The sequence below is a fragment of the Streptomyces sp. MCA2 genome (assembly GCF_023544705.1).
Lineage (GTDB): Bacteria > Actinomycetota > Actinomycetes > Streptomycetales > Streptomycetaceae > Streptomyces > Streptomyces decoyicus.
Map to the genome: position 1 here is coordinate 1 of NZ_JAMJFM010000063.1, position 52,214 is coordinate 52,214.

Below are 52,214 nucleotides of genomic sequence, written 5' to 3' on the forward strand. Positions count from 1 at the left end.
AGTCGATGAAGGCCGGCCGGGCCGAGGAACTCCTCGCGCTGCCCCTGGACGAGCGCCTCCAGCGGCGCATCATCGACGGGGAGAAGAACGGCCTGGAGGCGGATCTCGACGAGGCGCTGCAAGAACGGCCCGCGCTCGAGATCGTCAACGACACCCTCCTGGAGGGCATGAAGGTCGTCGGTGAGCTGTTCGGCTCCGGGCAGATGCAGCTGCCGTTCGTGCTCCAGTCCGCTGAGGTCATGAAGACCGCGGTCGCTTACCTCGAACCGCACATGGAGAAGTCCGACGCGGAGGGCAAGGGCACGATCGTGCTGGCCACCGTCCGTGGTGACGTCCATGACATCGGCAAGAACCTCGTCGACATCATCCTGTCCAACAACGGCTACCACGTCGTCAACCTCGGCATCAAGCAGCCGGTCTCGGCGATCCTGGAAGCCGCCGAGGAACACCGCGCCGACGTCATCGGCATGTCCGGTCTCCTGGTCAAGTCCACGGTGATCATGAAGGAGAACCTCGAGGAGCTCAACCAGCGCAAGATGGCGGCCGACTTCCCCGTCATCCTCGGCGGCGCCGCGCTGACCCGCGCCTACGTCGAGCAGGACCTCCACGAGATCTACGAGGGCGAGGTCCGCTACGCCCGCGACGCCTTCGAGGGCCTGCGCCTGATGGACGCCCTGATCGCCGTCAAACGCGGCGTGCCCGGCGCCACCCTCCCCGAACTCAAACAGCGCCGGGTCAAGGCCGTCCCCGTCCAGGTCGAGGAACGCCCGGAAGAGGCACCTTCCCGCTCCGACGTCGCCCTCGACAACCCCGTCCCCGCCCCGCCGTTCTGGGGCACCCGCGTCAGCAAGGGCATCCAGCTCAAGGAGTACGCCTCGTGGCTGGACGAGGACGCCCTCTTCAAGGGGCAGTGGGGCCTCAAACAGGCCCGCACGGGCGACGGTCCGACCTACGAGGAGCTGGTGGAGACCGAGGGCCGCCCCCGGCTGCGCGGCTGGCTCGACAAGCTCCAGACCGAGAACCTCCTCGAAGCGGCCGTCGTACACGGCTACTTCCCCTGTGTGTCCAAGGGCGAGGACCTGATCCTGCTGCACGAGGACGGCACCGAGCGCACCCGCTTCACCTTCCCCCGCCAGCGCCGCGGCCGGCGCCTGTGCCTGGCCGACTACTTCCGCCCCGAGGAGACCGGCGAAACCGACGTCGTCGGACTCCAGGTCGTCACCGTCGGCTCCCGGATCGGCGGCGCCACCGCCGAACTCTTCGAAGCCAACTCCTACCGCGACTACCTCGAACTCCACGGCCTGTCCGTCCAGTTGGCCGAAGCACTCGCCGAATACTGGCACGCCCGGGTCCGCAGCGAACTCGCCATCGGCTCCGGCGATCCGGCGACCCTGGACGGCATGCTGCGCACCGAGTACCAGGGCTGCCGCTACTCCTTCGGCTACCCCGCCTGCCCGGATCTGGAGGACCGGGCCAAGATCGCGGTCCTGCTGCGGCCGGAGCGGATCGGTGTCGAGCTCTCCGAGGAGTTCCAGCTGCACCCCGAGCAGTCCACCGACGCCCTCGTCGTCCACCACCCCGAAGCCGGCTACTTCAATGCGGGAGGCCGGGGATGAACACCCTTCGCGACACGCTGGCCACGGGGGCACGCTCGCTGTCCTTCGAGTTCTTCCCGCCCAAGTCCGCGGCCGGTGAGCGGGCCCTGTGGCAGGCCATCCGCCGTATCGAGCCGCTGTCGCCGACCTTCGTCTCCGTGACGTACGGGGCCGGCGGCTCGTCCCGCGACCGCACGATCGACGTCACCAAGCGGCTGGTCGGCGAGACCACGCTGCGGCCGGTCGCGCATCTCACCGCCGTCGGCCACTCGGTCGCCGAACTGCGGCACATCATCGGGCAGTACGCGGACGCGGGCGTACGCGATGTGCTCGCCCTGCGCGGCGATCCGCCCGGCGCGCCCAACGGCCCCTGGCGCCCGCACCCGCAGGGGCTGCGCCACGCCCAGGAGCTGGTGACGCTGGTGAAGGAGTCGGGTGAGTTCAGCGTCGGGGTGGCCGCCTTCCCGGAGCGGCATCCCGCTTCGCCGGACTGGGACAGCGACATCCGGCATTTCGTCGCCAAGTGCCGGGCCGGCGCCGACTACGCCCTCACCCAGATGTTCTTCCGCGTGGAGGACTATCTGCGGCTGCGGGACCGGGTCGCCGCGGCCGGCTGCGAGACCCCGGTCATTCCCGAGATCATGCCGGCCACCGATGTCCGCCAGATCCGGCGCTTCGCCGAACTGAGCCATGCCGCGTTCCCCGAGGATCTGGCGCACCGGCTGGAGGCCGCCCGCGATGACCCCGCGGCAGCCCATCGCATCGGCGTCGACCACGCCACCATGATGGCCGAGCGGCTGCTCGCGGAAGGAGCCCCCGGCCTGCACTACATCACCCTGAACCGGTCCACCGCGACACTGGAGATCCACCAGAACCTCGGCCTGTCCGCCGCCGTCGCACGGCACCGACCGGACCGACACCAGTAGGAGGACGACCCATGCATCCCCTGGTCCCGGCGGAGGCCGGCACATGAAACTCCTGGTGACCGGCGGAGCCGGCTTCATAGGCTCCCACTACGTCCGTACACTCCTCGCCGGCGGCTACCCGGGCCATGAGCAGGCCGCGGTGACCGTCGTGGACAAACTCACCTACGCGGGCAACCGGGCGAACCTGCCGGCGAGCCATCCGCGGCTGACCTTCATCGAGGGGGACGTCTGCGACCGGAGCCTGCTCCTCGGTCTGCTCCCGGGCCACGACGCGGTGGTCCACTTCGCCGCGGAGTCCCATGTCGACCGCTCACTGACCGACGCCGGCGCGTTCGTGCGCACCAACGTCGGCGGCACCCAGACGCTGCTCGACGCCTGTGTCGCCGCCCGCATCCAGCGGGTCGTGCACATCTCCACGGACGAGGTGTACGGGTCGATCGCCGAGGGCGCCTGGACCGAGGACCACCCGCTGCTGCCCAACTCCCCCTACGCCGCGTCCAAGGCGTCCGCCGATCTCGTGGCCCGCTCGTACTGGCGCACCCACGGTCTCGATCTGTCGATCACCCGCTGCTCCAACAACTACGGCCCCTACCAGCACCCCGAGAAGCTGATACCCCGGTTCGTCACGAACCTGCTCCAGGGAGAACCGGTGCCCCTGTACGGGGACGGCAGGAACGTACGGGAGTGGCTGCACGTCGACGACCACTGCCGGGCCATCCAGCTCGTGCTGACCCGTGGGAAGGCCGGCGAGGTCTACCACATCGGCCAGGGCAACCAGCGCTCCAACCGGCAGATGACCGAACTGCTGCTGGAGCTGTGCGCTGCGGATCCGCACCTGGTGCGCTCGGTGCCGGACCGCAAGGGCCACGATCTGCGCTATGCGCTGGACGACGGCAAGATCCGCCGTGAGCTGGGGTATGCGCCGGCGGTCAGCTTCGCGCGGGGCCTGGGCGAGACGGTGGCCTGGTATCGCGACAACCCGGCCTGGTGGAAGCCGCTGAAGGACGATCCGCAGTGAGCGGCGCGCTTCGCCGTACCCGGTGCGCGGCTCGTCTGAGCGGCAGCCGCGCACCGGGCGCAGGCGAGACCCCCGGTCGCGGGGCGGACGGATAAGGGGTGGTGCGGCCCGCGGGCCGCACCACCCCTCTTCGCTGCTGCCACCGGGCCGGTCAGCCGCCGGCCGCGCCCAGCAGCACCGCCGAGTAGTTCTTGCGGGCCGCCGTGTCGTACTGGAGCGCAATATGACCGGCCGCGGAGGTGACGTCGCGCCACAGCCGCTGGAGCGGTGAGGACTCCCCCAGGCCCCCGGTGCCCGCCGCCCGGACCAGCAGGCCGACGGCGTCGGTGCACAGCTCCGCGGCGAAGGTGGCGTTGCGTTCGTTGCGGGCCATGTGCTCGGGGGTGAAGCGGCGCTCGTCGAGCACCTCGGCGTTCTGCTCGACGAGGTGGCGTGCGGCGTCGATCCGGCCGGAGGCACGGACCAGCAGCAGTTCGTTCGACGGGTTGCGGCGCCGGCCGGTCATGGTCGCCGCGCTCGCGGCCAGCGCACCGGCGGCGGCACCCACGACCGGTGCGATGAAGGTGAGTCCGCCGACGGCCTGGAACGGCACGTTGTGCGCGGCCACATCGGAGTCGATGCTGCGGCCGGCCAGCATGTCGGCCCGGTCGAACGACAGATGACCGGGCACGGCGACCCCGTCCACCGACACCGTGTGGCTGCCGGTGGCGCGCATCCCCACGTTGTCCCAGGTCCGCTCGATGGTGCAGACCTCGCGCGGCAGGGCGAAGAACCGCATCAGGGGCGGCCCGTCGGCGCCGTCCGGGCCGCCGGCCACCGCGGCGCACACCAGCACCCGGTCGGCGAAGTCGATACCGCTGACGTACGCCCAGCGGCCCGAGAGCCGCCAGCCGTCGCCGTCGGGCACCGCACGGCCGCCGGGCATCAGCGCGGTCGCGATCACCGGGTCCGGGCTCGCGCCCCAGACCTCCTGGTGGCCGCGGGCGGGCAGATGGCTGGTGAAACGGGCCGAGTAGGCGCTCAGCGAGGCACACCACGCGGTCGCCGCGCAGGCCTCCCCGATCGTGAGGACCGCGCGGGTCAGCTCCGCGAAGGTCCCCTCGGCACCGCCCCAGGAGCGGGCCACGAAGTGCCGGGCGAAGCCGGCGCCGCGCAGCGCGTCGATGACGTCCGGGGAGAGGGAGCCGGTGCGGTCGGCCTCGGCCGCGTGCACGGCCGCGAGGATGCGCACCTTCTCCGCGGCCGGGGCGAGCCCGGTGTCCAGCTGTGTATCGGCAGGCATCCTCATGTCCTCCTGTGATGGCGGGTCTGTGGTGCGGTGCTCTGTGCGGTGATCCGTGCAGTGATCTGTGCGGTGATCCGTCAGGGTGCGGGGGCCGCCTAGAGGTCGGCTGGACCGTGGCCGGGGCGACGGGAACCTCCGCGCGCGGCCGGACCGGCGCGGGCCGGAACCGGCGAGGCCCCGGACCGCGCCGTTGGGGTCCGGGGCCTCGGTGGGCAGGGGCGTACGGGGTGCGGGCGTCCCTGCACGGTGGCGCGGCGCGTCCTGGGGTGGTGGACACACCGCGCGCCACACGGCGGCGGGGGCACCGCCGCGGGAGTCGGTGGCGGACGGGGGAAGAGGCGGGCCGCAGGCATCGTGCCCGGCCACCTCGTTCCGTCTGCCGTCTGCTGTCGGCTGTCGGCTGTCGGCTGTCAGATGGCGCGGGCGAACCGCTCCAGCGTCTCCCCCGGGCTCGGCCCGTCCAGGGCCTTGAAGATGCCGAACGCGCCCTCGCCGTGCCGGTGCAGCTTGACGTGGGCCAGCTCCACCTTCGTGGTGTGGGCGTCGACGGCCGTGAAGTCGACCTCGATCTCGCTCGCCCGCTCGTCGTCCGGGATCGACTGCCAGTGCCCGTCGATGCGCCAGGTCATCACGAGGCGGCGCGGCGGGTCCCACTCCAGGACCCGGCCCCAGGCGATCTCGTTGCCGTCCACGTCCCACTCGTAGTAGCGGCCGCCGACGCCGGGTTCGAAGGCGAGGCCGGCGCGTTCCTTCTTGACGAGGATGTGCGACGGCGGCCACCAGTCGGCGGGCCGCTCGGTGAACACCTTGAAGCAGTGCTCGGGTGTGGCCGCGACCGTCACCGACTTGCGTACGTCCGGGATCGTCTGCGGCGGTGTCGGTGCCTGTGTCTGCTCGGGCACGGCTCCTCCTTCATGTCCTTCAGGGCTGGGCGCACCGGCACGCTGACCCGTCCGCCTCGACACCGCGTCGAGCCCCGCTCGACCCGCCGCCGTACGCCGCCCGCCCGGTCGCCGCCCCCGCCGCGACGCTCCAGAGGCAGTCGAGACCCGCGCAAGGCCGCGCCGCCACCGTCGGCAGTCCGCGGCCACGACAACGGGAGAGCACCATGACTGACGCACCACGACGAGTCGCCTTCGTCACCGGCGCCACCAGCGGGATCGGCCTGGCCGTCACCGAGCTGCTGGCCCGTCAGGGCAGTGCCGTGTTCGGCGTGTCCCGGGGCGAGGAGAATGTGCACAGCACCGTCAAGCGACTGCGCGCGGAGGGGCTGGAGGTCTCGGGGACCACCTGCGACGTCTCCTCGCCGGAGCAGATCCACGCGGCGGTCCTGGAGGCCGTCGGGACCTACGGCCGCATCGACATCCTCGTCAACAACGCGGGGCGCAACGGCGGCGGCGAGACCGCGAAGATCGACGACGCGACCTGGCTCGATGTCATCGACATCAACCTCAACAGCGTGTTCCGGGTCACCCGCGAGGTGCTGACCACCGGGCGGATGCAGGACGGCACCTGGGGCCGGATCATCAATATCGCGTCGACCGGCGGCAAGCAGGGTGTGGTGCTGGCGGCGCCGTACTCCGCCTCGAAGCACGGCGTCGTCGGCTTCAGCAAGGCCGTCGGTCTGGAACTCGCCAAGACCGGGATCACCGTCAACGCGGTCTGCCCCGGTTTCGTCGAGACGCCGATGGCACAGCGCGTACGCCAGGGCCACGCCGAGCACTTCGGCATCTCGGAACGGGACGTCCAGGACAGGTTCGAGGCCAGGATCCCGACCGGCCGCTACGTCACCCCCGAGGAAGTGGCCGGTCTGGTGGGCTACTTGGCCACCGACGCCGCCGCCTCGGTCACCGCGCAGGCGCTCAACGTCTGCGGCGGACTCGGCAATTACTGATCCGGCACCCCGCCGCGGACGACAGAGACGGAGCCCCACCGATGACCGACCCCGGCACCACCCTGCTGGAAGTTCCCGACACCGCCACGTTCCGGGCGGCCATGGGGAACTTCCCCACCGGCGTCACCCTGCTGACCCAGGGCATCGGCGACGGGACGATCGTGATGACGCTCAACAGCCTCGCCTCGGTCTCCCTCGACCCGCTGCTGATCCTGGTGTCCGTGAAGAAGGAAGGCCGGATGCGGCCGCGGATCCGGCACGGCGGCGGCTACGCCGTCAACGTGCTCGGCGAGCAGCACCACCACCTCTCCACGGAGTTCGCCCGCCCGGACCGCCCCGAGGGGCAGCAGGCGATGGCCCGCATCGGCGCCGTCGAGGGCACCACCGGCAATGCCGTCATCCCGTCCGCGGTGGCGGCCTTCGAGTGCCGGCTGGACAGCGAGTACGAGGCCGGGGACCACGTCCTGCTGATCGGCCGGGTGGTGTCCGTGCACCGCGCGACCGACCGGGCCCGGCCGCTGGTCTTCCACCAGGGCCGCTACACCCGGCTCTCCGGCACCCAGGAGACCGCGTGAACGCCCCCGCTGCCGCCCTCCGCACCCCGCTGTCCACTGCCGGAGCGCCCACCCTGCGGGAGCTGGCCGACGGCGTCTACGTCTACGAACAGCCCGACGGCGGCTGGTGTCTGAACAACGCCGGAGTGATCACAGGAGGCGGCCGGTGCGTCCTCGTCGACACGGTCGCGACCCGCGCCAGGGCCGAGCGGCTGCGCGACGAGGTGACACGCGTGGCACCCGGCGGCCCGGACACCGTGGTCAACACCCACTTCCACGGCGATCATGTCTTCGGCAACTCCCTCTTCACCCCGCGCGCCACGGTCATCTCCCATGAGGGGACCCGCAGCGACATGGCCGAGTCGGGGCTCGGTCTGTGCCACCTGTGGCCGGACGTCGACTGGGGCGAGGTCACCCTCGCCCTCCCCGACCAGACGTTCACCGAGCGGCTGACCCTGCGGGCCGGTGAGCTGACCGTCGAGCTGCTCCATGTCGGCCCGGCCCACACCGCCGACGACGTGGTCGTCTGGGTGCCCGAACACAAGGTGCTGTTCACCGGCGATGTGGTGTGGTCACAGGTGACGCCCTACGTCCTGATGGGCTCCCTCACCGGCTCCCTGCGCGCGCTGGAGCGGTTGCGCGCCCTGGGACCCGAGACCGTGGTCTGCGGCCACGGCCCGGTCGCCGGACCCGAGGTACTGGACGCCACGGAGGACTATCTGCGCTGGGTGGGCCGGCTGGCCGAGGACGGTCTGCGGGCCGGCCGCAGCCCGCTGGAGACGGCCCGCGCCACCGACCTGGGCCGCTTCGCCGGCCTGGTGGACGCCGAGCGCCTGGTAGGCAACCTGCACCGCGCCTACGCCGAGGCCACGGGCCTGCCCCCCGGCGCCCGTATCGACGTGGCGGCCTCCTTCAAGGAAATGGTCACCTACCTCGGCCGCCTCCCGGCCTGCCACGCCTGAGGGCCGCTCCCCATCGGGGCGGCGACCGCGTCCCGGCAAGCGGTGAGGGCGGTGGGAGATCTCCCACCGCCCTCGCCGCCGCGTGCACCGCCGGACTCCCCCTGTGCGTACCGCTGTCCGCGCCTCGCGCCGTACCGAGGGCAGTGCCGGGGCCGTACCGGGAGCCGTGCCCTCAGAGGGCGACCGGGCTGTCGCGGTGGATCACCCGCGACTGCGTCAGCAGCTGCCCGTCCCGCCGCACCAGCACATCCTCGACCGTGAAGGTCGGTTCGAAGGTCACCACGCCCGCCCGGTCGGTCCGGGTGACCAGGGAGTAGTACGACACCCTCAGCGCCGCACCCTGCCGGTCGACGGGCTCGATCAGCAGATGGTCGAACCAGTGCCGTACGGCGATGTCGCGGTAGCGGGGCAGCGCCGCCCGCATCCCGGCGACCATGGCCTCCCGTCCCTTCGCCAACTCGCCGTTGGCGTGCAGCACTTCACCGTCCTCGGTGAACGTCGCGGCGAAGCCCTCGATGTCCAGGGCGTCCACGCGGCGCATCTGGCGCGCGTAGAAGGTCCGCACCTCGGCGTAGAGGTCCCCGGTGACCTGACTTTCCGTTGCCCGTACCGCCTGCGACACGGCTGCTCCCTCCGCTGAACGCCGGCCGCCACGGACGGCGGCCCGGTCACGGCCCACTCTTCCGCCTGGGACTTCAGTACCTCTCCAGCGGCGCTGGAGCTCGGCAGCCGTCAGCCGGCCGGTCACCCCGCACCGCCTTCACTGGGCCATTGGTACAGTCACGACGCCCAGGAAGCCCACCCGGTGAGGAGGCCGTTGCAGCATGGCCGTGGATGCCCTCGATGCCCAGATCCTGCGGCTGCTGCTGGAGCAGCCGCGCACCAGCGTGCGGGAGTACGCGCGTCTCCTGGGTGTCGCCCGGGGAACCGTCCAGGCGCGCCTCGACCGCCTCGAACGGGACGGTGTGATCACCGCCTACAGCCCCCTGCTGTCCCCCGCGGGGCTCGGTCACCCCGTGCTCGCCTTCGTCCACATCGAGGTGACCCAGGGGCATCTGGAGGAGGTGGCCGATGCGCTGGCGGAGGTCCCGCAGATCATCGAGGCGTTCTCGACGACCGGTGGCGGTGATCTGCTGACCCGGGTGGTGGCACGGGACGCGGCGCATCTGGAGGATGTGATCCAGCAGCTGATCAGCGTGCCGGGCGTGGTCCGCACCCGTACGGAAGTGGCGCTGCGCGAGCGGGTGCCGCACCGGATGCTGCCGCTGGTCGAGGCGGTGGGCAGCGCCGCCGGGCCGCGATGAGGCGCCGCTTGGCATCCTGGTGGGTATGAGCGCCTCCCCCGCCCCCCAGGTCACGCCGGCCCCACCCGCTCCGGTGATCTTCGATCTCGACGGCACGCTGGTCGACAGCGAGCCCAATTACTACGAGGCCGGGCGCCGGCTGCTGGCCGGGTACGGCGTGCCGGACTTCAGCTGGGAACAGCACAGCCGCTTCATCGGCATCGGCACCCGCGAGACGCTGGAGATCCTCAGCGGGGAGTTCGGTATCGACGCGCCGGTCGAGGAGCTGCTGGAGGGCAACAACCGCACCTATCTGGAGCTGGCGCGGGCGCACACCGCGGTCTTCCCCGAGATGCGCGCTTTTGTGGAGCGGCTGTCGGCGGCCGGGCATCCGATGGCGGTGGCGTCCGGCTCGTCCCGGTCCGCGATCGAGGCGGTGCTGGCCGGTACCGGGCTCGATGCGCTGCTGACCACGATCGTGTCCGCCGAGGAGGTGGCACACGGCAAGCCCGAGCCGGATGTGTTCCTGGAGGCGGCGGGCCGGCTCGGTGTCGATCCCGGGGACTGTGTGGTGCTGGAGGACGCGGCGCCCGGTGCGCTCGCGGCACACCGGGCGGGGATGCGGTGCATCGCCGTCCCGTATGTGGCCGCCACCGCCGACGACCCGGCGTTCCTGAGCGCCGGGCTGCTGTTCAAGGGCGGTCAGGGGGAATTCACGGCGCGGGCCGCGTACGACTGGATCGGGCAGCCGGTCCGCTCTTCCCCCTGACCGGCGCGGTCACTCCAGGTCGAGGGACTTGCATGCGGCGGCGAGGTCGCCGGCGCAGAGCAAGTCGGTCCGGACCGTGCCGTCGCTGACGACGGTGTCCTTCATGTTCTTCCGGGTGACGATCTGCGCCTTGAACAGCGTGGCGGGGATGCCGGTCTTGCTGCTGTTGTCGGCGGTGGTCGACGTCAGGGACTTGATGCTCTTGCCGCGCAGCAGGCGGAAGGCGATTTCGGCGGCGGTCTCGGCCTCCGGCCTGACTTCCTTGTAGATGGTGAAGGACTGGGTACCGGCCACCAGCCGCTGCAACGCGGGGAGTTCGGCGTCCTGGCCACCGAGCGGCACATTCTTGAGACCGGCCGACTTGAGCGCGGCGGCGATACCGCCCGCCATACCGTCGTTGGCCGAGTAGACCGCGTCAAAACCCTCCGGTCCCTCGGCGTTGATGACGTCGGTCATCTCCTTCTTGGCCGCCTTCGCGGACCAGTCGGGGATGCTCTTCTCGTAGATGATCTTGCGGACCTTGCCGTCCAGGACGGCGTGCGCGCCCTTCTTGTAGGACGGCGCGTTCGGGTCGGTCGGGGAACCGTTCATCATGACGACGTCGGAAGTGGCCGCCTGGGAACCGAGGGCGGCGAGGATCCCCTGCCCCTGGAGCCGGCCGATCTTCTCGTTGTCGTAGGAGACATAAGCCGCGACATCGCCCTCGGCGAGCCGGTCGTATGCGATGACCTTGACGCCCTTCTTGGCGGCCGAGTCCACCCAGCCCTTGACCGCCGCGGCGTCGACCGGGTCCAGGATGATGACCTTGACGCCCTTGTCCACGAGAGCATCGAACTGTCTCTTCTGGGCGTCGACCTTCTGCTCGGCATTGTGGTAGTCGAGCTTGCATTCGAGGCAGAGCGAAGCAATGCGCGAAGAAATAATGCGGCGGTCGAACTTCTCGTACCGGGCCGCTTTGCTCTCCGGCAGGAGCAGCCCGATGGAGTCCTTGCCGGCGCCGGCGTCCTGTTGCTCACTCCCACAGGCCGCCAAGGGCGTCGCGAGCGAAAGCGCCATTGCGCCGGTGAGGGCACGCCGCATTATTGCATTCATTTCCGGTACCTCCAAAGGGGCCGCCTGACCGGCCCAGAACGGCTGAATTGAACGCCATCTCCGGCCCTACCGTCAAGAATCGAAGCAAGAACGATATGGAAGCGAGCTGTGCGTTGACCCTCTGAACCCCCGTCACTCGCCGACGTTCCGGACAGTGCCGAAACGGTCAATTCATTCCGTAACACTCCGGAACGTTCCCGTTACCGGCCCCGCCGCTTCGGCCGCACAAATCGGGAGAAAACCGGTTTCTTCACCCCCGGCCGTCGCGCCAACCATGCGATATCCGAACGGAGTTGGACGACCGCACCGGACATCGAACTCGCGCGCGGGCATGCCTTACGGCCTTTCACCGCACCCGCCGACCGCAAGAAGTGGAGGGAAATAGATGCTGGGCGCAGCTTTCCGAGTCGGCCGCCAAGCCGAGCGGGCAAGTGGTCAAGACCAATCGGAGCCGGGCCGACGGCGTCCGGGCGCGGTACCCGTCACAGCCCTTTCCGCTCCGCAGTCAAATACGGCGCCAGAAATAGGGAATCCTGGGAATGTCTTCAGCATAATTTTCGGCCCGGGCTCTCTTCACCAAGAGAACCCGGGCCATAACCACCCCTGTATCGCGTGAAGCACGGTGCGCGGAACAGCCGGAAGGGCCGGTCCCAGGGCCCTGGGACCGGACGCGACCGCACCGGGTCAGCCCACCCAGCCACCCGTCAGGCCGAGCACCGCCGAGCCGTCCAGGTCGGTGAGCTTGGTGCCGGTGAAGCCGCGTGCCCAGTCCGACGTCTGGAGGCGGAACGCGGGCCGGTCCGCGGTGAGCGCCTCCAGCACGGCCTCGGCTGCCTCGGCCGGGGTCTGCGCGCTGCCGAGGAACTGCGCGACGGTGCGGTCCAGGTACGCCTTCAGCGCGTCCGCGTACGGGCCCGCGGCGGCGACCTCGCCCTCCAGGTCGACCCCGATGTTGTTGACGAACTCGGTCGCCACGGCGCCGGGCTCGACGACGGAGACCGTCACCCCCAGCCGCGCCGCCACCGGCGCCAGGCTCTCCATGTAGCCCTCGACGGCGAACTTGGCCGCGCAGTAGGCCTCGTTGAAGGGCTGCCCGACGACCCCGCCGACGCTGGTGACGGTGATCAGACGGCCGCCGGTCGCGCGCAGATGAGGCAGCGCCGCCTTCGACACATGCAGCACGCCGAAGAAGTTGACCTCCATCACCTTGCGTACCTCGGCGACGGCCTCGTTCTCCAGGGTGCCGAGATGTCCGGCACCCGCATTGTTGATCACGGCGTCGAGGCGGCCGTGATCGGCGATCACCCCGTCGACCGCGGCGGCGACGGAATCCTCATCGGTGACATCGAGCTGCCGGACATCGAGCTCCACCCCCGCCTCCGCGGCCGCCGTGCGCAGCGCGGCGGCACGGCCGGTGTCGCGCAGCGTCGCCACGACCTGCCAGCCGGCCTGCGCCGCGGCGACCGCGGCGGCCAGGCCGATGCCGGAGGACGTGCCGGTGATCAGAACAACCTTGGAAGACATGGCGGACCTTTCGGCTCCGTACGACGGAGCAAATTAAGTGCGTGTACACACACCATAGACATTATGTGTGCGCACACGCAACCGGTAGCCTTGCCGCATGGCGAAAAGGAAGCTCACCCAGGCCGAGATGCCCGTGGCCGACCACGCGTTCTACGGGCTGGTCTGGGCCGGAACCGTCCTCACCGAACGCGTGGACCGCGCCCTGACCAAGGCCCACGACCTGCCGGTCTCCTGGTTCGAGGTGATGCTCTGGCTCGCCTCCAGCCCGGACCCGGTCCCGGCCTCCGTGCTCGGCAACAGCACCATGCTCAGCCGCAGCCAGGTCTCCCGCGTCGTGGACGCCCTCCAGAGCCGCGGGCTGGTCACCCGCACCCCCTCCGCACGTGACGCACGCTCCGTCGAGGTGTCCCTCACCCCGGAGGGCCACCAGCTCTTCGAGGAGGCCGAAGCCACCCGCCGCTCCTGCCTGGCCCCGGTCTTCACCGACCTCCTCGACCAGAAGGACCTCGAAGCGCTCAGCACGGTGTGGCAGAAGCTCAAGGCCAACAAGGACGGCCAGGACAGCTGAGGGCCGTCCCGTGTTCCCTCGCGGGCCGGGGCGAGCCAGGGTGGACCGGACGGTGCCGTCGGTGCCTCAGTGGGTGATCGTCCGGGCGATGTCGAGCGTGAGCCGCTGCCAGGGGTCGCGTGGGTCGCGCGTGGTGAGGTCGCTGATGCGGCGCAGGCGGTAGCGCAGCGACTGGGGGTGGAGGCCGAGCCTTCGGGCGGCGGCGTTCGCGGAGCCGGTGTCGAGGTAGGTCGTGAGCGCTTCCATGAGGTGGTGGCGGCCGGGCTGGACGAGCGGGCCGAGGATCAGCCGGCCGATCTGGTCGGGAGTGGTGGCGGGACGTCCGCCGAGCAGCGCCAGCACCTGGGCGTCACCGTCCGTCAGGACCCGCGCCGGGTGGTGGGCGTGCGCGGGCGCCGTGTCCAGGGCATCGGCCGCGAGCCGGTAGGCGACGGCGATACGGTCCGGGCTCTCCCCCGAGATGGCGCAGCCGCGCAGGCCCCGCTCGCCCAGCGCCCACGGAGCGGCCCCGCCGGCCGCGGCGGGCAGCAGCAGGACCACGCGCGAGCCCCGGACCGTCGCCAGCGAGGTGACCTCACCGCTGTGGCCGTCGAGCGCGACGAGGAGCCCGACGGCCGTCTCCTGCGTCACGGCCGTGCCGTCCCCGTCGGCGTGCTCCGCCACCAAGAGGCAGTAGGGGTCCGGAAGTTGCCGTCCCAAGCGGGCGGCCCGGTCGGTCAGCGCGCCGACGGAGGCGTGCCGTCCCGCGATCAGGTCGTCGAGGAGCAGCCGCAGCGCGCGGTCGCGGTCGGCGGTGAGGTCCTCGCTGGTGGCGGTGTAGGCCGTGGCCATCTCCTCGGCGAGCGTGTCGAGGGTGGTCAGCGCCATCCGCGCGAGCGCGAACGCATCCGGGGCACCCGGCGGCGGTGTGGCGGCCGCGACCTCGTCCGTCAGCACCGTCGCCGCGACGCGGTAGGCCCGCAGGACCGCCTGCATGGGGCGGCCGTCCGCGGCCCGCGCCGCCGCGATACCGCGGAACCGCCGGAGGTCGGCCGGGGTGAGAGCGCTGTCGGTGACCCAGAGATGCAGCAGCCGGTCCAGCGCCCAGGCGGCGATGGCACGCACCTCCTGGAGCCGGCTGTCGTCGAGCACGGCGTAGGCCGGGACCTGTTCGCGCACGGCGGTGACGATCGCCGCGACGACCCGCGGAGCGGCGATCAGCTGCTGCCGGACACGTTCCCGTTCCTTCATCACAGGGTGATGATTCCACCCGCGTGTTGTGCGCACCGCGGTGGACGGGTGTTGTCACTGTCGCCAGGATCGCGGGTGAGCACGCAGTCTCAGCGACGAGAGGCGGGACGTACGGATGGCGAAGCACTGGGCCGACTTCCAGTACGAGATCTATCTCCACGGCATGACGGGCGCCGTGCCGCGGCTGCCGACCGATCTGACGCGCCTGGAGGAGCTCGCGGAGCGGCGCCTCGGCCCCGGCCCGGTCGGCTACGTGGCGGGCAGCGCGGGCACCGGCAGCACCGCCGACGCGAACCGGGCGGCACTGCACCGCCGGCGGATCGTCCCCCGCATGCTGCGCGAGGTGCACGAACGCGATCTGTCCGTGGAGATGTGGGGCCGCGCCCTGCCCGCGCCGCTCGCGCTCGCGCCGGTGGGGGTGCTGTCGATCATGCATCCGGAGGCCGAGCCCGGTGCCGCGCGGGCCGCGGCGGCGCAGGGCGTTCCGTACATCCTGTCCTCCGCCTCCAGCACCCCCATGGAAGAGGTCGCCGAGGCGATGGGTGACGGGGAGCGGTGGTTCCAGCTGTACTGGGCGAAGGACCGCGAGGTCACCAGGAGCTTTCTGAACCGCGCGAAAGCGGCCGGTTACACCGCCCTGTTCGTCACGCTCGACACCCCGCTCCTCGCCTGGCGGCCGCGCGATCTCGACCAGGCGTACCTGCCGTTCCTGCACGGTGTGGGCACCGCCAACTACTTCACCGATCCCGCGTTCCGGGCGGGGCTCGCCAAGCCGGTCCAGGAGGACCCGAACGCGGCCGTCATGCACTTCCTGGGCATGTTCGCCGACCCCGCCAAGACCTGGCCCGACCTGGCGTTCCTGCGCGAGAACTGGGACGGCCCGATCGTGCTCAAGGGCATCCTGCACCCGGAGGACGCCCTGCGGGCCGCCGAGGCCGGCATGGACGGTGTGGTCGTCTCCAACCACGGCGGCCGCCAGGTGGCGGGCTCCGTCGCCGCCGCCGACGCGCTGCCCCGGGTGGTCGAGGCGGCGGCCGACCGGCTCACCGTGCTCTTCGACAGCGGCATCCGCACCGGCGACGACATCTTCAAGGCGCTGGCCCTGGGCGCGAAGTCGGTGCTGGTGGGGCGCCCGTACGCCTATGGGCTCGGCCTCGACGGCCAGGCCGGCGTCGAGCATGTCATCCGCTGTCTGCTCGCCGAACTCGATCTGACCCTCGCACTGTCCGGGCACTCCCGCCCGGCCACGCTGACCGCCGACGACCTCATCAAGGAATCCGCATGACCACCACGCCGGACCCGGCCCCCGCCACGGAGCCGCAGACCGTGCACCACGTCCTCGCCGTCGTCTCGCCGCACGTCGGGGGCCGCGCCGCCGGCGCCGCGCTGTCCGGCCTCTTCCCCGGGCAGACCCGCGTCACCGTCGTCGAGAGCACCGACGAGGACCCGGCGGCCCTGCGCGACGCCCATCTCCTCATCACCGGCCTGGCTCCGGTCACCGCCGCACACCTCGCCGCCGCACCGTCCCTGGAGCTGGTCCAGTGCGCCAGTCACGGCTTCGACTACGTCGACCTGGACGCGGCCCGCGAACGGGGTATCCCGGTCTGCAACATCGGCTCCAGCGGCGCGGAGAAGCAGAACGTCGCCGAGCAGACCTTCGCCCTGATGCTCGCCCTGGCCAAGCAGCTGGTCCCCGCCCACACGGCCCTCGTCGAGGCCGACTGGGCACTGCCGCGCCTCCAGCAGTCCATCACCGAGCTGTCCGGCAAGACCCTCGGCATCATCGGCCTGGGCCACATCGGCGAGGAAGTCGCCCGCCGGGCCGTCGCGTTCGACATGAACATCGTCTACGCCGGGCCGCGGCCGGTGGCCCCGGAGACCGCGGCCCGCCTCGGCGGTGCCCGGCATCTCAGCCTCGACGAGGTGCTGCGCACCTCCGACTACCTCAGCCTGCACGCCCCGCTCACCGACGCGACCCGCAACCTCCTCGACGCGGAACGCCTGGCCCTCCTCAAGCCCACCGCTTTCGTGATCAACACGGCCCGCGGCGCCCTCATCGACCAGGACGCCCTCGCGGACGCCCTGACCTCCGGGGCCCTCGCCGGCGCCGGTATCGACGTCTTCGACCCCGAACCGCCCACGGCGGCCCTGCGTCTGCTCAAGGCCCCCAACGTGGTGCTCTCCCCGCATGTCGCGGGCGTCACCCGCGAGACGCTGGTCCGCATCGCCCTGGCCGCCGTCCAGAACGTCATCGACCACCTGGCGGGCAAGCCGCTGCGGGACATCGTCTCGTAACGACCGCACCGCGGCCGGCCACCACCGGCGCCCGCGCACTCCCGCACGACCGGCCCGAGCCGCGTACGTGCGGGAGCAGCCGGACGTCGAAGCCGATGCCCCCACCGAGCCCCGCCCAGCCCTCGCGCCCTGCCCCGGGGCCCCATCGGGCTCGTTCGCGCATTCCGGCCATTGTTCGGCGCACGGATGCGGTACCGGTCCGGCCTCAGATGTGATCACCATGGTCGGCGTCTCGCCGACCAGGCCGGCCACTCCGGTCGGCTCGTCACCGGCCTCGCGTCCGGGAAGCCTCGGCGGGACACCCTCACCAAGGCATCCCAGGCCGTTCCGCGCTCCGTGACGGCCGCATCAGGAAAGGCTGGTTCACGCTCGTGGAACCCCGTGGAGGCACCCGTTGGGCAATGGGTGGACTGCTCGCCGGAGGCATACTCGTCAACTTCCTCGACCGCACCGCGATATCGGTGGCGAGCTCCTCGATCGCCGCCGACTTCGGGCTGGACCTCCAGCAGCTCGGTGTGGTCCTCTCGGCCTTCACCTGGTCGTACTGCCTGGTCCAGTTACCCGCCGGCCTGCTGGTGGACCTCCTGGGAGTCTCGCGGCTCACCCGGATCGCCTCCGCGCTATGGGCCGTTGCCGGTCTGCTGACCGCGGTGGCCGGCGGAGTGGGCCCGATCATCGCGGCACGGCTGCTGCTCGGGGTGGCCGAGGGGCCCTCGATGGTCGGCGCCTCCAAGGCGACCGCGGCGTGGTTCCCCCTCAGTGAGCGCGGTATGGCGACGGCGATGTTCGACGGAGCCACCAAGCTGGCCAACATGGTGGCGTTCCCGGTGCTGGCGTTCGTGATGAGCGAGTGGGGCTGGCGGGCCGGTTTCCTGTTCACCTCCGTGATCAGCGTGCTGTTCACCGCCGTGTGGTGGTGGGGTTACCGGGACCCGTCCACGGCCCGCTCGCTGCGTCCGGCGGAGCGGGAGTTCATCCTCGAAGGCGGGGCACGAGACATCGACCGGGGCGGGGCACGGCAGTTCCGCTCGGCGCTGCGCTCCGGCAGGATCTGGCTCCTGTCCTGCGGTTTCGCCTGTTACGGCTACACCATCAACATCGTGCTGACCTGGATGCCGGAGTTCCTTCAGCGGGAGTTCCACGTACGGCTGCTCCAGTCCGGCATCTACTCGATGATTCCGTGGGCGGTGGCGACGGTGGCCGAACTCCTCGTCGGGGGATGGCTGGTGGACCGGCTGGTGCGCCGGGGCCGCAACCCGTGGACGGTCCGCAAGACCGTGCTGACGTGCGGGCTGGCGCTCGGCGCGACGATCGGCGCCGCGGGGAGTGCCGGGTCTCCCGCCGTCGCCGTCGTCTGGATGTCCCTGTCCCTGGCGGGCCTGGCCATCGCCGCGCCCGTCGCCTGGGGTCTGCCGGGACTGCTCGCACCGCCGGGAACGGTGGGCGCGGTCAGCGGACTGATGAACTTCCTCAATACGGCGGCCACCGCCGGCGGCGTCCTGCTCACCGGTTGGCTGGCCCAGGCGACCGGATCGTTCCACGCACCGTTCCTCTTCGCGGTCGCCGTACTGGCCGTCGGGATCGCGCTCTACTGGCGGGCGCTGCGCCCGGCCGCGCTGCCGGACTCCGGCCCGGTGCGGAAACTGCACCGGGTCTGAGCCCCCGGTCCGTCGCCTGGTGCAAGGACAACGCACCTGCGTGACATGGGCAGTTGTTGTGTCTGTCATCACAGATTCGCCCTGCTGGGCCGGGGAATCCCTAGTATGGCTCGGCAGTTCTCGGCAGGGGGGCATGGAAAGCAGTGATGCACACCGTCGGCCCGACCCGGCCCAGGTCTGACACCACATCAGAGCACCCACGGCAGTCGCCGGAGCTCACCGATCCCGCCCCGGACACGACCGGTCCGGCGTCACATTCCGCTGCGGTCGAGGTTTGCCGTCGATGAACGATACGTCCGTCTTAGCGTCCTGCCTGGCGCGATTATCCTGGCCGCCGGAGCGGCTTGCACGGGAGATCAACAAGAGGTGCGGCACCGGCACCATCAGCAGCAAGGCCCCCTACAACTGGTTGAAGGGGGCCTGCCCCCGGCGCCGGCTGCCGTACATCGTCGCCAAGATCCTTTCCGACCAGCTCGGCGAGTCCGTCGCGGTCGAAGCGCTGTGGCCGGAGCACTTCCCGGCCGCGGCGCCCCCCTGTCAGCGCCTCCATACTCAGCGGCGCACCCGCTCGTCCGCCCCTCGCCCGGCCGCACTGGACCCGGTCACCGCGTCGGTGGACTGGCTGGTGGCCGACGACGCTCCACCACCCTCGCGCACACGCGGCGCCGAGATCCCGGAGGTCGCGGTCGACATGCTGACCGCCAGGATCCAGCAGCTGCGTCAGCTGGACGACAGTTGCAGCAGCGGGCTCGTACTGGACTGGGCGCTCCAGGACCTCCAGTGGGCGAAGAAGCTGGCCGGCACGTACTCCTACGGCCCCTCGACCGGACTGCGACTGCACCGGATCATCGCCGAACTCGGCCAGCTGACCGCCTGGTTGACCGCCGACCAGGGCATGGACGAGCTGAGCAATTCCCGCTTTCTGACCGCGCTGGGCGCCGCACGTGCCGCCGGGGACCGGCCGCTCGCCGCGTACATCATCTCCTGTATGAGCTACCGGGCCGCCTGGGCCGGGCGGGCGGAGGAGGCGCTGCGTCTGATCCGCATCGCGCGCAAGGGGTCGGCGCAGGAGGACATGGGCATCGGCCGGGCACTGCTGGCGACGCGCGAGGCCAGAGCCCATGCGAGCCTCGGCGACGAAGCGGGCTGTCAGCGGGCCCTGGAGGAGGCCGCCGAGCTGAGCCGGGCCGGCCGGCCCTCGGCCGACCCTCCGTGGGCCTACTGGCTGACGCCCGCGGTGATGGTGGCCGATGCCGGGCGGGCCTGGCTGGAGTTGGGGCGCCCCCGGCGGGCGGAGTGGCACCTCGCGCACGGGATCGACTTGCTCCGGGGCAGTCAGCCACGCAACCTTCTGCTGCACAGCGCCTCGCTGGCCGAGGCGCGGCTGGCGCACCGCGAGGTCGACGGCGCCGCGGAGGCCGCCGCGGATGCGCTGACCCTGGCCGAGAGCGTCACCTCACAGCGCGCCCACTCCCGCCTCATGGCGCTACGGGGGCGGTTCGGACGGTACGACACTCCGGTGGCGCGCGAGATCGTGCAACGGGCCGACGCTCTGCTGGACGAGGACCGGGCCCGGGCGGCGTGCTAGACGGCAAACCCCGGGGTGTGCCGGTGCGCGCATCGGCCCCCACCGGCAGTGCGGTGACACGGGCAGCCGTCCCGCTCGTCACAGACTGAGGGACGCTCCCTTCACCACCGCGTCCCCTTTTGGCAGGACCCCCCACCACGGAACGGCATCCAGGAGAAGCAGGAACATATGCGAGTCATTCACGAGGCACCGCTTGCCCCGATGACCACGTTGGGCATCGGAGGACCGGCTGCGGCGCTCATCGAGCTGCACGACCCCGCGGACTTCCCCGAGTTCGTGGCGCTGGCCGACACCTTCCCCGGTGAGCCCTTCTGCCTGGGCGAGGGAAGCAACGTGCTGGTCAGCGATGCCGGATGCCCCAGTGCCGTGCTGCGGATGAGCACCAAGGGCGTACGTATGGCCGGGAACACCGCCGACGGACGGGTGCTGGTCGAGGTCCAGGCCGGTCATCTGCTCGCCGATCTGGTCGCCACCACCATCGCCGAGGGCCTCACGGGTATGGAGATGCTGGTGGGCATCCCCGGGACCACCGGCGCCACACCGATCCAGAATGTCGGCGCCTACGGTCAGGAGACCGCCGACACCTTGGTGCGGGTGACGGCGTGGGACCGGAAGGTGCGCCGCATGGTGACCATGGATGCCGCGGAATGCGGGCTGGGCCACCGCACCAGCGTCTTCAAGCACTCCCGTCGGTGGACGGTGCTGAGCCTGGTGTTCGCGCTGCGCCGGTCGGAGCTGAGCGCACCGGTCTCCTACCGGACGGTCGCCGCCGCACTCGATGTCCCGGTCGGCAGCAGGGTGCCCCTGGACGAGGTGGCCCAGGCGGTGCTCACCGTCCGACGGAGCAAGGGCATGGTGCTGGGTTGCAGCGGCACCGACGACCGGTCGGTCGGCAGTGTGTTCCTCAGCCCCGAGATCTCCCCCGCACAGGCCGAGGGCCTGCGGGCACGTCACGCGCCGGTGAACCGTTTCCCCGACGGCTCGATCCGGGTGAGCGCGAGCTGGCTCATCCGGCAGGCCGGCTTCGAGCTGCGCCGCCCGATCGTCCCGGGCGTCCGGATTTCCTCGCTGCACTACACCCTGGTCGCCGAGGAGGGTGCGACCGCCGCCGGCTTCCGCCAGGCGGTCGACATCGTGTTCCAGGAGGTGCTGCGCCGCACCGGGGTACGACTCACTTCCGAAATCGACTTCCTCTGAACTCGCCGCCCTTCCCGGGGGCGGGAGGAATCACCCTTCCTTGCCTTTTTCGCGCCCCGGAAGATTAGGCATATCCACTCACGTGCGCACAAGCGGTTTTGCCCGAAGCGAATTCCCGGGAGCGCTGGGGTGCTCACTTTCCGGGGAGGCGGAGCTCACTCACCCCGTTGCAGCGAGGAAATTGGTCGGCGAACTCGGGCCGCCGGCAAGGGAATTCACCACGAACCGGATTTAGCCATTCCGGTCACATTAACCGGAGCATGCCTCCGAAGCTTGACATGACATGCACCCTCCGATGGAATATTCCGGCGGTTGCGAAATACCTCCGCAACAACCGGAAATACTCCGGGATTAAAACATCTTTCTTTGGAGGGGACCATGGAGAACATCATCACCAGCATGGACGAATTCGACCTCGACCTCGACATGGAAATCACGGATGCGGCCACGGTCACCATGAGTGCACAGGAGTCGAAGCTCATGACGCAGGTCTGTCCCGTCACCTCCTGGCACTGCTGAGGTCTGAGCGCGGGGCGGCGCCGAGTACTTCGGCCCGCCGCCCCGCAACCTCGGCGGGCGCAGGTGTGGGTGGAACGGGACGGGGAGAATCGTGAGCGGCAGGAGTGACGTCGAATTCGCGTGCGGGAAGGTGGCACTGGTACGAGCGGCGGCCCTCCCCCTGCCCGCGGACGACGCACCGGCCCGGCAGCCCCGGCCGCCCGTCGGAACCCCGGACGAAGAGAGCTGGCTGCACCGGCAGGTGACCGAACTCGCCGCCGATCCACGCCTCATGGAGGCGGTGGACCTGGCCAGCGCGAGCCTGGCGGCGGATGTCGCCCGGGTCGTCGCGGGCGAGCGGCTCAGGCTCAAGTCCCTGCGCCGTATCGCGGTGTCCCTGACGAAGTACCACTCGCGGATGTCCCACCGTCCGACCCCGTTCGGCCTCTTCGCGGGCGTAGGGCTCGCCGGATTCGGATCCGCGCCCTCGCCGGGACCGGCCGGTGGCCTGCGCAGTGTGACCCGGCCGGACGCGGACTGGCTGGACGGCGTGCTGGAAACTCTGCTCGACGTCCCGGCCGTACTGGAGCGTTCACGGCTGACGGCCAACAACCTGCACACCGTACGAGACGGCCGGCTGGTGCTGGTCGACCGCCATGACCGCACCGGAAAACGGCAGTTGTCGGGTTCGGTGCGCCACACCCGGGTGGTCCGGCACCTCCTGGCGGCCACGGCACGGCCCACGCCCTTCCCCGAACTGGTGGAAGACGGCAAGCGGCAGTTCCCGCAGGCCCCCGAGGGCGCGGTCGACAACAGCATCGTGCAGCTCGTACGCGGCCACTTCCTGCTCAGCGACCTGATACCGCCGCCCGACTGCACCACGCCCCTGGCCCACGTGTGCGACCGGCTGCACGGAGTCGACCATCCGACGGCCCGTCGACTTCGCGCCATCAAGGCCGAGTTGGACGCCCTGGACATGGCTCCGCCGGACGCCCGGCGCACCCGGCCGGCCGCGGTCTCCGAGCGGATGCGGGCGGTGCGGCCGGCCACGGACGTCCTCCAGACGGACCTGGCGCTGGAGGTGCCGCTGACCCTGCCGTACGAAGTGGCCCGGGAAGCGGAACGCGCCGCGACGGTGCTGTGGCGGACCTCCCCCGTTCACCGGGGCAGTCCCTGCCTCCGCGACTACCTTCCGGCGTTCCTGGAGCGGTACGGCACCGACAGACCGGTCCCGGTCCTGGAACTGCTCGACGACACCCGGGGGCTGGGGCTGCCTCCCGACTACCGTCGGCACAGCGCCCCGCCGCCCCTCCCGACCTCCCCCGAGGCCGTCGCGCGCGATCGCGTGCTGGGCGAGCTGCTGATGGACGCCGCCCGCCGCGGCAGCCGGGAAGTGGTGCTCGACGAGGAGACCGTACGCGCCCTGGAACCGGCGGAGCGCGGACCGGCCCCCCTGAGCATGGAGGTGGGGGCCGAGCTGGTGGCAGCGGGCCAGGAGGCCCTGGACGGCGGGGACTTCCATCTGGTGCTCGCGCCCCAGGCGGTGTCACCGCTGGCCGGCGCGATGTTCAGCCGGTTCGCGCCGGTGCTCGGCCGGTCGGCGGCCGGACGGATTCAGGAGCTGGCCCTGCACGCCGAGCGGACCGCGGCGCCCGACGAGATCCCGGCCTGTGTCGCCTACCGGCCCAGGGTGGCGCGTTCGGCCAATGTGTCCGCCGTCCCGCAGTGGCTGTCCCATCGCATCCCGTTGGGCGTCGGCCCCGCCGAGTCCGGGACGGCGCACGATCTGCGCCTGGAGAACCTGGCGGTCCGCGCCGACACCGACAGCCTCCACCTCATCGACAGGCCGTCGGGCCGAAGGGTGCGGCCGCTCTCCTACTCGATGCTCAACCCGAGCAGCGGCCATCTTCCGCACGTGGCCCGGTTCCTGCTGGACATCGGGCAGGAGGGGCGGTCCTTCTGCGCACCGTGGAGCTGGGGAAGCTGGGCCTCGGCCCCCGCGCTGCCCCGGGTACGCCACGGCCGCACCGTGCTCTCCCCCGCACGCTGGCTGCCGGACCGGGCCCTGGCCGCCGCGGCCGGCCGGGAGGACGGGGAGTGGGGCGACCAGGTCGGCCGGTGGCGGCGGCGTTGGGATGTCCCACGGCAAGTGCTGCTCACCAAGGCCGACCACCGCGTCGCGGTCGACCTCGACAACCCCCTGCACCTCATGGTCTTGCGTGACGAGGTGCGGCGGGCGCCCGGCCTGACGCTGGTGGAACAGTTCGGGGACCGAGCGCAGAGGCAGTGGTTCCGGGGACCGGAAGGCTCCCATGCCGCCGAGTTCTTCTTCCCGCTCTTCGCCAGGCCTGCCCGTCACAGCGCGCCGGACGGTACCGGGCAGGCCCTCCCCCTGGCCGCGCCGGTCCCGCTTCCGACGGACGGCACGGACAGCGGCCACGGAGCGCGGGCGCATCTGCCCGGCGGCGAGTGGCTCTACGCGAAGCTCTATGCGCCCCAGGCCCGTCAGCCGGAGCTGCTGGCCCGCCACCTCGCACCGCTGACCGACCCCGACCTGCTGCGCAGAGCGGGCGCCGACCTCTGGTTCTTCCTCCGTTACGAGGATCCGGCGCCCCACATCCGGCTGCGTTTCCACGGCAAGCCGGAATCCCTGTGGCCGGTGCTGCTGCCCGCACTCCACGCCTGGGCCCGGGCACGCGAGGAGGCGGGGCTGCTCGCGAAGATGGTCCTGGACACCTACGATCCCGAGGTCGAGCGGTACGGCGGACCGGCCGCGATCGAGCACGCCGAGCGGCTCTTCCACGCCGACAGCGAATCCGTCGTCACGCTGCTGGCCATGGCCCCCGACCAACTGGGCGATCCGACGTTGCCGGCCGCGCTGGGCATCCTCGACATCCTCACCCACCTCGGCTCGCCGGACCAAGCGCTGGGCTGGCTGAGCAGCCCGTCGGTGCTGGAGCGCCGGGGCGACGTACCGCGCGAGCGGAAACAGGCCGTCGCCGCTCTGCTGGGCCCGCACGCCAGGCCCCGGCCGCCGGCCGCCGCGGAGGGCTGGGGCGTGGGATGGAGCACCCGCGGCCCGTCGCTCACCGGTCTGCGCGAGGTCCTCTCCGCCGCGGAAGCGGACCCCGACCGGACGGGACGGATCGCCCGGAGCCTGGCGCATCTGCACTGCAACCGGCTCCTCGGTCCCCGGCCCGAACTGGAACTGACAGCACATGTGACGGCCCGTGAGGCGCTCGCGCTCTGGCTCGGCCGGAAGAGGAACAACAGATGACCGCGACAGCACCCCACGCTCTGTGCGACACGGCGTCGGGAATCGCGTACCGGGTGGCCGACCTGCTGAGCTCACCGGAGCAGGTGGCCGGCGCCGCCCGCGACGCCTCCGCCACGCTGCCGCCCGGACTCCCGCTGCCCGGCTGGCAGCCCGCGTCCCTGCTGACCGGACACCCCGGCATCGCGCTGCTGCACACCAGATGCGCCCGGACCGACACCCGGTACGCGGCTCTCGGGCACGCCCATCTCGCGGCGGCCGTCGCGGCGACCACCGATGCCGGCCCGGCCGCGGTCGGTGACCTGCTGCTGCCCGCCCGGCTGCACGCGAACGCACACGGCGGCTACGCCCGCCTGCTGGCACGCTCCGCCGAGGTGCACGCCGCCTACGTACGGGCGCGCGCGGCCCAACTGGTGGCACGGCGGCAGGAACACGGCCCCGGACTGGCGTACGGCGACTACGACGCGATCGCCGGCCTGGCGGGAGAGGGACGCGGCCTCCTGCTGGCGGCCGACCACGGCGACGAGCGGTGCGCACAGGCACTCGGCGACGTCCTGGACTTTCTGGTCGGCATCAGCCACCCCGTACGACCGGCCGATGGCGACGGACACCAGGTGCCCGGGTGGTGGTGCGCCCCCGACCGCTACCTCCTCCCGCGCGACCGTCAGGAGTTCCCCGGAGGCGACTGCAACGTCGGTGTCGCCCACGGGATTTGCGGTCCGCTCGCCCTGCTGTCACTGGCCCACCGCTCCGGGCACCGGGTACCGGGCATGCAGGACGCCATCCGCCGCATGGCCGACTGGGTACTGAGCGTGGGCTACACCGACGGCCGGGGCATGCAGTGGCCCGGCCGCGTCGCCTTGCCGGAGCGCTCCGGGGAGCCTTCCCGGGCCCATCTCCGGCCCCGGCCCTCCCCGGAAGCGGGAGCGGTAGTGGGAGCCGGAACAGGAGCGGGAGCGGAAACGGGAACGGAAGCCGGAACAGGAACGGCAACGGGAGCGCGCAGCAGACCCGGATGGTGCTACGGGACATCCGGCATCGCCTGGACCCTCCATCTGGCCGGGCAGGCGCTCGACGACCACCGGATGACGGCCCTGGCCGAGGAGGCCGTCAGCGCCCTCGCGCACCGCCCGCACGGCGCCCTGGTGTCCGACGACCCGGGCCTCTGCCACGGCCGCGCCGGCATCCTGCACACCACCGTCCGCATGGCGACCGTCACCGGACGCACGACGTTGTGGGAGACCGCTGACCACCTCGCCCGGGAACTCGTCGCAGAATTCGACGCACGAACCCCCTTCGGCTACCCCCAAGTTCTTCCGCCCTCCCCCACACCGGCCCCGTCGCCGCCTCCCGCACCACGCCGGATGCACCACCCCGGCCTGCTGGACGGCGCCACCGGTATCGCCCTCGTCCTGGCCGACTACGCCGACGCCCGCCGGGGCACCCCACTCGCCGAGCGGAACGGCTGGGACGCGGCACTCCTCATGAGCTGAAGCGGTCACGCGTCGCCGGAGGCGTTCCACGGCCGTTCACCCTGCACTTCCCGAAGGCGGGGAACCGGCCAGGAGAGTTCGACCAGGAGAGTCGGACCAGGAGAGTCCGACAGGTTTCTAGAACCCGCCAGGCGTCGGCCGGATGTCGAAGCCCGTCAGTTCCTCGGGTTCTTCCTCCTGGACGGACGCGGTGTTGACGGTCGCCATGGGGGGACCCTCGCGTGCCCAGTCCACCATCTCCTGTACGCGCTCGGACTCCCCCTCGAACACCGCCTCGACCGTGCCGTCCGGCAGATTGCGCACCCAGCCGGTCACGCCGTGCTCGTCCGCCTTGCGCCGGCAGGTGTCGCGGAAGAACACACCCTGCACGTCTCCGGAGACCACCACGCGTCTGCGGATCATCCGTGCCTCACCTCGTTCGCTCGCCCCGGCGGTACGAGCGCAGATATATCCCGGCCCCGCGGTCAGCGGGCGGAGCCACGCCCGGACGGCGTACGGCTCACGGAGCGTCCGGCGGCCGAGGCGGCGCGGGCGAACTGGACGGCGTCGAGGACGGCCGCCCCGCCCACATCGTTGTTGAAATACGTGTAGACGTCGGCCCGGTCCGGCCAGGTGTCGGCGATCCGCCGTGCCCAGCCGGCGAGCGCCTGCTTGCCGTAGCGGGGGCCGGCTTGCGCACGGCCCCCGTGGAGACGCAGATACCCCCAGTCGGCGGTCCGCCAGAGGGGCGCCACGGGCCGGGAGCGCCGGTCCGCCCAGCACAGCGCGGCGCCCCGCCGCTCCAGCACGGCACGGATCTCCGTCGTCCACCACGAGGTGTGGCGGGGTTCGACCGCCACTCGCGCGTCGGCGGGGAAGCAGCCGAGGCAGGTGTCCAGCAGCCCGGCGTCCGCGTGCAGCGTGGGGGGCAGCTGGAGCAGGACGGGCCCGAGCCGGGGACCCAGGCGGACGGCGCGCGACATCAGCCGGCCGACCGGCTCCTGCGGGTCGCGCAGCCGCTTGATGTGCGTCAGATAGCGGCTGGCCTTGACGGCCATCACGAACCCGTCGGGGGTGCGGTCCCGCCAGTCGGCGAAGGTCTTCTCCTCGGGCAGCCGGTAGAAGGCGGCGTTGCTCTCGACCGTGGCGAACTGCCGCGCGTACTCCTCGAGCCACAGCCGCTGCGGCTGGTCCGGCGGGTAGAGGACACCGCGCCAGTCCTTGTACTGCCAGCCGGAGGTTCCGACGAGGACGGTCATGTCCGCATCCCTGCCCGGTCCGGGCCGGGGGCTATCAGCCGTCGCTCGTCGGGGGCGGCCGCCCGCTGGTCCGGTGCACTCGGCAGCCGTCGCCGGCCGGCGGCGCTGTGATCTGCCTTGCATCACCGGCCGTACCGCACAACCCTTCGGCCCGCCAGGAGTCATGATGCGCAAGCACCTGGCAGCTCAGGTGACATCTCAGGAAGGTCTTCTTGATGACGTTACGCCAAGCCCTGACGGCCGCCGCGGCGGCAGCCCTCATCGCACCCGCCGCCGTACTGGGCACGCCCGCCGCCGCGTCCGCCACGGAAGCCCCGAGACCGTCGGCACACACCGACGAGTCGCAGAAGACAGCCGGCCCGGAGCGCGGCGGCGATTCGGCGCGGACGGAGGGGGCGACGGGGCCGGGCGAGTCGTCCGGGACCGGGGGCCCGACCGCCGGGACCGATGAGGCCACGGAGCCCGGTGCGGCGAACGATGCGGGGAACGATGCGGGGAAGAGCACCAAGCCCGCGCCCGATGCCAAGCCTGGTGAGGAAACCGGTACCGAGCCCGGCGCCACGTCCGGCGGGTCCTCCTCCGGGGAGGTTCCCCCGGACGGTCAGTGCGAGAGCTCGTCCCAGCATCTCCAGATGGCGATCAAGGGGCTCCAGTCCGGGTTCGTCGCCGGTGCCGGCTGGAGCAATTCCGCCATCACGGTCACCAATACCTCCGACAAGGCCATGGAGAAGGTCCGGCCGCAGCCGTACATCTCCTCCGCCGAGATCGTCGACCGTCCGTATGAAGAGTTGGAGGCGCAGTTCCGCAATCCCGTGACGGGCAAGTGGCTGAGCTTCGAGGACGCCACGGTCGACAGCGTGTTCACCGGATTCCCGGTCGCCGCGCACAGCACCGTCACGCTGCCGCTGCGCGTCCGTGCGATCAATTCGGCCAAGCCCGGGTCCGGTTACGCCATCGTGGAGGGGATGTTCTCCCACCAGGACGGCTCCTGCGGCCTCTCGAACCACGAGCAGTACGACTTCAAGATCCTCCCGGCGCGCGGCAAGCCCGGCGGGCCCAGCAAGCCGGACAAGCCGGGTAAGCCGGGCAGGCCCAGTGAGAGCGCCGAGCCCGCCGGTGGCGCCACGGAGGGCGGCCCCAGGCCCCAGGGTGGCGCCAAGGAGACCTCGGGCGCGGGCCAACTGGCCGCGACCGGCCCGTCCTCCGCGCTGCCGACGATCGCCCTGGTGGGCGGCGTGGCGATGGCCGTGGGGGCGGGCGCGATCATCAGCGTGCGCCGCCGCAAGGCCCCTGCCGGCTCCTCCGGGGGCGGCAGGGGAGCCACAGCGTAAGGATGTGCGTGCCGGGCCCCGGCGTTCAGTCCGGGGCCCGGCCCTCGGCCACCCTGCCGATACGGGCAGCAGCGGCAACCGGGGACCTCGGGCGCTCGCCGCCGCCCGCCCGCGGTTCAACCGGCCCAGCGTCCCGACAGGAAGGTGATGGCGAAGATGGTCATCAGCGGCGCCGTCAGGCAGAGATACAGGGTGGTGAACCGTGGCGTGCGCAGGCTCCAACCGGCCAGCAGGATCCACAGGGGCCACCACAGGAGCGTGGCGCGGGGGATGGAGGTGTACCAGTACGACGTGCCCAGCGCCCACAGGCTGAGGCCGACGTAGACAGCCTCGGGCCAGCGGCGCTGACGGGCCAGCACCCCAGCCAGCAGAATGCCGACGACCATGGCGAGGAGTTCGGCCTGGGACATCAGGGCGTACCCCGTGGGCAGTGACTCCTCGAAGGCCGCATGCCAGGTGTTCTGCCAGGCTTCCCAAGGGGTGTGGAAGTCGCGGTACCAGCCGCGTTCCTGGGCGTGCTTCCAGGCCATCCAGTCGCCGGTGTGCAGGTGCAGATACCAGCTGTAGACGACGGGCGCGAGGGCGGGCAACGCCAGCCAGGGCAGCGCGCGCCACTGCCGACGGGTGCGGGCGGTGAGGGCGAAGTGGACGGCCAGGGCGGCGACGAGAAAGAGACCGCTGACGCGGACGGTGCAGGCCAGGCAGGCCAGGACGGCCGCGGCGGGCCAGTTCTGCCGGTGGGCGGCGAGCCAGGCGGGCAGGGCGAGCGCGAGGAAAAGCGCTTCGGTGTACCCCGCCGCCAGGAATATCGCGCACGGCGAGAGCAGCAGGAAGAGGACCGCGCGCCGACCGGCGTTCCCGTCGGGCAGATACAGCCGGGCGACCCGGGCGAGGGCCAGGACGGCCACGGCTCCGGCGACGAAGGAGATCAGCAGGCCCGCGGTGGCCCAGTGCGGGACGACGGTATGGACGGCCCGCAAGAGAAGAGGGAAGCCGGGGAAGAAGGCTTCTCGGTTGTCCCAGCCGTTCGTCCAAGGCCCGGCCAGGCCGGGGAAGTAGCCGTCGCGGGCGATGTGCAGGAAGTGCCCCCAGTCCCACTGCTGCCACGGCGCGAAGAAGCCGGCGACGTGCGGGGTCTTGGGGTCGGCGGGGAACAGCCACCGAGTGCAGTAGGCGGTGGTCCAGATCCCCACCCGGGTCAGCAGATACAGCCACAGCACCTCACGGTCGGCTGGCCCGGGGACCCAACGACGTCGCCGGCGGCCCGCCTGTCGTGGACGGAGCGGAGAAGAGCGGCCGACCGCGCCGGCTTCGGTGGCTGTCCCGACGACACCTGGCGTGCCGACTCTGGTGGCTGTCCCGACCACGCCTGGTGTGCTGACTTCGGCTGCGGTGCCCACAGCGCCTGCCGCGCCCGGTTCGACTGCGGCGCCGGCTGTGCGCGCAGGCGCTGAGCGCCGCTGTGGTTCGGCACCCGGACTGGGGGTGTGGGACGGATGTTTCCGACGCAGGCGGGGCGACAAGGCGGGCATAACGGGATCTCCTGCTCGGACTCAGGCGTGCGGGACCGCCCGGCGGCACGGACCGCCGGGTCAGGGGGCGCGGGTCAGCGCGGTGGGGCCGTGGACGGGGGGTCTGTGGACCTGGGGGGCGCGCCGACCGTGGGAGTGCTGGACGCTCCCGAGGTGTGCTGGCCGGTCCGGGGCGGCGAGGTGGTCGGCACTCCCGTCGAGCTCTCGCCGGGAACAGGCGCACCGGTCCTGGTTGAGGTGCTGCGGGGCGACGTCGGTACGGGGGTCGGCGTGAGCGTCGACTTGGAGGGGGAAGGCGTGACGGCCGGGACGGAGGTGCCCTGAGTCCCCGGCAGGAGTGCGGCAGCGGCAGCGCCGGTGCCGGCGAAGACCAGGCAGGCGCCGACGGCGAGCGAGGCGATCCGGCGCCGGCGCATCCGCTCCCCGCGCCGGGTGACGAGCGAGACCGGCGCGTAGCGCGCACGGGCCTGTCCGGTGGAGGCGGCTTCCTGGAACAACGACCGCAGCAGGTCATGGGGTTCAGGCACCGGGGGCCTCCTCAATACGCGGGTCCGCCAGACGAAGGGAGAGCGCGGTGCGGCCCCGGACCAGATGCGTCTTGACCGTGCTGGCGGACAGCCCGGTCTCACCCGCGATCTGCTCGACGGTCAGGTCGCACACGTAGTGCAGCGTCATGGTCCGACGCTGCTTGACCGGCAGTTGCCGCAGCGCCTCCACCAGTGCCACGGACTCCGGTCCGGGTCCCTCGACATGCGGCGGGGCGCCGCTGCGCTGCCACGCGTCCGCGGTGCGGCGCCGTACGCGCCACCGGCTCACCGCCAGGCGCCAGGCGACCGTGCGGATCCACGCCTCGGGCTGACCGTTCCGGTCGAGCTGACGCCGCCGGCTCCAGCCCTTGGCGAACGCCTCCTGCACCACATCCTGCGCCTCGTGCTGATCGCCGAGCATCACGTACAGCTGCCCGGTCAGCCGGGCGACCGTCTGCGCGTAAAACTCTTCGAACTCCTCGACGGTCAACAGCCACTCCCCGGAATCTTTTCGGTCTCACCAGGCTTACGCCTGGCACACCGCATCCGGTCGACACCGGAGCGAAGATTCCAGCGTGACGGTCGTCACAGGTCACGGCGCAGTCGTCACAGGTCACAGCGCCGTGGACACCCGGCCCCCTGGCCGAGCGCACCCCCTCGGCCGGAGACTGCGCATCGGCACGTTCGGCCGACGCCCGTACGCCGGCGGTACGGCCGACCGGCGACCGGCGACCGGCGGCTGAGCTCAAGCGTCGCCCCGGACGCGCGCGTGAAGGTGCGAGTCATGCCGGCCATCCGGTTGCAGATGCGCGCCGCGCAGGGTCCCCTCCAGTACGAAGCCCGACTTGGTGGCCACCCGGCAGGAGGCCTCGTTATGGACCGAGTGGGCAAGTTCGAGGCGGTGGAAGCCGGCCTCGTCCAGTGCCCAGGCGGTCACCGTGGCAACCGCGCGGGGAGCGACACCGGCCCCTCGGGCAGGCGGCAGGACCCAGTAGGCGCACTCGGCGACGCCGTGCACGAGGTTCATCCGGCGCAGGGCCACCCTGCCGAGGATCTCGCCGTCGTCGGCCCGGGTGATGGCCCACTGGACGTCCTGCTCCCGCTGCCAGGACCGGTGGGTGGCGGTGATCCACTCCTGGGCTTCGTCCGGCGACGTCACATGGTGCACGTGCCAGCGCTGGATCGTCCGGTCCTGGAAGGCGCGTTGCAGGACGGGGGCGTCGTCCGCCTCCCAGGGCCGCAGCAGCAACTCGCCGTCGTACGAAGGGAGGGAGGGCTGAGAAGTACCTGAGAAGGTCCCGGCCGGGATCGTGGGTGCCATCGCCAAGGTCATGAGCGCATCATGTCCAAGGACCTGGCACGGAACGCCGGGAGAACTGCGAAGGACGAGGTTGACCGAGCCGTCGTCGCCTTGGTGCCCGCCCGGCCGTCGGTGCCCTGGTGTTCGCTGTTGCTGTTGCTGTTGCTGTTGCTGACTGTCGATGTCGCAGTCACAGTCACTGTCGATGTCGCAGTCGTTGTCGCAGCCGCTGTCGCAGCCGCTGTCGCTGTCGCTGTCACGGCAACGGACCAGGCACGGAGGGCCACCTGAGGAGAGCCCGGCTCACGCCACCGCCCGCTCCCCGGCTACCCCGCCTCCTGCCTCTCCCCCATTCCTCTCCACGTCCCTGTCCCTCTCCCCGCCCCCGTCCCCGTCCCGGTGAATGGGTGTCCGTGAGCCGGTCAGCGGGGCGCCCGTGCCGCCCCGTCGTGCCGCGACGATCTCGGCCGCGATGGACAGGGCCGTCTCCTCGGGGGTGCGGGCGCCGAGGTCGAGCCCGATCGGCGAGTGAAGACGGGCCAGTTCGGAGTCGGTGACGCCGACTTCGCGGAGTCTGCGGTTGCGGTCTTCGTGGGTGCGGCGTGAGCCCATCGCGCCGACGAAGGCGACGGGCAGCCGCAGGGCCTCCTGGAGCAGGGGAATGTCGAACTTGGCGTCGTGGGTGAGCACGCACAGGACCGTGCGGCCGTCGGTCCCGGTGCGCTGGAGGTAGCGGTGCGGCCAGTCGACCACGATGTCGTCGGCCTCCGGGAAGCGGACCCGGGTGGCGAAGACGGGGCGGGCGTCGCAGACGGTGACGTGGTAGCCGAGGAACTTGCCCGTACGCACCAGCGCCGCGGCAAAGTCGATGGCGCCGAAGACGATCATGCGGGGCGGCGGCACGCTCGACTCGACGAACAGTGTCAGGTCGGCCGCGCAGCGCGAACCGCTCTCCGAGACGGCGAAGGCGCCGGTGCGGCCCGCGTCCAGCATGGCGCGGGTCTCCGCCACCGCCGTACGGTCCAGCTCGGGATGTCCGTCGAGACCGCCTTCGTACGAGCCGTCGGGGTGGACGAGCAGTGCCCTGCCGAGCAGTCCGGCCGGGCCCCGGGCCACGCGGGCGACCGCCGCCGGCTCTCCCCGGGCGGCGGCCGACAGCGCCGCCTCGAACACCTTGCGGCCCGGCGCGTCCGCCGTCACCGGCGTGACCAGGACCTCGATGGACCCGCCGCAGGTCAGCCCCACCGCGAAGGCGTCCTCGGCGCTGTAGCCGAACCGCTCGAGCACCGTCCCGCCGTCCTGGAGCGCCTGGGTGCACAGGTCGTACACCGCGGCTTCCACACAGCCGCCGGAGACCGAGCCGATGACCACGCCCCGGCTGTCGACGGCGAGGGCGGCGCCAGGGCTGCGCGGCGCGCTGCCGGCGACGGCCACGACGGTGGCGACGGCGAAGTCCCGCCCCTCCTCCATCCAGCGGTTCAACTCGTCGGCGATGTCGAGCATCTCGGTCTCCTCATGGTTCGTGGGCCGGTGCGGGGCCCCTTGCGCGGCGGACGGCGCAGGGCCCCGGGCGTCCGTGCGGGCTCAGCCGGTCCCGCCCTCCCCCGCTCCCGCGCCCGCCAGCAGCACACGGTCCGGGCGGATCGGCAGATCCCGGTGGCGTACACCGGTCGCGTGCCAGACCGCGTTGGCGATGGCCGCCGCGGCTCCCACGATCCCGATCTCGCCGATGCCCTTGATCCCGACCGGGTCGTCCGGGTCCGGGTCGTCCACCCAGTCCGCCTCGATGAGGGGTACGTCGGCGTTCGCGGCGAAGTGATAGCCCGCGAGGTCGGCGCCGACATGGCTGCCCGAAGCCTGGTCCCTGACCGCTTCCTCGTGCAGCGCCATGGAAAGGCCCCAGATCATGCCGCCGATGAACTGGCTGCGTGCGGTCAGCGGGTTGATGATCCGGCCCGCGGCGAACATGCCGAGCATCCGCCGTACCCGGACCTCACCGCTGGTCACATCCACCGCGACCTCGGCGAACTGCGCCCCGAAGGAGTGCCGTTCCTTGTGCGCCAGCGCGCCGATGGCCGCGCCGGTGTCCGAGCGTGCCGTGATCCCCTGCGGCGGGATGTCACCGCCCAGGGCCAGTTGCTCCCGCAGCTCGCCCACCGCGGCCGCAACCGCCCAGCCCCAGGAGCGGGTGCCCATCGAGCCGCCGGCGATCATCGCCGGGCCGAAGTCGCTGTCCGCGATCTTCATCCGGATACGCGCCGGTTCCACGTCCAGCGCCTCCGCGGCGATCAGCGTCAGCGCCGTCCGCGCTCCGGTCCCGACGTCTGCCGCGGTGATCCGTACGGTGAAGGTGCCGTCCGCCTCCGCCGTCACGGCAGCCGTGGACGGAACCGCCCTGGAAGGGAACGAGGCGGCGGCCGTCCCGGTCCCGAGCAGCCAGCGCCCCTCGCGGCGTATGCCGGGGCGCGGGTCGCGGTCCGCCCAGCCGAACCTGTGGGCGCCCTCCTGGAAACAGGCGAGCAGATTGCGGCTGCTGAACGGCAGACCGGAGACCGGCCCCGCGTCCGGTTCGTTGCGGGCGCGCAGCGCGATCGGGTCCAGGCCGCACTTCTCGGCGAGCTCGTCGAGCGCGGACTCCAGCGCGAACGAGCCGGGCGCCTCGCCCGGTGCGCGCATGAAGGTCGGGGTGGGCACGTCGAGCTTCACGAGGCGGTTCACGGTGTGGTGCGCGTCGGCGGCGTACATCACGCGCCCCGGATCGGCGCTCCGCTCGACGAATTCGTGCACCGTCGAGGTGAGGCTCTGGGCCTGGTGGTCGAAGGCACGCAGCCGACCGTCGGCATCGGCGCCGAGCCTGACCCGCTGCGCCGTCGGGCTCCGGTAACCGACCAGCGAGAAGGTCTGACGACGGGTCAGGACGACCCGGACCGGGCGGTGGAGGAGGGTCGCGGCCATCACGGCGCAGACCTGGTGGGGGCGGACCCCCTTGGCCCCGAAGGCGCCGCCGACGTGCTCCGAGCGCACGCGTACCGAGGGCGGATCGAGGGAGAACAGCTTCGCGAGCTCTTCCGCCACCCACATACTGCCCTGATTGGAGTCGACGACCTCCAGGCGTCCGCCGTCCCAGTGAGCCGTCGCCGCATGCGGCTCCATCGCGCTGTGGTGCTCTTCCGGTGTGGTGTACTCCGCGTCCACGACGACGGCGGACGCGTCGAGTTCGGCCTGAAGGTCGCCCTTCTCCGTCTCGCATGGTTCGCCGAGGGAGCTCTCCGGTGTGTACGTACCGGGGCGCCCGGCGAAGAACGCCACGTCGTGCGGCTCCCGGTCGTACCGGACCACCAGCGCTTCGGCGGCCTCCCGGGCCTGTTCGGACGTTTCGGCGACGACCAGCGCCACCGGCCAGCCCGCAGAGGGCACCCGGTCGTGCTGGAAGACCAGGAGGGTCGGGTCGGGCCGCCCCAGCATGCCGGTGTAGTCGCCGTCGACGCGGGGCGCGTTGCCGTGGTGCAGGACGGTGAGGACGCCGGGCATGGCCAGGACGGGGTCGGCCTCCACGGCGCGGATGCGGCCGCGGGCGATGGTGGACAGCACCAGCCAGCCGTGGGCGAGGCCGGCGAAGGGGATCTCTCCCGCGTACCGTGCCGTTCCGGTGACCTTTTCCCGGCCCTCGATACGGGTGTGGGCGGTACCGGCGGCCCTCGTCACCGCGCTGGTTCCGGTCGTCGTGGTCATCGGGCGGCCTCCTCGGTGAGTTCGGTCAGCATGGCCACGACGAGGTTGCGCATCAGCGTCACCTTGTATCCGTTGTGGGGCAGCGTCTCGGCGGCTGCCAGCTCGGCGTCCGCGGCGGCGGCGAACGCGGCGGCGTCCGCCGGTCCCCCGGTCAGCACCCGCTCGGCCTCCCGGGCCCGCCACGGCCGGGACGCGACCGCGCCGAAGGCGAGGCGCACTTCGCGTACGACGCCGTCCCGGACATCGAGGGCCGCGGCGATCGAGCCGATCGCGAAGGCGTACGACGCGCGCTCGCGCACCTTCCGGTAGCGGGAGTGCACGGCGACCGGAGCCGGCGGCAGGGTGATGCCGGTGATCAGCGCGCCGGGCGGCAGCGCGGTCTCCAGGTGCGGGGTGTCGCCCACGGGCAGATAGAACTCCGCAAGCGGCAACTCCCCCGGACCGTCGGTGGTTTCGTACCGAACGACGGCGTCGAAGGCGGCGAGCGCCACCCCCATGTCGGACGGATGGACGGCCACACAGTGCGCGGAGGCGCCGAGGATCGCATGGTTGTGGTGTTCGCCCTCGATGGCGGGACAACCGCTGCCGGGGACACGCTTGTTGCACGGCTTGGTGGCGTCGGTGAAGTAGCCGCAGCGCGTGCGCTGGAGAAGATTCCCGCCGACCGTGGCCATATTGCGCAGTTGCCCCGAGGCCCCGGACAGCACCGCCTGCGCCAACGCCGGGTAATGGCGGCGGACTTCGGGATGGGCGGCGAGCTCGCTGTTGGTGACGGTCGCGCCGATGTGCAGACCGCCGCCGTCCACGGCCTCGATCCGGCCGAGGGGAAGTTCACGTACGTCGATGAGCTGCGCGGGTCGCTCCACCCCGGCCTTCATCAGGTCGACGAGGTTGGTGCCGCCCCCGAGACAGCGCGCATCGGGATCTGCGCCGAGCAGGGCGACCGCGCCGGGGACGTCGAACACGCGCTGATAGCCGAATTCCCTCATACCGTCATCTCCACGTCTTCCGTGCCGGCGCCGTCATCGGGACCGCTGAGCCGCCCCGTTGTGGGAGGGGACTGCGCCGCCTCGGCCGCCGCCGCCCGCGCGACCGCCTGCACGATCGACACATAGGCGCCGCAGCGGCACAGGTTGCCGCTCATCCGCTCCCGGATCTCGTCGGCGGTGAGCGGCGGCACTCCCGCTTCGGGGCGTATGTCGGCGGTCGCGGCACTCGGCCAGCCCGCCGCATGCTCCTCGATCACCGCGATGGCCGAGCAGATCTGCCCCGGTGTGCAGTAGCCGCACTGGTAGCCGTCGAGGTCGAGGAACGCCTGCTGCACCGGATGCAGCTCCTCACCCTGCGCCACGCCCTCGATGGTGGTGATCACGCGCCCCTCGGCGGCCACCGCCAGCTGGAGGCACGAGACGGCCCGGCTGCCGTCGAGCAGCACCGTGCAGGCGCCGCACTGGCCGTGGTCACAGCCCTTCTTGGTACCTGTCAGATCGAGCCGGTCGCGCAGTGCGTCGAGCAGCGTGGTGCGGTGGTCGACGGGCAGCGTGTGCTTCTCTCCGTTGATGTTCAGGGTGATGGCGCTGGACGTCGATAGGGCCATGATCAGCCTTCTTTCGCGTATATGAGGCGCGGCGGGCTTCGGGGCGCGGGCCCTGATGCCGACGTGGTCGACCCGGAGGTCGAGCTGTCCCTGTCACGCAGGGGCGGGAGTGTCGGACGAGACGATCCCGGAGACAGTGCGGAAGGCGGTACGGGAGGAGACGGCGGGGTGCATAGCGGCATCGGCTCAGGCGTCGCGGCGTGCGTATCGGGCGAGGAGCAGGTCAAGGTCGTCACCGGTCGTCCCCACCAGCCACCTCTACCGCTATGGTGGCCTAAGCGGACAACTGTCCATTACCCGTGAACTTACCGGACAGCTGTCCGGTTAGCAAGGCCGTCATCGCAATTCCCGGGAGGAGGACGAGTTGCCGGAGAAGAAGGACGCTCCACTGCGCTCGGACGCGCAACGGAATCGCGAGCGCATCCTGGAAGTGGCACTGGCGGAGCTGACCCAGTCGGCCGACGCCCCGCTGAGCGCGATCGCAAGGAAGGCATGCGTCGGGCAGGGGACCTTCTACCGCCACTTCCCCAACCGCGAGTCACTGGTCCTGGAGGTCTACCGCTACGAGGTCCAGCAGGTCGCCGACACCGCGGCCCAGTTGCTGGAGACCCGCGCGCCCGACCAGGCCCTGCGCGAGTGGATGGACCGCCTCGCCCAGTACGCCATGGCCAAGGCCGGCCTGGCCGACGCGATGCGCAGGGCGACCAGCAAGCAGAACGCCCTGGCCGGCCTGGGGCACGGCCCCGTCACCTCGGCACTCACCCTCCTGCTGACGGCGAACGAGGAGGCCGGCACCATCCGCCCAGGGGTGGCCCCCGACGACTTCCTGCTCGCCATCGCCGGCCTCTGGCAGATCGATCCCCACGGTGACTGGCAGTCGCGCGCCGGACGCCTCCTGGACCTCGTCATGGACGGGCTGCGCGCCGGCGCCCCCGGGGCGTGAGCGCCGTGACGCTCCGGGCCGAGGATTCGATCATGCGGGGGACGCCCCGGAGTCGTCGGTGGGCCGGTTCACGGTGTGCGCCGGATCAAGCAGCATCCTGCCGGTATGGACACATATCTGCGTTCGTGGACCGGGCACCGGCCCATCACCTCGCCGTTCGCCCGCCCGAGCGGCACGCGCGGGCGCCTCGCCGGCCGGTTCATGCGGTGGACCAACAAACAGGACGATGTGCTCGACACCCTGGACGTCCAGCCGGGAGACCGGATTCTGGAGGTGGGATACGGCCCCGGTGAGCTGGTGCGGCTGCTGGTCGCCCGGACCGGGGCCGCCGTCATCCGGGGGGTGGACCCCTCGCCCGAGATGCGCCATGCCGCCACCAGGGCCAACCGCGGCGCGGTCCGCACCGGCCGGGTCGCGTTGCACATCGGAACGGCGGACCACACCGGCCTCGCCGATCAGAGCATGGACCGTGTCGTGTCGGTCAACAACGTGGGCCTCTGGCCCGATCTGGAAGCCGGACTGCGGGAGCTGCACCGCGTCGTACGCCCCGGAGGCACGGCGGTGATCGCATGGCACGGCGGCGTGTCCCCAGGACCCATCACCCGGCGACTGCGCCTCCCCGACGACAAGCTCGACCGCATCGAGAGTGCCCTGCGCAAGCTCTTCACCGACGTGACCCGTCACGACGCGCAGAGCCTCGTCATCTACCAGGCCGTGCGGTGACCGCGGCCATGGCGGCCCCTCCCCCTCGGCCGGAGCCGACGGTTGCGGTCGCCGACATCCCGCCCGTCGACCACCGGCCCCGGCGCCTCCAGGACAGGCACCTTCCCGTACCGGTCCCCGCGATACGGTCACGCCTGGCTGACGCCCAGTTGTTGACCACCCCCTCGCTCCTCGTACTCGACCTCATCGACAAGCTGGGCGAGGCCAGTCCGTCCGACGTCAAGGTCGAGGCCGCGCGCGCTATGAGGAACTCGCCCAAGGAGTGGGTGAGTTGCTGACGCAGGGGCTCGGCGGCCTGCTGCTCCCCGACCTGCTCGGCCGTCGTCTGCTGTCACGTCACCCCCACCTCGCCCTCGGTCAAGTCTGAGCACAGTGTCCGAGTTCACCTTTAGACTCGAAGATCACCGTGCCGGCCACAGTTCAAGGAGATGGAATGACACAGCCTCCCTTCGCAACCCTGTCCACCGCGCTTGCGGCGCTGGGCATAGCCCTGGGCGCCTTCGCGGTCCAGTTGCGCGCAGACGGCTACGAGCAGTACGTGGAGTCGGTGGCCACCGCCAGCGTCGTGATGCTGACCACCGCGAGCCTGACCGTCGTGACATGGGTCCGCCACCGCCGCCAGCTGAACTCGGACTGAGTTCGCCATACGCCGACGGGCGCCGGGGCATCAGCTCCGGCGCCCGTTGCGCTCGTCACCACCAGGGTTCCGCCCGATCGCCTGCCCGTTTGCTGACGATGCGGCCAGGGCCCGCCGGGTTGCTCCCGCAGGCAAATCGCATCCACTCCTTCACGAATCCTCCCCACCATTTGACGCCTCTCGGGAGGGCCGGTCTACGGTGACCGACCCTCTATCCCCCCATGTTTCAGAGGTACAGCTCCATGCCTGAATTCAACCGCCGGCGCTTCCTCCAGATAGCAGGCGGCACCGCCGGCGTCGCGGCTTTGTCCGGCAGCATCATGCGTGCCGCCGGTATCCCCGCCGCGGGCCGGTCGGGAACGATCGACGATGTCGAGCACATTGTGGTGCTGATGCAGGAGAACCGTTCCTTTGACCACTACTTCGGCACGCTCAAGGGAGTCCGGGGTTTTGGTGACCCGCGGCCGTTGACGCTGGAGAGCGGAAAGTCGGTATGGCATCAGTCCGGCGGCGGGCAGGAAGTCCTGCCCTACCACCCGGACGCCGACGACCTCGGCATGCAATTCATCGCCGGGCTGGACCACGACTGGGAGACCGGCCATCAGGCGTGGAACAAGGGCAAGTACGACGACTGGATATCCGCCAAGACCTCCGGGGCGATGGCTCACCTGAACAGGGACGACATACCGTTCCACTATGCCCTGGCCGACGCGTTCACCGTCTGCGACTCGTACCACTGCTCTTTCATGGGCGCGACCGACCCCAACCGCTATTACCTCTACACCGGGCACGCCGGCAATGACGGAAAGGGCGGCGGCCCGGTCCTCGGAAACGAAGAGGCCGGATACGACTGGACGACCTACCCGGAGCGGCTGGAAAAGGCCGGTGTGTCATGGAAGATCTACCAGGACACCGGCGACGGACTGACCAAGGACGGCCTCTGGGGCGCGCTCGAGGACGCCTACCGTGGCAATTACGCGGACAACTCGCTGATGTTCTTCAACACGTTCCGCAACGCCAAGCCGGGCGATCCCCTTTACGAAAAGGCGTGCCACGGAACGAACATCAAAAAGGGCGGCCATCTCCTTGACGACCTTCGGGCGGACGTCAAGGACGGGAAGCTGCCGAAGATATCCTGGATCGCCGCTCCGGAAGCATTCTGCGAGCACCCCAACTGGCCCGCCAATTACGGCGCCTGGTACATCTCACAGGTCCTTGACGCGCTGACGGCCAACCCCGAGGTATGGAGCAGGACCGCTCTGTTCGTCACCTACGACGAGAACGACGGCTACTTCGACCACGTACCCCCGCCCTACCCGCCGGCCGACTCCTCCTGGGGAGCGTCCACCGTCGACACCGAGCTCGACCTCTTCCCCGGCGACAGCAGCTACAGCGCCGGCCCCTACGGCCTGGGCATGCGCGTCCCCACCGTCGTGGTCTCCCCGTGGTCCACCGGCGGCTATGTCTGCTCCGAGGTCTTCGACCACACATCCATCATCCAGTTCATGGAACGCCGCTTCGGCGTCCACGAACCGCATATCTCGCCCTGGCGCCGCGCGATCTGCGGTGACCTCACCTCCGCCTTCGACTTCAGCCTCAAACACACCAAGCATGCGCCGCTGCCCAGCACCGACGCCTATGAGCCGCCCGACAAGGAACGGCACAGCAGCTACACCCACACGCCCCCGGCCAACCCCGCCCTGCCCCAGCAGGAAAAGGGCACCAAACCCACCCGGCCACTCCCCTACACCCCCCTCGTCACAGCGGCCGTCAAACCCTCCAGCGGGAACATCACACTCACCTTCACCCCGGGCAACGACACCGGAGCCTGCTTCCTCGTCACCTCCGGAAACCGCCAGGACGGCCCCTGGACGTACACCGCCGAGGGCGGAAAAAAGATCTCCGACACCTGGAGCACCGGCCCCTCCGACGGCCAGTACGAGCTGACCGTGCACGGCCCCAACGGCTATCTCCGCACCTATGCAGGCGCCACCTCGACCGCGGGACCGGAAGTCACCGGCCACCACGACAAGAACAGTGGCCGCATCAAACTCACCCTCACCAATCCCGGCAAAACCGCCTGCCACCTCACCGTCACCAACGCCTACGGGGGCAAGAGCAGCAACATCACCCTCGAGGCCGGCGGGCGGCAAACGCGCTGGGTCGATCTGCGGCACAGCAAGCGTTGGTACGACCTGCGCATCCGGTCCGGCAACGACAGCACCTATCTGCGCAGGCTGGCCGGACACGTCGAGACAGGCGAGCCCGGCACCAGCGACCCCGCACTCCACACCGCCTGACCTGCCGTCGCCGCCGCCGAGCCAGGGCCCGTCACACCAGGCGGGCCCATGCCACACTCACGCAGCAATCACCTCGACTGCCCGACGCGGCCCCGCCCGCAATCCTCACCCTTCTCATGGGCGCCGCCGGCAATCAGCGGGCGCGCCAATACCACCCGCCGTGCGCCACCGACCCGATCGCGTCTCCGCATTTCACCCGTTTCGGCATTCAGCAGCGCATGACGTAATCACTCAACTACCCTGCGTAGGCGATCGTCGTCTGAACAGGCAATCGCCGATCATGCACAGCGTGAAGCGTGAGGAGACCCCTGAGTGAAGCGAACCCGTACCATCCGCACGGTACTTGCCGCCCTCGGTATCGCCGTGGCCACGGCGACAGCCCCCACCGCAGCTGCCGCCCCACAGTCTCAGGACCGGAACCGTCCGACCGCCGCACCACGGCCCGCGCCCTGCACCGGGGAGTACCACGGCGAGGCCCGATTGGGCCCGAGGTGGCTGCCGAAGAAGTGGCAGGCACCCGTGGGGCCGCTCCTGAACGGATGGACGCGGACCGGGGCACTGTCGCCGTCGGCCTTCCTCAAGAAGTACTGGCAGGGGCCCACGGACAGCGGCAGCTGGAAGTACCCGCCCAACGACGGGTTCGCCGAGGTCAACGGCGAGATCGACAAGGAACCCACGAAGCTCCGCGCGGGACAGCGGCTCGACCGTTTCGGATCCGAATTCGGCTCCTATCTGGCACCGGCCGGCGACCGGTACGCCGAGCGGGCGCTGCCCCCACAGAACCTCAACACGCGTGATGCGGCGACGCCGTGCGATTACCACGTCTACAAGGTCGCCAAGCCGTTCTGGGTGTGGGAGGGCAGCATCGCCCCCTGGTTCGAGCAACCGGGCGGAGGCGAACAGATCAAGCTCGACCCGGTGTTCCTCACCCCGAGCGAAGGGCAGCGGCTCAATGTGAAGTGGCTGCTGGAGCACGGCTATCTCGCCTCCGTAGAGCCCTGACCCGGCCGTGGACCGTCACGAGCTGCGCGCCGCACTGATCGCGGCGGGGGTGGCCGACGGCTACTACCGCATCGAAGGCGTCCACGAACCCGGCCCCACGCCTCCCGATTTCCTGTACCTGCGCAGAGCACGGAACGGGGCGGGGGCGTGGGAGACCGGGGCCTACGAACGTGGCACCTACCAGCCCATCTCCCACCATCCGAGCGAAGAGGCGGCCTGCGCCCATCTGTTGCGGCTGCTGACGTGACCGCGACGGCGACTGAGCGCTCACCTGGATTCCCCCGGAAACGAAAGAGGGCCCGCCACGCTTCCGCGTGACGGGCCCTTTCGCATGCGCTCAGCGATGGGCGAACTTCTGCCTGCCCGCAGCACTCTTACTCGCCGGCGCCATCGACAGCGGCGACCGCGACCCAGCGCTCTTCGTCGTGGTGATCACCTTGCCCGACGCCCGGTTGGAGAACCGGCCCCCCGACCACTTCCACTGCATCGAGGTGTACTTGTGGCGGCACTCGCTGCGCTTGCCCTGCTTGACCTTCGCGCCCGTCGCATGACCGGCCGCATACAGGCACATCCCCGAGCGCTTGTTCCATACCGTGTACCAGCCCTTGGCGGCCTTCTTGAACGTGAACACCTGGGTGGGAAGCCCGTTCTCGCACCCGCGCAACGTCATCGTTGCCGCGTCACCCTGCGAACCGCCCATCGACCAGCATTTCGCGCTCTGCCCGTGGGTCCTGGCGAGCTGGACGTTGCCGTGGCTGCCCGCGGCCGACGCCGGAGAAAGCGCCGCCCCCACCATCGCCACCGAAACCCCCGCCAGCACCGCGGACCTCATCGAGGTGCGCATACCGGTACGCATACTCTTCCCCCTTCATACGGGAGAGCTCCCGCAACCGGGACCACCCAGGTCACTTGTTCAGGACGACCTTGCTGGTGACCGTCGGGTCCCCGATCGAGGCCCGCGCCTTCTTGCCCGGGTTGATGGCGTACTTGAAGTAGTAGCCCACCGTGGCCTTACCGGTCTTGTTGCCGACCTGCACCGGGAACACACAGGTCCCCGACAGCCCGTAGACCTTCTTCGCCTTGTGCGGGTGCGCCTTGCTGCCCACCTTGGAGTGCCATATGTAGCCCACCGGGATCGACGCGTGGGTGTCGTGGTACTTCCCCTTCAGGCCCTTGGCCACGCACTTCATCGGGCCGCGGGCGATGGATATCAGCTTCTTGTTCGTGATCTGCCACGACCAGGGCATCGGGTAGTACTTGGGGTACTTGCCCTTCAGCTTGACCTGGGCGTGCAGGATGCCGGCCTTCCGCTTCGCCTTGGGTGTCACGTAACCCTGGTGCTTGGGGGTGAACACGGTGGTCTTCTGGGCCTTCACGTTCGCCGGGGCGGCCTCGGCCGCACCCAGACCTCCCATGGCCACCATGACCACAACCCCGGACGCGACGGCGGTGCGGCCCAGACGGTTCATCTTCCGGGGAGCAGCGGCCTGCTTGCCGTCCGGGCGTATCGTCGTGATCTGCAAGGTATCTCCATTCCGGTTACCGGAAAGAGGAGTTGACGCTCTTTCCGGGCTGTGTTGACAATGTGTGGTCTTGCAAGAGTCAGAAATGTTTTGGGGGAGTCATCACTAACCATCCGGTTCACGGAACCGTCCAGTCGTGGGACGACGAGGAGGGATGGGGCGTACTGGCCTCACCCGACATTGAGGGCGAGATCTGGGCCCACTTCTCCGCCGTATACGCAAAACCAGGCGCTTTCGCCTCCCTGAACCCCGGAGAGAGCGTCCTGTTCACCTGGGAGGAATTTCCGCAGGACGGCTACTCCTACAGGGCAGTTCACGTACGTCGCCCCAGCGACCCGGAGACCGACTGGGAACCCGAGCAGGACGACGAGGACGCGGCCGACCTGCAAGGCATCCACATCGAATTCGACCCGGAGTGACGACAACGGCCCCCCCCTCAAACCTTCCGGCCCCGGACCACGAACATAGGGTCGAGGGAGCCGAGTTGGGTAGATCCCTAAAGGTCACTGCCCCAAGGGGAGGTCGGGCAGTCGGGGGCCGCCCGCAGTCCGCTGGAACCGGACGCAGGCGGCCCCGGACCTATGCGGCGTGAGGTTCCGGGCACCGCCCGGCGGAAGGGGCACCTTCCGGTGCGCACAGCAAAGGTCCTCACACCAGCGACTCGCACCCGACGACTGCCAGGACCAGTAGAACCCGGCAGGACCGCTGCCAGGACCGCCACCTGAAGGCGGCTCCACTGCCCCAGCTTTTCCACGATGCGCGCGATATGAGCCGTTGCCTTACGCTCCGCGATCCCCAACTCCCGTGAACGCTGACGCTCCCGATTTCCCACACCTGCGCCTACAAGGAGAAGACCTTCCCTTTCCCGGGCCGTGAGCCTCTTCAGCTTCCACACCGCCGCCTGCGCAAGCAAAGCGCCCCAAAGGACACTGCCCCTTAGGGAGGTGTCCTTTGGGGCGCTGCCTCAAGAGACAATTTCGGTCAACACTCAGGATTCCTAAGGTCATTGGCGATCACACATCTCCATGCCCTTACCAGGAGTCCCATATGCTCACTCGCACCCCGGGCCGCATCGCCACCGGCGCCATCGCCACCCTCGCCGGCATCGCCGTCCTGTCGCCGATGGCCCACGCCGACAGCCACACCTCCGCGGCCTCCAAGAAGCCCTCCAAGCTCACCGTCCAGAGCTACACCAAGTACCTCAAGAAGCAGCACACCAGCCACGCCCGCACCACGCTGGTCAAGTTCAGCAAGCTCAACAAGAGGCAGAAGGCCGTCTTCCTCAAGGACCTCCAGGACCGGAAGGTCTACAAGGCCCTCCAGGGCAAGGTGAACGTCCGCTTCAACAAGCCGGTGACCACCACCGACAAGTACAACAAGGAAGTCACCTTCGTCACCCGGACGAACACCTCCATCGCCAAGGACAAGGCGCGCACCGCCACCGTCCGTTTCACCGTCATCGAGAAGATCTTCAACATCCCGGTGACCGCCGAGACGATCTCCATCAAGTTCGGCACCGCCCCCAAGGCGTCCAAGCGCGCCACGGCCACCGCCGGCGTCAAGAACGTCAACGCGGCCATCGCCATCGACAACAAGCGCGTCAACGTCAAGGGCAGCTTCGCCCAGACCATCTGGACCGCCACCCCGCAGGTGAAGTCCTTCGGCAAGAAGGCCGTCTACAAGACCGAGAAGGTCTTCGCCAACAAGTCCCGCGTGCGCGCCGGCCTGGCCAACAACGGCTGACCACACCGCCCCTGACCTGTGCCAGGGGAGCACAACAGCGAGGGCCCAGGGCACCCTCCCGCCCTGGGCCTCGCCCCTGCCCGAACACCGTCCGAAGGAGCCCCACGTGAAGACCCGCGCCGCCCTGACCGCCCTCACCGCCGCCGGAATCCTCGCCGGCCCCATCGCGGCCGCCCACGCCGCCCCCGTCATCCCGCCCCAAGGCTGCCCCAAGGGCTCGATCCAATACACCAAGGACAACGGGCCCGCAGGGAAGCTCCCCTACACCAAATCCATCGACCTGTGCGCCAACAAGAAGACCAACAAGCTCTACACCGCCGACGGCGACTGGTACACCAAGAAGGCCGCCGCGGGGCCCGTCTACATGAAGCTCATCATCGACAAGCCCAAGGCCAAGCCCTACGCCTACAACGGCAAGAAGTGGATCAAGGCCAAGAAGGTCGCCGGCACCGCCCACGTCTACCGGGCCGAATGGAAGATGAAGAAGCCCCTGGGACTCCCCAACCACACCCGCGTCCACATCCAGATCAAGGGACACGGCAACACCCCCGCGATCACTCTGTAGCGTGATCACCTGGTCGTGAACGCAGATCCCCTGCTTCACCTGGGGGTTATCCCATCTCGTTACTCCTCTGCCGAGTAGCCGAGGGGGATCTCCCCCAGCTCCCCCACACCCTCCGTGCGTAAAAGTCGCCTCTACACACGCTCTTGTCGCTCTGATCAGCAGACCATTACGGCACTCGCGGTCAGGCGTCAGCACGCGAACATGCGGGGGTGTCGCTGGTCGCCCTCCTGCATCTTCGCGATTGCCTTCCGCTCCGCCGCAAGCCGTTGGCGCTTCTGACGGATCCAGCGCACCAGGTAGGCGTTGATGCGCAACCCGAGGGGGAGGCGGCGTTGGTGCGCATCACGAAGGGGGTCAGCTCCGCACGGCCTGAAAACAGCCGTAGTAGTTGAGCCGACCCGCCATCACAGGTCAGGCCCAGAACGCGAACTCGGCCCGCAGCCGGCCCTTGGTGACCCGGCCCCCGTCGCTCCAGAAGAGGGCCTTGTACTCCGCGCCCTTCTTCAGGTTCGCGCTGATCAGGGTCGAGCCGTACCCGCCGCAGTGGTCGTGGCCACAGGCCCAGTCCCACGTCACACGTTTGCCGTTGCGGTCCTGAATCTCGACCCAGTCCCAACTGTCGTACGGATCCCGCCCCGAGGGCGCCATCCACGTCACGCTGATCCCTTTACCGTGGGTCTGGTACCACCAGCCTTTGTACTGGGCCGGCGCCACCTCGCTGATCACGAAGTCGGTGTTGATCTTGCCTGGCTCCGCCCTGGCGGCCCCGGGGCCCTCGCTCTGGCCCGTAGGCGGCTGCCAGCGCTCACGCACCGCATCGGTCGCCGGAGCCGGCTGCACAGCGGCCGACGTCGACTCCCCCGAAACCTGCGACGCCGCGGAAGCCGTACCGAGCGCCACCACGGACACACTCGCGAGCACCCCGGCCATGACCGCGGCCCGCCGCCGGGGTGATTTCGCCCCGGCGTATAAGGAAGAAACCGTGCCCCCACCTCGCGTGCGGAACAACATGCCTACTCCACCTCGCCGTTGATCGGTGATCGATGCGCCAGAAAGCCTAGGTAGCGGCGATTAACATCCCTTTGACGACCCCTCAACGCGATCCTTCACGAAGGCGATGCATGAGGCCGAGGAGCCTTTGGCGCGACTCCGCGGCTCGTCAGGCAGGTCATGGCCGGAGCCCGAGGCGAGGGGCTGCCACGGTCACGGCCTCCTTCCCCTCGGATGAAACCTGGCCGTGAGGCGCTCGAAAACCAGTGGAGCAGCGCCGCTGTGCGCCATTACCGTGCTGCCGAACCAAGTCGTCCAGGCAAGGACGTGCCGTTGTACACCCTGTGAGACCTCCCGAGAGCTGATCTGTCGCGCGTCGCGCATCTGCGCCGCGCTCTTTTTTGCTGCGGACTTCTCACTGAAACCGGTGTACTTCTGTGCTCGAAAACTGGGTGGTCATGCCCGCCTGCCTGCCGCTCGTTCGCCGCCGTTGCCACGCGTGCGCGTCCGAACACTTCCGGGCAAACGGTAAATTCCGCGTCAACGCAAACCACAAACTCCTCGACGCCTGGCTCCTGGTGCTCTGTACCGCTTGCGGGGACACGGCAAAGCTCACGGTCCTGGAGCGGATGAACATACGCTCCGTACGGCCTGGACTGTTGGACCGGATGCATGACAACGACCCTGCCCTGGCAGCCGAGTTGCTCCAGGATCCGGTCGTGCGGCGCCGTAATCGCATCGCCCTCGACTGGGACAACGCCTGGCGCCTCGACACCGGCGGATCGGATCACCTGGACCGCGAGGTGATCGACGTCTCGGTCCGCTTTGCGGCGCGGATTCCTGTCCGGCCGGTGCGACTGATCGCTGAAGGCTGCGGTCTTTCGCGGGCCGAGGTCGAGCGACTGATCACGGAGGGGAAACTCGTATCGGCAGTCCGGCTGAGCGGCAAGCTCTCCGCCGACTTCACCTTCACGCTCAAGCGCTGAGCCGTCGCGCCCCGTAGCGTGCGGCTGAGGGGAGGCTGGGCGGGCACGAAGCAGACCCAAGGGCATGGCCCGCTGTTCGGTCTGCCGGAGGAACGTGAGCAGCCCTCCTTGGGATCAGGAGGGCCGGCCGCGCAGGACGATGACCTGCTGCACTCCGCCCACGGCTTCCTCGCGCTGGCGGAGCTCGTCCTCGACTGCACGCCGGAGCGGTTCCAGACGGGCGGGTGAGCGGTTTTCTCCGTCGGTCACCACCTCGCGGACCACATGCGCGCGGGCAAGTCGCGGTGGCAGGCCACTCGCGCGTGTATGAGCGGGTACTCGCCGGCGGTTCCGTCGCACACTCAACTGGACGGCGTGACGGGGGACAACATGCCGAGCCACTGCTCAGCGCCCCAGGCCTCGAACCGCTCCACCTCGGTGAACCCCAGCTTCGCCGCGAGACGCATCGAGCCGACGTTGGCGGTCTGGGTGCTGAGCACCACCGGCTCGCCGGGAAGCGCGCCGGCGAGCCAGCCGAGTGCCGCCGCGCACGCCTCGGCGGCGTACCCGAATCCCCATGCCCGCGGCAGGAAGAGGTAGCCGAGATCGGCCTTCCCCGCGGCAGCCGGGCGACTGGGCCCCGTTGCTCTCCTGAGCAGGATCTGGCCGATCATCGACCCGTCGAAATCAACGACGAAGCTCCCGGGCCACCGCTCGGGCGCCGCGGACATCCCGCGCTCAAGCTCGTCACGCGGCCGGGGGCCGCCGAGGTAGGTGTGCACCTCTGGCGAGGTGAGCAGCTCGATGAACCGCGCACGGTCCCGGGTCTCGGGCTCACGAAGCACGAGCCTCTCGGTGCTGATCGGCTCAGGCGGCCAAGCCACGGGTCCCAGATCTTCCATCCGCGCACGCTAACAGGTGGTCAAACCAACCGAACGGGAGACGCTTAACTCCCCGCCCTGCATCAGACAGCACACTTCTCCTCCCCGGCCCTGCATCAGACAGCGCTTCTCCTCTCCGCCCTCCTGATCACCCTTCTGTGAGCTGGGAAATCTGATGAGGGACTGCGGGAAGCCCAAGCCGGACCGGGTCGCTTCGCAGGAAGTCGGGACCGTTCGGTTCGCGGGCAGTGTGTGCCCGGGGAGAGCACGGCCCAGACCGCGGTGCCTCGACACGGAAGTCGCAGCTGCCGAAGAATGCTCGTCCTGCGCTCCGTGCACGGAATGACGAACGCCGTGAGCAGATGGATATCCCGTGAGCAGACGTCAGTGCCCACGACGGCCTGATTCACGCAGACCTCTCCAGGCCAGGCCGCTCAGCAGCGCGAGGACGACGGCGGCACTCCCGGTCGCCATCGCGAAGCCGCCCGCAATCGAGTGCGTTATCCGTCAGATGACGGATGTTCATCCGGCCACCCGCGATTACGTTGTCGATCGCATCACGGCAGATCAGACGGACCAGGTGGACCAGGCGGACGGGGTGAACTGCTGCCCGCCAGGGCCTCCGGCTGGAGACCATGCCGCGGGTACCGCTCGGGGCACCTGCCCCGGCCCCATGAGCACGGCTTATGGAATGAGGAAAAGGAACCATGACCGTTGAGATGACCCCCCGGAGCCCGGGGCCGCGTATCACCGCCGCGGTGCTGGCGGTCCCGGTTGCGGCGCTGGGAATCGTGCTTTCGCCGCTCAACGCGGTGGCCGCGCACGCGGACACCGGAAGCATCGCCGCAGAGATCCCTGTCTCCATATCCACGTCGGCACAGAACGGCTCTCTCGCACTCCGCTGGGGCAACGAGTACGCCGGTGGGACGACCTATGACCTCTGGAACAAGGACGACTCGGCGCAGCAGAAATTCAAGATCGTTCCCAATGAGGACGGCACCTTCCGGTTGGTCAACGGAAATTCCAGCAAGTGCCTCGATCTGTCCAGCGCTACCTACCCCGATGATCTCAGCGAGTCGGGCTGCGGTGACACCGATGCGCAGAAGTGGTATCTCCAGCCGGTGAGCGGCGATGCTGCCGACGCGGGTACGTATCTGATCCGCCACGTCGGCGACAACAAATGCATGAAGCCCCTCCACAGCATGGGCACTGCCTCCATAGTCGGAGCCCGTGATTGCAGCCGCGGTGACGCGACGCAGAATTGGGTCCTCGCCGCCGGAACCGAGGATGCGCAGCTGCGCACGCTGGCCACCGTGTACGCCCTGAAGCAGTTCGACGACAAGTCGAGCGTCATCCCGATGGCCGACTACAAGGTGGATGGCAGCGCCACAGCGACCCTCGGCGACTTCCAGAACGTGACGGCCGACGGCGGGCGGATAATGAACGGCACGAGCGAAATCATGGACAAGCAGGTGAATTGGAGCCAGACCACTGGCTACACCTACACCGCGGGCGGATCCGTCACCACCACGGCGGGTGTGACCTTCGGTCCGAAGGACGGGCCCGTGCAGGGGAAGGTCGACGTGGCGATCCAGGGCAACTGGTCGAACAGCTGGCGGACGGACAACACACAGGGCGGATCCGCCACCATCCACATCAAGCCCAATCACTACGGCTGGTTCCTGCGGGCCCAGCTGACGAAGAAGGTGACCGGCACCTGGACGATCACCAACGACCTGGGGAATTCGTGGACCGGCGCCGGCACCGCCACCGTCCCGGCCAAGGATGACACCGACTCCAAGAGCAGCGACTTGATCGGTTGCAGTTCTGACAGCGCTCAGCAGGTCTGCAAGGACCACGATCCCGGGCGCGCGTAACACCTTCCGCCCCATGAGAAAAGCCAGATCAGACAGGGGTCTGATCTGGCTTTTCGACTGAGCCGCCTTCGGGATTCGAACCGAGACCTAGGCATGACGGGGACC

52 protein-coding genes are annotated in these 52,214 nt (G+C 70.2%); 31 read left to right on the forward strand and 21 right to left on the reverse strand.

Annotation, left to right across the window (positions count from 1 at the left end; translation table 11 throughout):
- From M8I34_RS35435 to rfbB, 3 genes are all read left to right on the forward strand, one after another.
- Nucleotides 1-1,616 (forward strand): vitamin B12 dependent-methionine synthase activation domain-containing protein (locus tag M8I34_RS35435; RefSeq protein WP_250056816.1); only part of this gene is annotated, 1,616 nt, incomplete at its 5' end.
- Entirely contained in the window at nucleotides 1,613-2,521 is a 909-nt protein-coding gene (gene metF / locus M8I34_RS35440; protein WP_250056818.1) for a methylenetetrahydrofolate reductase [NAD(P)H], read from the forward strand. The genes M8I34_RS35435 and metF, both read left to right, overlap by 4 nt.
- A gap of 43 nt (nucleotides 2,522-2,564) precedes the next feature.
- Nucleotides 2,565-3,539 (forward strand): dTDP-glucose 4,6-dehydratase, encoded by a 975-nt coding sequence (gene rfbB / locus M8I34_RS35445; protein WP_250056820.1) that lies wholly within the window; start codon nucleotides 2,565-2,567, stop codon nucleotides 3,537-3,539.
- Between the two features lie 151 nt (nucleotides 3,540-3,690).
- Here rfbB and M8I34_RS35450 read toward each other — a convergent pair whose 3' ends face one another.
- Nucleotides 3,691-4,821: a hydrolase gene (locus M8I34_RS35450; RefSeq protein ID WP_250056822.1), complete on the reverse strand. Its 1,131-nt coding sequence runs from the start codon at nucleotides 4,819-4,821 to the stop codon at nucleotides 3,691-3,693.
- A gap of 413 nt (nucleotides 4,822-5,234) precedes the next feature.
- A complete protein-coding gene (locus tag M8I34_RS35455; protein WP_048828939.1) occupies nucleotides 5,235-5,726 on the reverse strand; it encodes an SRPBCC family protein in 492 nt (163 codons plus the stop codon).
- A gap of 206 nt (nucleotides 5,727-5,932) precedes the next feature.
- Between M8I34_RS35455 and M8I34_RS35460 the strand changes: the two genes are divergently transcribed.
- The 3 genes from M8I34_RS35460 to M8I34_RS35470 are packed head-to-tail and all read left to right on the forward strand — an operon-like array spanning nucleotide 5,933 to nucleotide 8,234.
- Nucleotides 5,933-6,718, forward strand: coding sequence for an SDR family NAD(P)-dependent oxidoreductase (locus tag M8I34_RS35460; protein ID WP_250056824.1), 786 nt, complete (start codon nucleotides 5,933-5,935; stop codon nucleotides 6,716-6,718).
- A 41-nt stretch (nucleotides 6,719-6,759) separates the two neighbouring features.
- Complete coding sequence (locus M8I34_RS35465) at nucleotides 6,760-7,293, forward strand: flavin reductase family protein (protein ID WP_250056827.1); 534 nt, start codon at nucleotides 6,760-6,762, stop codon at nucleotides 7,291-7,293.
- On the forward strand, nucleotides 7,290-8,234 hold the full coding sequence (locus tag M8I34_RS35470) for an MBL fold metallo-hydrolase (protein WP_250056829.1): 945 nt from the start codon (nucleotides 7,290-7,292) through the stop codon (nucleotides 8,232-8,234). Before M8I34_RS35465 ends, M8I34_RS35470 begins: the two co-directional genes overlap by 4 nt.
- Before the next feature lie 172 nt (nucleotides 8,235-8,406).
- Here M8I34_RS35470 and M8I34_RS35475 read toward each other — a convergent pair whose 3' ends face one another.
- Nucleotides 8,407-8,856 carry a nuclear transport factor 2 family protein gene (locus M8I34_RS35475; protein WP_250056830.1) on the reverse strand — a complete coding sequence of 150 codons (450 nt, stop codon included), beginning with the start codon at nucleotides 8,854-8,856 and terminating at the stop codon, nucleotides 8,407-8,409.
- A 202-nt stretch (nucleotides 8,857-9,058) separates the two neighbouring features.
- Here M8I34_RS35475 and M8I34_RS35480 point away from each other — a divergent pair, with 202 nt between their 5' ends.
- Entirely contained in the window at nucleotides 9,059-9,538 is a 480-nt protein-coding gene (locus tag M8I34_RS35480; protein ID WP_250056832.1) for an Lrp/AsnC family transcriptional regulator, read from the forward strand.
- 25 nt (nucleotides 9,539-9,563) lie between these two features.
- A complete protein-coding gene (locus M8I34_RS35485) occupies nucleotides 9,564-10,286 on the forward strand; it encodes an HAD family phosphatase (RefSeq protein WP_250056834.1) in 723 nt (240 codons plus the stop codon).
- Between the two features lie 9 nt (nucleotides 10,287-10,295).
- On the opposite strand, the gene M8I34_RS35490 is transcribed toward M8I34_RS35485, so the two are convergent.
- Nucleotides 10,296-11,378 carry a sugar ABC transporter substrate-binding protein gene (locus M8I34_RS35490; RefSeq protein WP_250056844.1) on the reverse strand — a complete coding sequence of 361 codons (1,083 nt, stop codon included), beginning with the start codon at nucleotides 11,376-11,378 and terminating at the stop codon, nucleotides 10,296-10,298.
- A gap of 684 nt (nucleotides 11,379-12,062) precedes the next feature.
- Nucleotides 12,063-12,902: an SDR family NAD(P)-dependent oxidoreductase gene (locus tag M8I34_RS35495; RefSeq protein WP_244417521.1), complete on the reverse strand. Its 840-nt coding sequence runs from the start codon at nucleotides 12,900-12,902 to the stop codon at nucleotides 12,063-12,065.
- Between the two features lie 97 nt (nucleotides 12,903-12,999).
- Here M8I34_RS35495 and M8I34_RS35500 point away from each other — a divergent pair, with 97 nt between their 5' ends.
- Complete coding sequence (locus M8I34_RS35500; RefSeq protein WP_250056846.1) at nucleotides 13,000-13,470, forward strand: MarR family winged helix-turn-helix transcriptional regulator; 471 nt, start codon at nucleotides 13,000-13,002, stop codon at nucleotides 13,468-13,470.
- A 66-nt stretch (nucleotides 13,471-13,536) separates the two neighbouring features.
- Here M8I34_RS35500 and M8I34_RS35505 read toward each other — a convergent pair whose 3' ends face one another.
- Nucleotides 13,537-14,700 carry a CdaR family transcriptional regulator gene (locus tag M8I34_RS35505; protein ID WP_250056848.1) on the reverse strand — a complete coding sequence of 388 codons (1,164 nt, stop codon included), beginning with the start codon at nucleotides 14,698-14,700 and terminating at the stop codon, nucleotides 13,537-13,539.
- 115 nt (nucleotides 14,701-14,815) lie between these two features.
- On the opposite strand from M8I34_RS35505, the gene M8I34_RS35510 reads away from it, so the two are divergent.
- The 8 genes from M8I34_RS35510 to M8I34_RS35545 all read left to right on the forward strand — a co-directional run bounded on the left by M8I34_RS35510 (nucleotide 14,816) and on the right by M8I34_RS35545 (nucleotide 26,703).
- Complete coding sequence (locus M8I34_RS35510) at nucleotides 14,816-15,985, forward strand: lactate 2-monooxygenase (protein ID WP_250056850.1); 1,170 nt, start codon at nucleotides 14,816-14,818, stop codon at nucleotides 15,983-15,985.
- The gene (locus M8I34_RS35515) at nucleotides 15,982-16,995 is read left to right on the forward strand and encodes a 2-hydroxyacid dehydrogenase (RefSeq protein WP_250056852.1); all 1,014 of its coding nucleotides are present in this window, start codon (nucleotides 15,982-15,984) and stop codon (nucleotides 16,993-16,995) included. Before M8I34_RS35510 ends, M8I34_RS35515 begins: the two co-directional genes overlap by 4 nt.
- A gap of 401 nt (nucleotides 16,996-17,396) precedes the next feature.
- Nucleotides 17,397-18,653: an MFS transporter gene (locus tag M8I34_RS35520; RefSeq protein WP_250056854.1), complete on the forward strand. Its 1,257-nt coding sequence runs from the start codon at nucleotides 17,397-17,399 to the stop codon at nucleotides 18,651-18,653.
- Nucleotides 18,654-18,936: 283 nt separating this feature from the next.
- The gene (locus M8I34_RS35525) at nucleotides 18,937-20,241 is read left to right on the forward strand and encodes a hypothetical protein (protein WP_250056856.1); all 1,305 of its coding nucleotides are present in this window, start codon (nucleotides 18,937-18,939) and stop codon (nucleotides 20,239-20,241) included.
- A 147-nt stretch (nucleotides 20,242-20,388) separates the two neighbouring features.
- Nucleotides 20,389-21,438: a UDP-N-acetylmuramate dehydrogenase gene (locus tag M8I34_RS35530; protein WP_308372750.1), complete on the forward strand. Its 1,050-nt coding sequence runs from the start codon at nucleotides 20,389-20,391 to the stop codon at nucleotides 21,436-21,438.
- A gap of 378 nt (nucleotides 21,439-21,816) precedes the next feature.
- A complete protein-coding gene (locus M8I34_RS35535) occupies nucleotides 21,817-21,957 on the forward strand; it encodes a hypothetical protein (RefSeq protein ID WP_250056860.1) in 141 nt (46 codons plus the stop codon).
- A gap of 91 nt (nucleotides 21,958-22,048) precedes the next feature.
- On the forward strand, nucleotides 22,049-25,213 hold the full coding sequence (locus tag M8I34_RS35540) for a lantibiotic dehydratase (protein ID WP_250056862.1): 3,165 nt from the start codon (nucleotides 22,049-22,051) through the stop codon (nucleotides 25,211-25,213).
- Nucleotides 25,210-26,703: a lanthionine synthetase C family protein gene (locus M8I34_RS35545; protein ID WP_250056864.1), complete on the forward strand. Its 1,494-nt coding sequence runs from the start codon at nucleotides 25,210-25,212 to the stop codon at nucleotides 26,701-26,703. The genes M8I34_RS35540 and M8I34_RS35545 overlap by 4 nt, the downstream gene beginning before the upstream one ends.
- Nucleotides 26,704-26,820: 117 nt before the next feature.
- On the opposite strand, the gene M8I34_RS35550 is transcribed toward M8I34_RS35545, so the two are convergent.
- A complete protein-coding gene (locus M8I34_RS35550; RefSeq protein WP_250056866.1) occupies nucleotides 26,821-27,105 on the reverse strand; it encodes an acylphosphatase in 285 nt (94 codons plus the stop codon).
- Nucleotides 27,106-27,167: 62 nt separating this feature from the next.
- The gene (locus M8I34_RS35555) at nucleotides 27,168-27,941 is read right to left on the reverse strand and encodes a DUF72 domain-containing protein (protein WP_250056867.1); all 774 of its coding nucleotides are present in this window, start codon (nucleotides 27,939-27,941) and stop codon (nucleotides 27,168-27,170) included.
- 215 nt (nucleotides 27,942-28,156) lie between these two features.
- Here M8I34_RS35555 and M8I34_RS35560 point away from each other — a divergent pair, with 215 nt between their 5' ends.
- Nucleotides 28,157-29,272, forward strand: coding sequence for an LPXTG cell wall anchor domain-containing protein (locus M8I34_RS35560; RefSeq protein WP_250056869.1), 1,116 nt, complete (start codon nucleotides 28,157-28,159; stop codon nucleotides 29,270-29,272).
- A gap of 116 nt (nucleotides 29,273-29,388) precedes the next feature.
- Here the strand turns inward: M8I34_RS35560 and M8I34_RS35565 are convergent, their stop codons facing one another.
- From M8I34_RS35565 to M8I34_RS35580, 4 genes are all read right to left on the reverse strand, one after another.
- A complete protein-coding gene (locus M8I34_RS35565; protein ID WP_374211029.1) occupies nucleotides 29,389-30,639 on the reverse strand; it encodes a mannosyltransferase family protein in 1,251 nt (416 codons plus the stop codon).
- 239 nt (nucleotides 30,640-30,878) lie between these two features.
- Nucleotides 30,879-31,331 carry a hypothetical protein gene (locus M8I34_RS35570; protein ID WP_250056873.1) on the reverse strand — a complete coding sequence of 151 codons (453 nt, stop codon included), beginning with the start codon at nucleotides 31,329-31,331 and terminating at the stop codon, nucleotides 30,879-30,881.
- Nucleotides 31,324-31,821, reverse strand: coding sequence for a SigE family RNA polymerase sigma factor (locus M8I34_RS35575; protein WP_030988223.1), 498 nt, complete (start codon nucleotides 31,819-31,821; stop codon nucleotides 31,324-31,326). Before M8I34_RS35575 ends, M8I34_RS35570 begins: the two co-directional genes overlap by 8 nt.
- A 255-nt stretch (nucleotides 31,822-32,076) precedes the next feature.
- A complete protein-coding gene (locus M8I34_RS35580; protein WP_250056875.1) occupies nucleotides 32,077-32,664 on the reverse strand; it encodes a GNAT family N-acetyltransferase in 588 nt (195 codons plus the stop codon).
- A 9-nt stretch (nucleotides 32,665-32,673) separates the two neighbouring features.
- Here M8I34_RS35580 and M8I34_RS35585 point away from each other — a divergent pair, with 9 nt between their 5' ends.
- Nucleotides 32,674-32,922: a hypothetical protein gene (locus M8I34_RS35585; protein ID WP_250056877.1), complete on the forward strand. Its 249-nt coding sequence runs from the start codon at nucleotides 32,674-32,676 to the stop codon at nucleotides 32,920-32,922.
- A 12-nt stretch (nucleotides 32,923-32,934) separates the two neighbouring features.
- Here M8I34_RS35585 and M8I34_RS35590 read toward each other — a convergent pair whose 3' ends face one another.
- The 4 genes from M8I34_RS35590 to M8I34_RS35605 all read right to left on the reverse strand — a co-directional run bounded on the left by M8I34_RS35590 (nucleotide 32,935) and on the right by M8I34_RS35605 (nucleotide 37,960).
- On the reverse strand, nucleotides 32,935-34,134 hold the full coding sequence (locus M8I34_RS35590; RefSeq protein WP_250056879.1) for an XdhC/CoxI family protein: 1,200 nt from the start codon (nucleotides 34,132-34,134) through the stop codon (nucleotides 32,935-32,937).
- Between the two features lie 81 nt (nucleotides 34,135-34,215).
- Nucleotides 34,216-36,363 carry a xanthine dehydrogenase family protein molybdopterin-binding subunit gene (locus M8I34_RS35595; RefSeq protein WP_250056881.1) on the reverse strand — a complete coding sequence of 716 codons (2,148 nt, stop codon included), beginning with the start codon at nucleotides 36,361-36,363 and terminating at the stop codon, nucleotides 34,216-34,218.
- A complete protein-coding gene (locus tag M8I34_RS35600) occupies nucleotides 36,360-37,352 on the reverse strand; it encodes a xanthine dehydrogenase family protein subunit M (protein ID WP_250056883.1) in 993 nt (330 codons plus the stop codon). Before M8I34_RS35600 ends, M8I34_RS35595 begins: the two co-directional genes overlap by 4 nt.
- Nucleotides 37,349-37,960, reverse strand: coding sequence for a (2Fe-2S)-binding protein (locus M8I34_RS35605; RefSeq protein ID WP_250056884.1), 612 nt, complete (start codon nucleotides 37,958-37,960; stop codon nucleotides 37,349-37,351). The genes M8I34_RS35600 and M8I34_RS35605 overlap by 4 nt, the downstream gene beginning before the upstream one ends.
- Before the next feature lie 364 nt (nucleotides 37,961-38,324).
- Here M8I34_RS35605 and M8I34_RS35610 point away from each other — a divergent pair, with 364 nt between their 5' ends.
- The 7 genes from M8I34_RS35610 (at nucleotide 38,325) to M8I34_RS35640 (ending at nucleotide 43,812) form a co-directional block, all read left to right on the forward strand.
- Complete coding sequence (locus M8I34_RS35610) at nucleotides 38,325-38,903, forward strand: TetR/AcrR family transcriptional regulator (RefSeq protein WP_250056886.1); 579 nt, start codon at nucleotides 38,325-38,327, stop codon at nucleotides 38,901-38,903.
- 105 nt (nucleotides 38,904-39,008) lie between these two features.
- The gene (locus M8I34_RS35615; RefSeq protein WP_250056888.1) at nucleotides 39,009-39,626 is read left to right on the forward strand and encodes a class I SAM-dependent methyltransferase; all 618 of its coding nucleotides are present in this window, start codon (nucleotides 39,009-39,011) and stop codon (nucleotides 39,624-39,626) included.
- A gap of 8 nt (nucleotides 39,627-39,634) precedes the next feature.
- A complete protein-coding gene (locus M8I34_RS35620; RefSeq protein WP_250056890.1) occupies nucleotides 39,635-39,904 on the forward strand; it encodes a hypothetical protein in 270 nt (89 codons plus the stop codon).
- A 155-nt stretch (nucleotides 39,905-40,059) separates the two neighbouring features.
- A complete protein-coding gene (locus M8I34_RS35625) occupies nucleotides 40,060-40,263 on the forward strand; it encodes an SCO3870 family protein (protein ID WP_244417545.1) in 204 nt (67 codons plus the stop codon).
- Nucleotides 40,264-40,505: 242 nt separating this feature from the next.
- Nucleotides 40,506-42,563 (forward strand): phosphocholine-specific phospholipase C, encoded by a 2,058-nt coding sequence (locus M8I34_RS35630; protein ID WP_250056892.1) that lies wholly within the window; start codon nucleotides 40,506-40,508, stop codon nucleotides 42,561-42,563.
- 312 nt (nucleotides 42,564-42,875) lie between these two features.
- Nucleotides 42,876-43,565 (forward strand): TNT domain-containing protein, encoded by a 690-nt coding sequence (locus M8I34_RS35635; RefSeq protein WP_250056894.1) that lies wholly within the window; start codon nucleotides 42,876-42,878, stop codon nucleotides 43,563-43,565.
- Between the two features lie 7 nt (nucleotides 43,566-43,572).
- Nucleotides 43,573-43,812, forward strand: coding sequence for a hypothetical protein (locus M8I34_RS35640; RefSeq protein WP_250056896.1), 240 nt, complete (start codon nucleotides 43,573-43,575; stop codon nucleotides 43,810-43,812).
- A 90-nt stretch (nucleotides 43,813-43,902) separates the two neighbouring features.
- Here the strand turns inward: M8I34_RS35640 and M8I34_RS35645 are convergent, their stop codons facing one another.
- The gene (locus M8I34_RS35645; protein ID WP_250056897.1) at nucleotides 43,903-44,421 is read right to left on the reverse strand and encodes an RICIN domain-containing protein; all 519 of its coding nucleotides are present in this window, start codon (nucleotides 44,419-44,421) and stop codon (nucleotides 43,903-43,905) included.
- A gap of 49 nt (nucleotides 44,422-44,470) precedes the next feature.
- Nucleotides 44,471-45,088, reverse strand: a complete 618-nt coding sequence (locus tag M8I34_RS35650; RefSeq protein ID WP_250056899.1) for a hypothetical protein — start codon at nucleotides 45,086-45,088, stop codon at nucleotides 44,471-44,473.
- A gap of 62 nt (nucleotides 45,089-45,150) precedes the next feature.
- Here M8I34_RS35650 and M8I34_RS41745 point away from each other — a divergent pair, with 62 nt between their 5' ends.
- Nucleotides 45,151-45,507, forward strand: a complete 357-nt coding sequence (locus tag M8I34_RS41745; RefSeq protein WP_308372748.1) for a cold shock domain-containing protein — start codon at nucleotides 45,151-45,153, stop codon at nucleotides 45,505-45,507.
- 77 nt (nucleotides 45,508-45,584) lie between these two features.
- Here M8I34_RS41745 and M8I34_RS35660 read toward each other — a convergent pair whose 3' ends face one another.
- Nucleotides 45,585-45,983, reverse strand: a complete 399-nt coding sequence (locus M8I34_RS35660; protein WP_308372749.1) for a LuxR C-terminal-related transcriptional regulator — start codon at nucleotides 45,981-45,983, stop codon at nucleotides 45,585-45,587.
- 152 nt (nucleotides 45,984-46,135) lie between these two features.
- On the opposite strand from M8I34_RS35660, the gene M8I34_RS35665 reads away from it, so the two are divergent.
- Together M8I34_RS35665 and M8I34_RS35670 are read left to right on the forward strand one after the other, a co-directional pair.
- Nucleotides 46,136-46,831, forward strand: a complete 696-nt coding sequence (locus M8I34_RS35665) for a hypothetical protein (RefSeq protein ID WP_250056901.1) — start codon at nucleotides 46,136-46,138, stop codon at nucleotides 46,829-46,831.
- Between the two features lie 106 nt (nucleotides 46,832-46,937).
- Nucleotides 46,938-47,396 carry a hypothetical protein gene (locus tag M8I34_RS35670; protein WP_250056903.1) on the forward strand — a complete coding sequence of 153 codons (459 nt, stop codon included), beginning with the start codon at nucleotides 46,938-46,940 and terminating at the stop codon, nucleotides 47,394-47,396.
- A 411-nt stretch (nucleotides 47,397-47,807) separates the two neighbouring features.
- On the opposite strand, the gene M8I34_RS35675 is transcribed toward M8I34_RS35670, so the two are convergent.
- A complete protein-coding gene (locus tag M8I34_RS35675; RefSeq protein ID WP_250056904.1) occupies nucleotides 47,808-48,407 on the reverse strand; it encodes a hypothetical protein in 600 nt (199 codons plus the stop codon).
- Nucleotides 48,408-48,823: 416 nt separating this feature from the next.
- Between M8I34_RS35675 and M8I34_RS35680 the strand changes: the two genes are divergently transcribed.
- Nucleotides 48,824-49,372, forward strand: coding sequence for a DUF1062 domain-containing protein (locus tag M8I34_RS35680; RefSeq protein WP_250056906.1), 549 nt, complete (start codon nucleotides 48,824-48,826; stop codon nucleotides 49,370-49,372).
- 341 nt (nucleotides 49,373-49,713) lie between these two features.
- On the opposite strand, the gene M8I34_RS35685 is transcribed toward M8I34_RS35680, so the two are convergent.
- A complete protein-coding gene (locus M8I34_RS35685) occupies nucleotides 49,714-50,253 on the reverse strand; it encodes a GNAT family N-acetyltransferase (RefSeq protein WP_250056908.1) in 540 nt (179 codons plus the stop codon).
- Nucleotides 50,254-50,990: 737 nt separating this feature from the next.
- Between M8I34_RS35685 and M8I34_RS35690 the strand changes: the two genes are divergently transcribed.
- On the forward strand, nucleotides 50,991-52,109 hold the full coding sequence (locus tag M8I34_RS35690) for an RICIN domain-containing protein (RefSeq protein WP_250056910.1): 1,119 nt from the start codon (nucleotides 50,991-50,993) through the stop codon (nucleotides 52,107-52,109).
- Nucleotides 52,110-52,214 lie beyond the last annotated feature (105 nt).

What these genes read in the sequence shown, in the direction of transcription:
- metF (WP_250056818.1), top strand. Translation starts at nt 1,613, where the DNA reads ATGAACACCCTTCGCGACACGCTGGCCACGGGGGCACGCTCGCTGTCC.
- rfbB (WP_250056820.1), top strand. Translation starts at nt 2,565, where the DNA reads ATGAAACTCCTGGTGACCGGCGGAGCCGGCTTCATAGGCTCCCACTAC.
- M8I34_RS35450 (WP_250056822.1), bottom strand. Translation starts at nt 4,821, where the DNA reads ATGCCTGCCGATACACAGCTGGACACCGGGCTCGCCCCGGCCGCGGAG.
- M8I34_RS35460 (WP_250056824.1), top strand. Translation starts at nt 5,933, where the DNA reads ATGACTGACGCACCACGACGAGTCGCCTTCGTCACCGGCGCCACCAGC.
- M8I34_RS35465 (WP_250056827.1), top strand. Translation starts at nt 6,760, where the DNA reads ATGACCGACCCCGGCACCACCCTGCTGGAAGTTCCCGACACCGCCACG.
- M8I34_RS35480 (WP_250056832.1), top strand. Translation starts at nt 9,059, where the DNA reads ATGGCCGTGGATGCCCTCGATGCCCAGATCCTGCGGCTGCTGCTGGAG.
- M8I34_RS35485 (WP_250056834.1), top strand. Translation starts at nt 9,564, where the DNA reads ATGAGCGCCTCCCCCGCCCCCCAGGTCACGCCGGCCCCACCCGCTCCG.
- M8I34_RS35490 (WP_250056844.1), bottom strand. Translation starts at nt 11,378, where the DNA reads ATGAATGCAATAATGCGGCGTGCCCTCACCGGCGCAATGGCGCTTTCG.
- M8I34_RS35495 (WP_244417521.1), bottom strand. Translation starts at nt 12,902, where the DNA reads ATGTCTTCCAAGGTTGTTCTGATCACCGGCACGTCCTCCGGCATCGGC.
- M8I34_RS35500 (WP_250056846.1), top strand. Translation starts at nt 13,000, where the DNA reads ATGGCGAAAAGGAAGCTCACCCAGGCCGAGATGCCCGTGGCCGACCAC.
- M8I34_RS35505 (WP_250056848.1), bottom strand. Translation starts at nt 14,700, where the DNA reads ATGAAGGAACGGGAACGTGTCCGGCAGCAGCTGATCGCCGCTCCGCGG.
- M8I34_RS35510 (WP_250056850.1), top strand. Translation starts at nt 14,816, where the DNA reads ATGGCGAAGCACTGGGCCGACTTCCAGTACGAGATCTATCTCCACGGC.
- M8I34_RS35515 (WP_250056852.1), top strand. Translation starts at nt 15,982, where the DNA reads ATGACCACCACGCCGGACCCGGCCCCCGCCACGGAGCCGCAGACCGTG.
- M8I34_RS35520 (WP_250056854.1), top strand. Translation starts at nt 17,397, where the DNA reads ATGGGTGGACTGCTCGCCGGAGGCATACTCGTCAACTTCCTCGACCGC.
- M8I34_RS35525 (WP_250056856.1), top strand. Translation starts at nt 18,937, where the DNA reads ATGAACGATACGTCCGTCTTAGCGTCCTGCCTGGCGCGATTATCCTGG.
- M8I34_RS35535 (WP_250056860.1), top strand. Translation starts at nt 21,817, where the DNA reads ATGGAGAACATCATCACCAGCATGGACGAATTCGACCTCGACCTCGAC.
- M8I34_RS35545 (WP_250056864.1), top strand. Translation starts at nt 25,210, where the DNA reads ATGACCGCGACAGCACCCCACGCTCTGTGCGACACGGCGTCGGGAATC.
- M8I34_RS35550 (WP_250056866.1), bottom strand. Translation starts at nt 27,105, where the DNA reads ATGATCCGCAGACGCGTGGTGGTCTCCGGAGACGTGCAGGGTGTGTTC.
- M8I34_RS35555 (WP_250056867.1), bottom strand. Translation starts at nt 27,941, where the DNA reads ATGACCGTCCTCGTCGGAACCTCCGGCTGGCAGTACAAGGACTGGCGC.
- M8I34_RS35560 (WP_250056869.1), top strand. Translation starts at nt 28,157, where the DNA reads ATGACGTTACGCCAAGCCCTGACGGCCGCCGCGGCGGCAGCCCTCATC.
- M8I34_RS35580 (WP_250056875.1), bottom strand. Translation starts at nt 32,664, where the DNA reads ATGACCTTGGCGATGGCACCCACGATCCCGGCCGGGACCTTCTCAGGT.
- M8I34_RS35585 (WP_250056877.1), top strand. Translation starts at nt 32,674, where the DNA reads ATGTCCAAGGACCTGGCACGGAACGCCGGGAGAACTGCGAAGGACGAG.
- M8I34_RS35590 (WP_250056879.1), bottom strand. Translation starts at nt 34,134, where the DNA reads ATGCTCGACATCGCCGACGAGTTGAACCGCTGGATGGAGGAGGGGCGG.
- M8I34_RS35595 (WP_250056881.1), bottom strand. Translation starts at nt 36,363, where the DNA reads ATGACCACGACGACCGGAACCAGCGCGGTGACGAGGGCCGCCGGTACC.
- M8I34_RS35600 (WP_250056883.1), bottom strand. Translation starts at nt 37,352, where the DNA reads ATGAGGGAATTCGGCTATCAGCGCGTGTTCGACGTCCCCGGCGCGGTC.
- M8I34_RS35605 (WP_250056884.1), bottom strand. Translation starts at nt 37,960, where the DNA reads ATGGCCCTATCGACGTCCAGCGCCATCACCCTGAACATCAACGGAGAG.
- M8I34_RS35615 (WP_250056888.1), top strand. Translation starts at nt 39,009, where the DNA reads ATGGACACATATCTGCGTTCGTGGACCGGGCACCGGCCCATCACCTCG.
- M8I34_RS35620 (WP_250056890.1), top strand. Translation starts at nt 39,635, where the DNA reads ATGGCGGCCCCTCCCCCTCGGCCGGAGCCGACGGTTGCGGTCGCCGAC.
- M8I34_RS35625 (WP_244417545.1), top strand. Translation starts at nt 40,060, where the DNA reads ATGACACAGCCTCCCTTCGCAACCCTGTCCACCGCGCTTGCGGCGCTG.
- M8I34_RS35630 (WP_250056892.1), top strand. Translation starts at nt 40,506, where the DNA reads ATGCCTGAATTCAACCGCCGGCGCTTCCTCCAGATAGCAGGCGGCACC.
- M8I34_RS35645 (WP_250056897.1), bottom strand. Translation starts at nt 44,421, where the DNA reads ATGCGTACCGGTATGCGCACCTCGATGAGGTCCGCGGTGCTGGCGGGG.
- M8I34_RS35665 (WP_250056901.1), top strand. Translation starts at nt 46,136, where the DNA reads ATGCTCACTCGCACCCCGGGCCGCATCGCCACCGGCGCCATCGCCACC.
- M8I34_RS35675 (WP_250056904.1), bottom strand. Translation starts at nt 48,407, where the DNA reads ATGTTGTTCCGCACGCGAGGTGGGGGCACGGTTTCTTCCTTATACGCC.
- M8I34_RS35685 (WP_250056908.1), bottom strand. Translation starts at nt 50,253, where the DNA reads ATGGAAGATCTGGGACCCGTGGCTTGGCCGCCTGAGCCGATCAGCACC.